This is a genomic window from Streptomyces mobaraensis (assembly GCF_020099395.1).
GTDB lineage: Bacteria > Actinomycetota > Actinomycetes > Streptomycetales > Streptomycetaceae > Streptomyces.
Genome location: NZ_CP083590.1, coordinates 7,078,680 through 7,136,350, shown reverse-complemented (window position 1 = coordinate 7,136,350; position 57,671 = coordinate 7,078,680). Strand labels below are relative to the sequence as shown.

Genomic DNA, 57,671 nt, shown 5'->3' with positions numbered 1-57,671 from the left:
AGGACTTCGACGGCTGCCGGGTGACGTACCGGACGGCGTTCGACGACGGTGCGCGCAACGTGCCGTTCGTGCTGGAGCGGCTGGCCGCCGGGGAGCCGGTGATGGTGCTGCCGGACCGCTACCACCTGCCCGGCGACGTCTACGAGGGCCGCTTCCACTTCCACGACCACGCCGTGCTGGCGGTCGGCTGGTCCCCGGCCGACGGCGTCGTCACCGTGCTGGACACCGACGCCGACCCGGCCGACGGCTTCCGGCGGCGGTGGACGCTGACGCCCGCGCTACGGGCGCTGTTCACCTGGGTGGGCACGGTGACGCCCACCGGCCCGCCGGACGAGCGGGACGCGGCGGAGTACCTGGCCGGGCGGCTGGACCGGGACACCGCGCTGCTGTCCGCCGGGGCACGGGCGCTGCGCGTCCTCTTCGACGAGCTCGACGGGCTCGCCGCGCACGGCCTCGACCCGGTGCCGGCCCGGGCGCTGCACGTGCTCGTCCTGGGCGACCTCCAGCCCCAGTTGTTCCTCTACGCGCAGGCACTGGGCCCGCCGGACGGCCTCTCCCCCGCCGCGGCCGCGGTGCGGACCGCCGCGCTGGACGCCCGGCTGCGGGCCAAGCGGCTCGGCACCGCCCTGATCGCGGCGCACGAGCAGCCGGATCCGCCGGCGGTGTACCCGCGCGTGCTGGCGCTGGGGCGCCCGCTGCTGGCCGCGCTGGACCGGCTGCGGGAGGCGATGGTCGCCGCGGGCGGGCGGGAAGGGACCCCGGACCCCGGGGCGGCGGACCGGCTGCGCGCCCGGTTCGCGCACATCGCGGACACGTGCTTCCCGCTCCCGGAGGCGCGGTGAACGGCCGGGCCGCCCTGGTGACCGGCGGTTCCGGGCCCCTGGGCCGGGCCGTCGCCCGGGCGCTGGCCGCCGCCGGCCACGCGGTCGCGGTGCACGCGCACCGCGACGCGAAGGCCGCGGCGGACACGGCCGACGCGCTGCGGGCGGGGGGCGGGTCCGCCGTGGCGGTGACGGCCGATCTGTCCCTCCCGGACGGCGGGACGCGGGTGGTCGACGCGGCCGTGGCGGAGTTCGGCCGGCTGGATGTGCTCGTCGTCAACTCCGGGATCCACCGGGACCGGCTGCTGCTCGACGTGCCGGACGAGGAGTGGGAGGAGCAGCTGGCGGTCAACCTCGGCGGCGCGTTCCGCTGTCTGCGGGCCGGGGTGCGGGCCATGTTGCGGAGGCCCGGCGGGCGGGTGGTGCTGGTGTCGTCGGTGGCCGGGCTGCGCGGGCGGCCGGGCCAGGCGGCGTACGCGGCGGGCAAGTCGGGGCTGCACGGGCTGGCGTGGACGGTCGCCCGGGAGTACGGGCGGTACGGGCTCACCTGCAACTGCGTGGCCCCCGGGCTGGTCGCCGGGACGCCCGCGTACGACGCCCTGCCGGAGCGGGCGCGTGAGGACGTCGTACGCCGCACCCCGCTCGGCCGGCCGGCCCGGCCCGAGGAGGTCGCCGCGGTCGTGGCCTTCCTCTGCTCCCCGGCCGCGTCGTACGTCACCGGGCAGGTGATCGCGGTGGACGGCGGGATGACGGTCTGACGCCGCATCAAGTGAACGACGGACAGGAGGACATGTGACCGGACGAGTGCTGTTCTTCCCCTGGGGCTGGGGCGGCGGCGCGGCCTACACCGGCCGGTGCCTGGCCCTGGCGGCGGAACTGGCCGCGGCGGGCGCCGAGGTGGCGTTCGCGGACTGCGGCATCACCGCGATGGTGCGGGAGGCCGGGTTCCCCGTGCTGGACTCCGGGCCCGGCGCGCCCCGGCCGCCCGCCCGGCACCCGACGCCGCCGTACCTCCCGTTCGCCGACGTGGAGCGGGTGTTCACCGTCGCGGCGACGTTCCACCGGATCGAGCGCGTCCGGCGGCGGCTGGCCGCGGACGCCCGGCTGATCGGGGAGTTCCGGCCGACGGTGGTCGTCGTCGACATGTACCCCACCGCCGCCCTCGCCGCCCGCGCGGCCGGCGTGCCCGTCGTCTCGCTCGCCGACGCGGACTTCGTCACCCCGCGCGCGAACGGCTGGATGCCGTGGTCGACCGTCGCGCCGCGCGACCTGCTGCCGCATCCGGCCGGTCTGCCCGTCTGGGACGAGGTGTCGCGCGAGCTCGGCCTGGGCCCGGTGGCGCGGGCGGAGCATCTGCTGTGGGGGGACGTCACGTTGGTGTCGAGCGACCCCGGCCTGGAGCCCCTGGACGGGCCGCCGCACCGGGGCGCGCCGCACTACGTCGGCCCGATGTACTGGAACCCGGCCGGCGCCGCCCCGGAGCCGCCGCGCACGGACCGGCCGCGGGTGTACGTCACCATCGGCAGCGGCGGCAACGTGGCCCGGCGGGCGCTCCAGAACGTCCTCGACGCCTGCGCGGACCGGCCCTGGACCGTGTACGTGTCGAGCGGCTTCGCCTTCCAGGGCGGCCTGGTGGTGCCGGACAACGCGGTGGTCGCGGGCTTCACCGGCCTGGACGCGCCGCTGGCCTGGGCGGACGTGGTGGTGAGCCACGGCGGTTCGGCGACGGTGCTGGCCGCGCTGCTGCACGGCAAGCCGTCGGTCGTCATGCCGTTCATGTCCGAACAGGAGCTGAACGGGCGGCAGTTGGCCGAGGCGACCGGCGCGGGGGTACTGCTGCGGACCAGCGCGACGCTGCCCCACGGGCGGCTCGCGTTCACGAACCGTACCTCCGGCCCGGCCGACGGCCCGTACGTGCCGGCCGACGACATCGGACGGGGCATCGAGGACGTCCTCGCCGATCCCGGATACACCGAGCGGGCGGCCGCATGGGGCGCCCGGCTGCGCGCCCGCCGGGAGTCGGCGGACCTCGTCGGCCTGGTCCGGTCCGCCGTCGCGCCGGCCGCGGGGGTACGGCGATGAGCGGGGGCCTGGTGATCGGCCTGCTGGGCTGCGGGCGGATCGGCGCGCTGTACGCCGAGCACCTGGCCGCGCTGGGGCCGCACCGGCTGGTGTGCGTGGACGTCGTCCCGGACCGCGCCGAGGCGCTGGCCCGGAAGGCGGCCCGCGGGTCCGTCGCGGACTCGGCCGAGGTCCTGCTGTCCCGGGGCTGCGACGCGGCATTGGTGACGGCGGCCACCACCAGCCATCCGGAACTGGTCGCGGAGCTGGTCGGCGCGGGGGTGCCGACGCTGTGCGAGAAGCCGCTGGCCGTGGATCCGGCGACGACGGAGGCGCTGGGCCGGGCGGCCGACCGGCGGGGCGTGCCGCTGTGGGTGGGGTTCCAGCGCCGCTTCGACCCCGGCTTCGCGGGCCTGCGGGCCCGCGTGGCCGCCGGCGACCTGGGCCGGCCGCACGTGCTCCGGCTCGTCTCGCACGACATGGCCCCGCCCCCGCTCGCCCGCCTCCGCGAGAGCGGCTCGGTCTTCACCGACCTGATGCTGCACGACTTCGACCTGGTCCGCTGGCTCACCGGCCGGACGGTCGTCCGGGTGACCGCCGACGGCGCGGCGCTGGCCTGCCCCGAACTGGCGGACCTCGGCGACTTCGACACGGTCACGGCCATGCTCCGGCTCGACGACGGCACGCTCGCGGTCCTCACCGCCGGCCGCCGGCAGCCGCTGGGCTACGACGTGCGGGCCGAACTGCTGGGCGAGCGGGGCAACCTGGAGGCGGGTCCCACGGGCGCGTCCGAGCCCGGCGCGGGCGGCGCGCCGGCCCCCCGCCACCAGGGCTACTGGGACCGCTTCGGCACCGCCTACCGCACCCAGCTGCGCGCCTTCCTCACCACCGCGACCGGCGGCCCGCCCGACCCGGCGGCGGGCGGCTGGCGCGACTCCCACGCGGCCCTGCGCTGCGCGCTGGCCGCGGAGCGGTCGGTGGCGGGGGGATCGGTTCCGGTGGCGCCGTGAGGGGACGCGAGGCGGTGAGGGGCCGCGGGGCGGTGAGGGGGATGTGCGGGACGGCCGGGGCCGCCTGGGTGCGCCCAGCGGTCGGGGCTGGCCCCGGGGCCGGGGCCGGCGGGGCCGGGGCCGGCGGGGCCGGGGCCGGCGGGGCCGGGGCCGGCGGGGCCGGGGCCGGCGGGGCCATGAGTACGACCGCATCCGCCACCACGACCGCGACCGTTGGAACCCTCGGGACGGCCGGCATCGCCGGGACCGCCGTCCGGTCGGGCAGGGCCGCCGGGGCCGCCGTCAAGACCACTGTGGCTGACACCGCCGCAGCCCCCGGGGCCGCAGGAGTCACCCGAGCCACCGCGGAAACCCAAGCCGCCGGGCGCGGCACGCCCGCCGCCCGGGACGCGCCGAGGGGGCCGGGGGTCATGGCGGGTGCCGTGCGCGCCGCCAGGATGGGGCCCGGCCGGGGAAGCGACGGCCGGCCGTCGGGCCCACCGCGGGGGCCGTCGTCGTCTCCGCCGTGGAGGTCACCGCCGAACCTGCCGACGGACCCGCCCCCGGACCCGCCGCCGGACCCGCCCCGGCGCGGCCGGTCGCCGCCGCTCGGGCGGTGCCGTGGGCCGGACGCCGTCGGGGCGTCCGCCGCCACGGCGTCCGCGGAAGTTGCACGTCCGCGCGCACCGGGACGAACCCCGCCCCGGGGAACCGCGGCGCACCGACAGAAAGAGAGCGTTTGCCATGTCCGATCTCGCCACGTTGCCCACCGCCCCCGCCCGCGCCCTCGAACGGGACTTCCGCCTGTTGTGGGTCGGCAGCGGTATCAGCCAGCTCTGCGGGATGGCGACGGTGGTCGCCTTCCCGCTGCTCGCCGCCCGGACGCTGGGGGCGACGGTCGGCGAGGTCGGGCTGATCACCGCGGCGGGCTATCTGCCGTGGCTGGTGCTGACGCTGCCCGCCGGCGTGTACGGCGCGCGGCTGCGCCCGCGGACGCTGCTGCTGCTCGCCGACCTCGGCCGCGCGGTGATCGTCACCATGGTGCCGGTCCTCGCGGCGACGGAGCACCTGGCACTGTGGCACCTGTACCTCTCCAATGTGCTGGTCAGTTGCGCGACGGTGTTCTACGAGATCGTGTACCTGTCCATGCCGCCGCGGATGCTGCCCAAGGACCGGCTCGTGCACGGCAACGTCCGGCTGCAGATGGCGCGCGCGGTGTCGCTGGCCTTCGGCCCGGCGGTGGCCGGGTTCACGGTGCAGGTGCTGGGGCCCGAGCGCGCCCCGCTGCTCAACGTGGGCGGTTTCGCGGCCTCGGCGGCGTGCAACCTGCTGATGCGGGCGAACATCGAGGCGCCGGGCGCGGCGTCCCGCGCGTCCGGCCTGGGGGCGGAACTCGCCGAGGCGTTCCGGTTCGTGGCGCGGCGGCCCGTCATCCTCGCGTCGATCGCGGGCTCCGCCCTGGGGAACTGCTGCTTCGCCGCGTACGAGGCGCTGGTCGTCCTCTTCCTGGCCGACGACGTGGGGGTCGCCCCCGGCACCCTGGGCCTGCTGATCGGCTCGGTGGGCATCGGCGGGCTGATCGGGGCGTTCGGCGCGGGCCGGGTGGCGCGACGGCTGGGCACGGCCCGCGCGGTCTGGATCCCCGCGGCGGTGTTCGCCCCGGCGGGGCTGCTGCTGCCACTGACCCGGCCGGGCTCCGGGTTGTTCCTGTTTCTGTGCGGCGCGCTGCTGTTCCACGCCGGGTACGCCGTGTTCACGGTCGGCCAGGCCACCCTCGTCCAACTCCTCACCCCTTCCGCCCTGTTGCAGCGGACGGTGGCCTGCGTCCGGTTCGTCAGCCGCGGCATGCTCTTCGTCGGCGGGCTGGTCGGCGGTGCGCTCGGCAGCCTGTTCGGCCCGCGGCTCGGGCTGGCCGTCGTCATGCTCCTCTGGATCGGCGCCCCTCTCGTCACCGCCTCCTCCCGGCTGCGGTTCTGGCGGGACATTCCCCCTACGGAGTGACCACACTGCGGAGTGACCTCATGTCCGAAACGATCGACATCGTCATCACGACCATCGGCTCCGGGGAGTTCCTGGAGCACTACGCCGACACCCTCGCGGAGGGCGGCGCCCGGCTCGTCGTCATCCCCGACCGCCGGACGCCCGCCGCCTTCCACGCGGCCTGCGACCGGGCCCGCGGTCGCGGCGCCGCGATCGTCAGCCCCGACGTGGCGGAGCAGGACCGGCTGCTGGCGAAGCTCGGGGTGCCGGGGCTCGTGCCGTACGACTCGGACAACCGGCGCAACATCGGCTATCTGCTGTCGTATCTGAACGGCAGTGCGTGCGCCGTGTCCATGGACGACGACAACCTGCCCGCCGTGAGTCCGTTCCTGGACGAGCACCGGGTGGTACTGGAGGGGCCGGCGCGGCACCGTACGGTGTCGTCGCCGTCGGGCTGGTTCAACGCCTGCGACTTGCTGGACGTGACCCCCTGCCGGGTCCACCCCCGGGGCTTCCCCTACGGGCCACGCACGGCCACCGAGGCGCCGGCGTGGACGGAGGAGACGGCCGACGTACGGGTCAACGCCGGTCTGTGGCTCGGCGATCCGGACGTGGACGCGGTGACCCGGCTCGCCGTCCGCCCCACGGTGACCGCCTACCGGGGGCCGGCCGCCGTCCTGGCACCGGATACCTGGTGCCCCGTCAACTCGCAGAACACGGCGGTGCACCGGGACGCGCTGCCCGCCTACTACTTCCTGCGGATGGGGCAGCCGGTCGGCGGTGCGCCCCTGGAGCGCTTCGGGGACATCTTCAGCGGGTACTTCGTCGCGGCGTGCGCCAAACACCTGGGCCACGCCGTCCGCTTCGGCGGCCCGCCGGTCCACCACGAGCGCAACGCGCACGACCTCTTCGCCGACCTGGCGGGCGAACTGCCGGCGATCCGCTTCATGGACGAACTCCTGTACTGGCTACGGGAGTTCCGTCTCGAAGGGAGCTCCTACCGGGAGGCGTACGCCTCGCTCGCGCACGGCCTGCGGGAGTTCGCCGAGCAGGCGCGGGGCCCGGCCTGGACGCAGGACGCGCGGGCGTTCCTGCACCGGAGCGCCCATCTGATGCTCACCTGGCTGACCGCGGTCCGCCGGATCGACGGCGGATGAGGGCGCCGGGCTCCGCGGGGAGCACCGGCGCCGGTCCGTGGGGCGGGGGTTCAGCCCTTGGCGAGGATCGCGTCGACGGTCTCGCCGAGGGTCATCTCGGAGCTGTCGAACCAGGTTCCCTGGCCGTCGAGTTCGGAGCGCATCGCCTCGTCGAGGAACGACCAGTCGTCGGCCAGCACCTTGTCCCGTTCGGCGACCCGCCGGGCGACGACGTCCGGGGTGGGCGCGAGGACGATGAGGTGCAGCGGCAGGCCCTTGAGCTGCTCCAGGTAGTAGTCGAGGTGCGCGCGCCGGACGACCACGTCGTCGATGACGGGGACGACGCCGGCGGCGTGGAAACTGCGGGCGAGCACCGAGGCGTTGCGGGCGCGCAGCAGCAGCTGGCGGTCGGCCTCCAGGTCCTCCTCCGGGGAGGGCAGGTGCCCGCCGGAGACGATGAGTTCCTGGATGTGGTCGCCCTCGATGTGCGCTCCGAGGGGAAAGCGGCGGGCGAGGGCGGCGGACACCGAGCTTTTTCCGGACCCGGGAATGCCGATGACGAGATAGGCGTCGGACGCGGGTTCGGTATCGACGACCAGACCCTGGAAGGAGTTCTCCGGCATTCTTCCTCTACTCCTTTGTCGAAGGTATCGCTTTCCGCATCGAAAGCGTCGAGCAGCGGTGCGCGCGGCGGCGCCGACCGGCCGGTGCGGCGATCGTAGCAAGCACCGGCCGGCCACCCGATCCGATGCGGCGGAACACGAGGGGCTTATGACATTCGACAGTGTGCTGCCGTCCCCGCCACCGTGGCTGCTGGTGTTTTCCGCCGCCACGCGCACGGAGTTGACGGAGGAGGCGAAAAGGGCGGCAGAATTGTTGGCCAATGGTTCTCGGCCCGATGACGTGCCTTTCCCTCCCGCCCGTCCGGGACCCGAACGCCTGGCGGTGACCGCGCCGGACGTTCCGGGGCTCGTCGAAGGGCTGTCGTGCTTCGCCGACGGCCTGCCGAGCCCGCGCTGGACGGCGGGCCGGGCCGACGGCGCGGCCGGCCGGACCGCCTGGTGCTTCGGCGGCCACGGCAGCCAGTGGACGGGCATGGGCCGCGCCCTGCCGGCCTGGTCGCCCGTGGCCGCCGGGGTGTTGGCCGAACTCGACGGGCTGCTGCCCGGCGGCGTCACCGGGCCGCTCGCGCGTCCGCCGGGTGCAGGGGCCGACGGCCCCGGTACGGCACAGCCGCTCATCTTCGCGCTGCAGGTGGCCACCGCCCACTGGCTGCTGTCGCTGGGGCTGCGGCCGGACGCCGTGGTGGGGCACAGCCTCGGCGAGGTCGCCGCCGCGCACATCGCGGGCGTCCTCACGCTCCCCGAGGCGGCCCGGGTCGTCGCCACCCGCTCCCGGCTGCTCGCCCGGGTGGCGGGCGGCGGGGCGATGGCCACGATCGGCCTGGACCGGCACACCGTCGAGCGGCACTGCGCGCGGACGCCGGGGACGGTGGTCGTCGCCGCGCACAGCGCGCCCCGGGAGACGGTGGTCACCGGGGCGGCCGACGCGGTGGGGGCCCTGGTCGGCGCCCTGGAGGCGGCGGGGGTGCGGTGCAGGACGATCCGGATCGACGCGGCGTCGCACAGCCCGTACGTCGACGGTGTCCTGCCCGAACTCCGCGCGGAACTGGCCGGTCTGGCCCCGGCCGCGCCGCGCGTGCCCTGGGTGTCGACCGTCGACGCGGCGCGGGATCCGGCCGCCGGCGCCGGCCCGAGGTCGGCCGCCGGGGCCGGACCGCGGCCGTCCGCCGACACCGCGCCGGACACGACCACCGCCACCGGAGCGGAACGATCCGGTGCCGACCCGGAGCCGTCCGGTTCCGGACCGGCTCCCTCCACCCTCGGCACCCCGGACTACTGGGCGCGCAACCTCCGGCAGCCCGTGCGGTTCACCCAGGCGGTGTCCGCCCTCGCCGGCCGGGGCGTCCGGGCGTTCGTGGAGATCGGCCCGCACCCGGTGCTGGCCCGGCCGATCCGGGACACGCTGCGGGACGAGGGGGTCGCGGCCCCGCTCGTGGCGGCCTCGGGACACCGCGGGACCCCCGAACCGGTCGCCCTGCTGCGCCTGCTGGGCGCCCTGTACTGCCGTGGCCTGGACCTCTCCGGTCTCCCCAACCGGCCCGGCCTGCCCGACCTCCCCAAACTCCCCGGCCGCCCCAGCCGTCCCGCGCCTCACCCGCCCGTCCCCTCGAACGAGAGGCAGCCGTGACCCCGCCCCCTCCCCCGCGCCCCCTCCTTCACCCTTCCTCGACCGTGCTGGTGGCCGGCTCGACGGGACTCGTGGGCTCCGCCCTGCTCCGCCGGCTGGCGGCCGAGGGGTTCGCGTCGGTCGTCGGCGTCGCCTCCGCCGACGTGGACCTGACCGACGCCCGGGCCACGTCCGCCCTCCTCGCCGCGCTCCGCCCGGACGTGGTGATCGACGCCGCCGCCCGGGTCGGCGGCATCGCCGCCAACGACGCCGAACCGGTCGAGTTCCTCACCGACAACCTCAGGATCCAGACCAATCTGTTCACCGCCGCGCACGCCGCCGGCGTCGACCGGCTGCTGTTCCTCGGTTCCTCCTGTATCTACCCCAAGCACAGCCCGCAGCCCATCCCCGAGTCCGCGCTGCTCACCGGGGCGCTGGAGGAGACCAACGACGCGTATGCCATCGCCAAGATCGCGGGGTTGATCGCGGTGCGCTCGTACCGCAGGCAGTACGGCCGGCGCTGGATCTCGGTCATGCCGACGAACCTCTACGGCCCCGGGGACAACTTCCACCCCACCCGCTCCCATGTCCTCCCGGCCCTGATCCGCCGCTTCCACGAGGCGGCGCGGACCGGTGCCGGGGAGGTCACCGTCTGGGGGACGGGCACGCCGCGCCGGGAGTTCCTGCACGTCGACGACCTCGCGACGGCCTGTTTGCACCTGCTGCGGCACTACGACGACCCGTCCCCGGTCAACGTCGGCACCGGCCGGGACGTGTCCGTCGCGGAGCTGGCCCGGATGGTGGCCGAGGCGGTCGGCTACCCCGGACGGATCGTCTGGGACCCGAGCCGTCCGGACGGGACGCCGCGCAAACTCCTCGACGTCTCCCGGCTGTTCGCCACCGGATGGCGGCCGGCGATCGCGCTGCCGGACGGGCTGCGGAGCACGGCCCGCTGGTACGCCGAGCGGTACGCCGCCGATGCGGACGGCGTACGGTGCACGGCCGCCGGCTGACCGTCACACCGGGGCGGACCGTCACACCGGCCGCAGGACGAACCGCCCGCGGCCCAGCACCACCCGCCCGTGCGAGCGAACCTCGAACAGAGTCGCACCGCCCGTCTCCCAGATCCGCACGATGAGGTCCCGGCCCGGCAGCACCGGCGCGGTGAACGCGGCGGACATGGTCCCGAACCGGGCCGGGTCGCCCCCGCACAGCGCGCGCAGCAGCGCCCTCCCGGCGAACCCGAAGGTGCACAGCCCGTGCAGCGGCGGCCTGGGCAGACCCAGCCGCGCGGCGACGGCGGGGTCGGAGTGCAGCGGGTTGCGGTCGCCGCAGAGCCGGTAGAGCAGCGCCTGGTGCGGGGCGGTGCGGTAGCCGGCGGTGTGGTCCGGCTCGCGGGCCGGGCGCTCCCACGGTTCGTCCTCGGCCGTTTCCCCGCCGAAGCCGCCCGCGTGCCGGACGGTCAGCCCGGTGCGCAGGTCGGCGAGGGGCCGGCCGGTGGCCGTGTCCGTACACCGGGAGTCGATCACGGCGAGCGCGGCGCGCCCCCGGTCGTACAGCCCGGTGAGCCGGGACTCCGCGACCGCCGCGCCCTCGACGGGCAGCGGGCCGTGGAGCGTCAGGGACTGGTGGCTGTGCAGGAGCCGCGTCACGTCGAAGTCGCCGAGGGCGGGGTGTTCCCCGGGCGGGACGAGGGTGGTGGCGAAGGTGGGCAGCACCGACGGGGTGACGCCCGTGGAGTTCTCCGTCGTGAACTCCCGTTCCCGCGACGGGTCGCCGGCCCCGGCCCCGACGCCGAGCGCGTACAGGGCCGTGTCGGCGAACGTCCACCGCAGGGGCCCGAGGGCCCAGGTGTGTCCGACGAGGTGACGGTGGAGGGACATGGCGGAACCGGCCCGTCTGTGAGGGATGGCGGCGGGTGGTGCCGGGACAGCCGGGGTTCAGAACTCGCTGACGCCCGCGTCCACGGCCAGGGCGTGCGCGGTCACGTGCCGTGACGCGTCCGACACCAGGAACAGCACGGCCTCGGCCACGTCCTCCGCCGAGATCCCGTCCACCGGCTGCATGTTGACCAGCATCCCGCGCAGCCGCGGGTCGGCCATGCTCGCCTCGGCGACGCGGGTGAGCATCGCCCGGCCGCCCATGACGGTGTCGACGCCCGTCGGGTGGACGCTGTTGACCCGGATGCCGAACCGGGCCAGCTCGGCGGCGAACGCCTTCGCCATCCCGCGCACCGCGAACTTGCTGGTGGTGTAGGGGATCATGAACGGCTGGACCTTGAGCCCCGCCGACGAGCTCATCAGCACGACGGACCCGCCGCCCGCCGCCACCAGGTGCGGCGCGGTCGCCATCACCGTGTTCCAGGTGCCGCGGACGTTGACGTCCATGGTGTCCCGGAAGATCTCCTCGGTGACCCGGTCCCAGGCGCACGGGACGCAGATGCCCGCGTTGGCCACCACGGCGTCCAGCCGGCCCAGGGTCTCCACGGCCCCGTCCACGGCCTTCCGGAGTCCGGGGAGGTCGCGGACGTCGGCCACGAGCGGGACGACCCGCCGGCCGTGCGCCTCTCCCAGGGCGACGGTCTCGTCGAGGTCCTCCGGCACCGGGGAGGCGTAGGCGACGCCGGGCAGCCGGCCGCACAGGTCGACGGCGATCACGTCGGCGCCCTCGCCGGCCAGCCGCACGACGTGCGCGCGGCCCTGGCCGCGGGCCGCGCCGGTCACGAGGACGACCTTGTCCCGCATGGATCCGTTCACCGATTCGTGTCCTCTCCCGGCCTGTCCCGGACCTGTTCCCGGCGCGCCGGACGGGCTCGCGGGCCGCCGATCTGCGGGGCCCGGAGCGAAGGCAAAGGTGTAGAGGTGTCCCGGAAGGGCGAAGTGGCCGTCATGCGGGCCTTGTAGCGGTTCGCCCCCTCCACGGTAGCGAAGCGGCCGGCGGTGTTCACCCGGTTCCGCCGACCTCGGGCGGACTCTCCGCCCGCCCGCCGCCGTCGGCCGCCGGACCGTGAACTCCCTTCCGCGCCACCATGGTTCCTGGGAGCATGAGAGGGGGAAAAGGAGACGGAGCACCACCCGAACGTCCGGCCGAGCGCCCGCCCTGATGTGCGGAAACGGGCCGGGCGGCGGCCGTCTGTGCCATGCTCGGGGCGTGACGAGCGAGTCTGTCCAGGACGAGAAGTCCGGCGTCGAACCCGACGTCGTCGCACTGGCGAAGGTGGTGGCCAAGCTACGGGCGGAGAACGAGCGGCTGGAGCACCTGGCGTCCACCACGGCCGTGCTGGAACGCGCCAAGGGTGTGCTGATGGCGCGCTCCGACTGCTCCGCGACGGCGGCTTACGAGCACCTGACGCGGCGCGCGCGCACCGCCGGCCGGACGTTGATGGAGGAGTGCTGGATCGTCCTGGGCGACCTGCCGCAGGGCGGCGCCGTCCCCGCCGCCCGGAAGCCTCCCGGGCCGGGGGGAGCACACGGGCCCCATGAAGCGGATGGGCCCGGCGGGCCGGAGGGCGGCGGCTCGGTGTTCGACTCCATGCGCTACACCCGCCACGCCCCGCCGGGAACCGCCGGGAACCGGACGCACGCGGAGGTCCTGGGCGCGGTCGGCGAGGCCCTGGCCCGCGTCTCGGGCCCGCAGGAGCTCGCCGGGACGCTGCTGGACCACCTGGCCGGGCCGCCGGTCCGCGCCGATGCCGTCATGATCTTCCTCAGCACCCCGGACGGCGTGCTGGAGCTCGGCGGCCACGCCGGCACCGGGGCCGCCGTCGCCGCCCAGTGGCGGTCCGTACCGCCCGTCAGCGGCATCGCCGCGCAGGACGTCGTGCGCCGGGGCGAGCCCGTCTGGCTGGAGGACCCCGCGCGGGACGCGCTGCGCTACCACCTGATCGACGAGCAGGGCCGCCGGTGGCTGACGCGGGCCTGGCTCCCCGTGGTCACCGGCGGTACGGTCACCGCCGCCCTGGGCGTCCTCCGTACCGTCGACGCCCCCTTCGATCCGGCCGTCCGGGAGCTGCTGCGGGCGGTCGCCCGACTGTGCGCGGGGAGTCTGCGGATGTGCGACACACCGGCCGGCCGGCCCGGCCCGCCCCTCACCGAATCCGTGCAGGCGGTCTTCGACGCGCTGATGGGCCCGGCGGCCCTGCTCACGCCCCTGCGGTCGGCGACGGGCAAGGTCGAGGACTTCCGGATCGACGCCGCCGCGCCGCAGTCCACCGACGTCGCCGGCCGGCGGGGACGCCAGCTCGTCGGCCTGCGCGTCCTGGAGTGCTACCCGACCATGGCCGGATCCTCCGCCTGGCACGGCTACCTCCACACTCTGGAGACCGGGCAGCCGTACCAGAGCGAGCCGTTCGCCTACGAGGAGGTCGTCGCCGGCGTCCGCAGGCAGTCCGTCTACTCGCTGCGGGTGTCGCGCCTGGGCGGCTCCCTCGTCGTGTGCTGGACCGGCCACGACACCGAGACCCGGCAGCGGGAGCTGCTCGCCGACCTCCAGCGGCTGGGCAACCTCGGCTGGACGGACTGGAACCTGGCCACCGATTCCGTCACCTGGTCGCCGCAGGTCTACGAGATCCTCGGCCGCGACCGTTCGCTGGGGCCGATGCGCCTCGACGAACTGCCGCGCCACCTGCTGCCGGAGGACCTGCCGGACTTCGCCCGGGCCGTCCAGGCGCTCCTGGCCGACGGGACGCCCATGGACCACCTGTTCCGGTTCGCGACCGCCTCCGGCGTCAAGCACCTGCGGATCGTCGCCGAGACGCTGCCGGACGCCGACGGCACACCCGTCGAGGTGCACGGCGTCATCATGGACCTCACCGCCCGGCGGCGCGCGGAACTGGCCCTGCTGGAGTCCCAGCAGGCGGTGCTCGCCCAGCGCAACGTGCTCCAGACGGAACGCCTGGTGGCGGCGCGGCTCCAGCACGCGCTGCTGCCGCTGCCCACCCAGTCCCTGAACCTCGCGGACCTCCGCGTCGACGTCGCCTACCTGCCGTCACACGACGACCTCAGCGTGGGCGGTGACTGGTACAGCGCCGTCGAGATGCCCGACGGCTGCGTCCTGTTCGCCGTCGGGGACGTCGCCGGGCACGGCATCGACGCGGTGGCCACCATGGCGCAACTGCGCTTCACCGCCAAGGGCATGGTGTTCACCGGCTCCTCGCTGACCGGCGCCCTGCACCGGCTCAACACCCTGCTGCTGCACACCCCGGACGGGCATGCCACGGCCACCATGGTCCTCGGCCGCTACGACCCCACCGAGCGCTGCCTGACCTGGGCCCAGGCCGGCCACCCACCGCCCCTGCTCGTCCGGCAGGGCAAGGCGGAGTACCTGACCCCGCCCGAGGGCGTCCTGCTCGGCGCGACCCTGCGGCCCTCCTACGGGGAGGCCACCTGCCGGATCGAGCCGGGTGACCATCTGCTGATGTACACCGACGGGCTGATCGAGCGCCCCGGCGAGCACCTCGACGCCGGCCTCGACCGGCTCACCGAGGCCGTACGGAGCGTGCCGCCGCGCGGCGGCAACGGCTCCCTCGACGCGCTCCTCGCCCGGCTGCTCCCCGACGAGCAGCGCGACGACGTGTGCCTGCTGTCCGTCCACCTTCCTCCGGAGCCCGCGCCCCGTACGGAACGGGCGTAATCCGAACAGGCCTTCATCGGCCCTCTCCCTCCCGTCCGGCACCCGTGGCCCTCAAGCGCCCGGCGTGCCCGGACGTTTCACCGTACCCGGGTGTTTGACCGCACCCGGGTGTTCCGGTGTGTTTTCGGACGGACCGGCGGTGTTCCGGCCCAACTGAGTTCATGGACCACTCAGTTCCGGACAACTGGGGCCGACGGGGGTTGCGGGGACACCGGGGACCGTGAAATCCATGGGTCCCGAAGCCGGAGACCGAGTCGACGAGCGCCTTTCCGACTCCGGCTCCTGCTCCTGCTCCTGCTCTACGTGTCGTATTCCCCTGCCTCAGGAGGAGACATCACCATGCGTGAATTCAGGCGAGTGCGCCGAGTTCGTTTCGCCGCCTGCGCTCTGGTCGCCGCCGCCACGGGTATCGCCCTCGGCGCGGGACCGGCGTCGGCCGACATTCCGATCGGCCAGACGATGACCGGCAAGATGACCTACTACAACGACAAGGGTTACGGCGCCTGCGGAACACCGATCGACGCCTCGTCGCAGGACCTGGTCGCGGTACCCGCCGCCTGGTGGACCTCCCCGAACCCCAACAACGACCCGCTGTGCAGAGGCGTCTCGGTGGAGGTCTCCTACAACGGAAAGACCATACGGGTCCCGGTCCGGGACAAGTGTCCGTCCTGCGACCGGACGCACCTGGACCTCAGCCAGACGGCTTTCCGCAAGCTCGCGCCGCTGGACCGGGGTGTGGTCAACGGAATCACCTGGAAGTTCGTCCGCTGACGTCCTCCGGGAGGTGACGGGCCCCCTTTCCCCGCGCGGGAAAGGGGGCCCGAGCGGGAAAGGGGGACTGTCACCGCGGATTTCCGGAAAGGAATTCCCACGGTGCCCAGGGCCGCCGCGCGCGGGATTCACCCGCCGGCGGCCAGGCGCTCCCGCCACCACGCGACCGTGGCCTCGACCTGTTCGTCGACGGGCGTCGAACGGACCGTGAAAGCGGACCGGTAGGCGCCGGAGTCGACGACGAACGGCCGGTCGAACTGGTAGCGGATCTCCTTCAGCTCGCGCAGCAGCGGGGAGAACAGCGACGCCACCCCCAGGACGGCCGCCGGCGTCGGCCGGACGGCGACGGGTGCCGTTCCGGCCGCGGCGGCGAGGCGGTCCGCCATCTCCCGGACGGAGAGCGGCGGTTCCGTGGGAACGTGCCACGCGCGGCCCCAGGCGCGTTCCTCGCCCGCGGCCTCCACCAGGGCCGCGGCCACGTCGGGAAGGTAGCTCCAGCTGTGCGGGGCGTCCGGGTCGCCGAGCGCGGTGACCGCCTTGCCGCGCAGCAGCGGGGGCATGAAGCGACCGGCCAGATGGCCGCCGTCGGTCACGCCGGGCCCGAAGAAGTCGGAGGCCCGTATCTCGACCGCCCTGACGCGCCCCTGCTCGTGCAGGGTCCGCACCCGCTCCCACGCGGCGGCGCGCACCCGCCCCTTGGGGCCGGTCGCCGCGAGTGGCAGGTCCTCGGTCAGGGGCCCGCCCACCGGGCCGTAGCCGTACAGATTGCCCAGCATGACCAGGACGGCGCCGGTCGCCTCCGCCGCCTCGGCGAGCGACGCGGCCAGCGGTGGCCACTCCTTCGTCCAGCGGTGGTAGGGCGGCGCGGCGCAGCCGAGGATCGCGGTGGCGCCCCGCGCGGCCCCGGCCAGCCGCGCCGCGTCCGTCGCGTCCAGGGCGACGTGTTCGATGCCGGGCTCGGGAGCCCGGCCCGACCGGGTGACGACGCGTACCGTATGGCCCTGTCCGGCCAGGAGCCGGGCGGCGGCCGCACCGGCGGGCCCGTATCCGACGACGATGTAAAGACTCACCGGCGCACCCTAGCGCGAGCTGCCGGCGTCGCCGCAGGTGGAGGCGGCTTCCGGGGCCGAGGTGCGATCAACGGCACGGCGTGGTGAGGATGGAACGAGCGGTCTCCGTCGGTCGCCCCACCCCGTGCGGCAAGGGCGCGGGGTGGAGTACGAACCCCCTCCGGGGTGGGCCGCAACCGCCTCCGGGCACGGGCCGAGCCGGCACGCGTTCCCGGGCGGGCCGCGCGCCTCCTCCCCCGGTCCTCGGGACTCGCCGACTTCGGGAGGCCATCCGGACTAGGAGAGAGACCATGTCGCACTCCCCGCAGTCGCACACCACTCATCACTACAGCGACAGGTCGCTGACGGTCGCGACCGGGCTGACGGTCTTCGCTGCCGTGATGCTGTTGATCGACGGCTTCCTGAACGTACTCAGGGGCATATCGGCGATCGTCCACGACACCGTGTTCGTCAACGCGCCGAACTACGTCTACAAGTTCAACGTGGCGGGCTGGGGATGGGTGCACCTCTTCCTCGGCATCGCGGCCATCATGGTGGGCGTCGGCCTGTTCAAGGTCTCCGCCTGGGCGCGGGTGCTGGGCATCGCCCTCGCGGCGCTCATCCTCATCGCCAACTTCCTGTCCCTGCCGTACTTCCCGCTGTGGTCGGTCGTCGTCATGGCGGTGTGCGCGTTCGTCATCTGGGCGCTCTGCGTCGTCCGCCACGACTGACCCCGGGCGACCGGTCACGGAACGGACGGCCACGGAACGGGCGACCGGTCACACCCCGGACGCGGCCAGCTCCGCCAGCACCCGTTCCACGGCTTCCGCGGAGGAGCGCCGCGCGGCGCGGGAGGCGGAGCGCCGCAGGCGGGTGAGGCCGACGGCGGCGCCGGCGTAGCCGGCCGCCAGGGTCCAGGCCGCCCGGGACGGCGGCATGATCCGCTCGGTGGCCCGCAGCAGGGCCTGGTGCGCGGAGACGAGGGAGAGCGCGCCCAGGGCGCCGCTGAGCGCCATCGCGGTCCCGGCGAGGCGCGCCCGGCCGACCGCCGTGGTCAGCGGGCCGGCGGGGCCGCCGGCCTCCTCGCGCACCAGCCCGGACACGTCCCGCCAGAGCCGTCCCGCCGCCTCGGGCCACGGCCCGTCCAGTGGCGATCCGTTCGCCCCCGCCTTCACCGTCATGACGTCCTCCGTTCCTCCCGTCCGCCGCGGCCGCCACTGCCGTACGCCGCGAACCGCCGGCACAACGCGGGTGCCACGGATCCGTCCGGCGAAACCGGGCGGACGGCCGGGCGCCGGGGCGTCATCCTGGCCTGCTGAGCACCAAGAACCCGGCCCACCGGGGCGGTCCGCGCGGCGCGGACGAGGAGACGTGACGAGGAGGCCTGAGGGGAACGGGCCCGGGATCCCGCGCCGCCCCCCTTGCCCGGCGCGGAACCCCGAACCCGTCTCCGATCGGACGCCTCAGCCCTGGCGGAGCGTCAGGGTGTCAGGGCGTCAGCACCCACTTCTGGTTGGCGAGCCCGTCGCAGTCCCAGATCCCCAACTGCCGGGTGTTCGTGGTGTCGAAGCCCAGGAGGTCGAGGCACTTGCCGGTGAGGACGTTCTTCAGCGAGCCGTCCGCCTGCGGGATCCACTGCTCGCCCTGGCTGGCGGGGACGCAGTCGTAGATCTCCACCCCGGTGCCGTTCTCGCCGCGTCCCCAGACCACGTTCAGGCACTTGCCCAGCGCCCGGACCGTGCGGTCGCTGCCCAGCGTCCACCACTGCGCGCCCGTGCCGTTGCAGTCGTAGATCTGCACGGGGGTGGCGATCTTGGTGCTGCCGTGCCGGATGTCCACGCACTTCCCGCCGTACCCGACGAGCCGGCCCTGCTGCCCGGTCACGCCGACCACCACCGGGCGGATCGTCTTGGTGGCGTACGACCGGGGGCGCGAACACATCGCGGTCGACACGCCGTTGCCGGTGATGACGCTGCCGGCCACCCAGGGAGGTGGGGGACGTGTCGGAGACCTCGGAGTGGCCCCCGGAGGGGGTGGGGCCGCCGTCGGGCGGGGGCGGGGCGGGGCGGTCGCTGTCCGAACGGATAGAGCTCCTCTTCACGACCGTCCGGCGCCCGGACCGTACGCCGTACAGCAACGAGGAAGTGGCCAGGGCCTGCCGGGAGTCGACGGGCGAGTCGTTCTCGGCCACGTACCTCTGGCAGCTGCGCACCGGCCGCCGCGACAACCCGGCCAAGCGCCACCTGGAGGCGCTGGCCGCGTTCTTCCGGGTGCCGGTCGCCGAGGAGGTCGCGCTGCTGTCCGCCATGCGGGACGCCGGGGTGCGCGACGTCGCGCTGCGTGCGGTCAACCTGTCCCCGGACGGGCTGGGCACGGTGAAGGACCTGATCGAGGCCATCGCGCGCCGCGAGGCCGAGCGGCGCCGGCCGTCGTCATGACGCCGCTCCCGGGGCGGGCCGCCCTGCGGGCACGGCGGGCGGCCGGGCGGCGGCTGCGCCGGTGCCGGGCGCTGGCCGACGGCCTGGAGCTGCCCGTGCCGTTCGACGCGGCGGAGCTGGCCGAACGGATCGCGCGGAGGCGCGGCAGACCCATCGACCTGATGCCGGCCGACTGGCGGTCGGGGCACCGGCCGTCGGGCTCCCGCTCGGCCGGTTCGCCGAGTCCGCCCGCGCCTCGCGCACCCTCCGGCAGGTGCGCCTTCGTCCACCGCGGCCCTTGCGGCCATCGACCGTCTCCGCCCGTACCATCGGCACCGCCCGTTACTCCGCACCCCATCGCCCGTACCGAAAGGCCCCTCTCCTCATGATCATCGTCGCCGGGGAAGCCCTCATCGACCTCGTCCCCGCGGAGTCCGCTCGCGACGCGTCGACAACCGGCGATCGGCGCTCCGCCCCGGGGACGCGGTCCGGTACACGCCCCAGCGCGGAGCCCGGCGCCCGACCCGGCACCGATGCGGGAAGGTCCGGCCAGCGGCGCCCGGACGACACGACGCACACCGGCACCGGGCCTGCCGCCAGCCCTGACACCGACCCCGACCCCGAAGAGTCCACCACGCGGCATCCCGACACCGTTCCCCACGCCGACGCACCCGCCCCGCCCGCCCCCGAACTGCCCGCCCTGCGGCCCAAGCGCGGCGGCGGCCCGTACAACACCGCCATCGCCCTGGCCCGCCTCGGCTCCCCGGCCGCGTTCTGCTCGCGGCTGTCCACCGACCACTTCGGCGAGGCGCTGCTCGACGGCCTGGCGGCGGACGGGGTGGACACCTCGTTCGTCCAGCGGGGTCCCGAGCCCACCACCCTGGCGGTCGCGCACATCGGCGCCGACGGCTCCGCGGCCTACTCTTTCCACGTCGAGGGCACCGCCGACCGCCTGTTCCGGACCCCGGGAACGCTGCCGGCGGCGGCCCGCGCGGTTTCGTTCGGCACCTGCTCCCTCGTCCTGGAACCGGGGGCCTCGGCATTCGAGGAGTTGCTGCGCCGCGCGTCGGACGGCGGCCTGTTCACCGCCCTCGACCCCAACATCCGGCCGGGCCTGATCCCCGACGCGGACGCCTACCGGGCCCGCTTCCTCTCCTGGCTGCCGTACGTCACCCTGCTCAAGCTCTCGGAGGAGGACGCGGCCTGGCTCGCCGGGCCCGCCGGCCCGGCGACGGCCGTCCGGCGGTGGCTCGCGGCCGGCCCGTACGCCGTCGTGCTCACCCGGGGCGGCGCGGGCCTGACCGTCCTCACCCGGGACGGCCTCGAACTCTCCGTCCCCGCCCAGAAGGTGGCCGTCGTCGACACCATCGGCGCCGGCGACACAGTCAACGCCGCGCTGCTCCACCGCCTCGACGGCCACGCCGCGCTCACCCCGTCCCCGTCGCTCACCGCGGAACAGTGGCAGGACACCCTGACCTTCGCCGCCCGCGCCGCCGCCGCGACGTGCTCCCGCGCCGGGGCCCAGCCCCCGTACGCGACCGAACTCGCGATGCCGGCAGCGCTCTGACCGAGTGTTTGGCCCGCTGATTCGTGTGGGGTTCCGGGTGAGGTTCCGCGCCGGCCGGGGGTGGCATCACCGGTGAGCCTGCGGGCCACGAGGTCGATCACCGCGAGGTGGATCACGGCTTCGGAGCGGTACGGGCGGGTTTCGTAGTCGCGGGCGAGGCGGCGGTGGCGCGTGAGCCACCCGATACCGCGCTCGATGGCCCACCGTCTGGGAATGATCGTCAACCGGCGGACTCCCAAGGGTCGTTGGACGGGCTCGACGTGGATGCGCAGGCGGGCGCCGTGGTCGAGGGCGGTGGTGCGGTAGAGAACGGGGCCTACCCGACGGCCTCCGGATCGCCGGACCGCGTGTCTCCCGTCTCCACGCGGAAGGGGTAGGTCCCGGCCGCGGTGAACGCGTCGTGGATCGGCACGATGAGCGAGGTGAGGCGACGGACGCCGGCGTCACCGATCGGCGTCCACAGCGCGGCGCAGTGCTCGTCGGTCTCGGCCTCGATCCGCTCGCGCGCCGCGATGCCGGCATCGGTCGCGGTGCCGTCGGCGTCGAGCCAGCCGCGTGCGACGAGGCGCGTCGTCGCCGCGGCCACCTCCTCGTCGTCCCACAGCCGGGTGGCACGCGCGATCGCTTCCGGGAAGTGACCCGTCGCGGTTTGCAGAACGTTGCAGTCACACGGCCCGAGGCCGTTGGCGGCGAGCACGGTGACATGCGCGTCACCACGCCACTCGCGCAGCACCGTGATCTGCTGCCACAGCGCGACGAGCGGATCGACGGGGAGGGGGACCGAGGCGTTGGCGGCGGCCATCGTCTTCCCGGCGTAGTCGGCGCTCGCGACGACCGGGTCGATCAGCGATCGTGCCTCGGCGATGCGATCGGCGGTCAGGCTCACGCCGACGCGTCGCACCGCACGACCGACGGCTGCGAAGCGAGCGGCCTGCCACTCCCCCGGCGTCGCTATGTCCCACACGCCTGCCATGGCCCGCACCGACCGCGGGCTGAAGTTGTAGAAGGCCGCGAGCGTGACCTGCCACGGGACCGCACCCATAGGGGCCGCCCGGAACGCGAAGTACGCCGGTCCGGACTCGGTCACGCCCAGCTTGGCGGCCTCTTCCGGTGCCTCGGGGATGAAGTAGACGAACAGGTGGGTGGCGTTGATGGTGAGGCTGGTCTCGCGGACGGCATGCGGATCCATGGCGGCGCGGGCGAAGGTGCCGGCGAGATGCATCGTGGTGGTCTCCTGGCCAGTGGGAAGGATCAAGCTCGTCTTTGGCACATCAGGTGCATCCGGTATATCCGGCGCGTCGGGTGCGTCAAGGCGGCTCTGGCGCGGTGATCCGTGCGGAGATCGCGCCGAGGCCCTGCACTTCGATCCGGACCGTGTCTCCCGGTGACAGGTAGGGGCGGTGGCCGCCCAGTTCCTGGATGCAGCCGGTGCCCACAGGACCGCTGGCGAGGATGTCACCGGCTCGCAGGGTGGTGCCGCGCGACGCGTGCGCCAGCATCTCGCCGAACGACCAGTGGATCTCCTCCCAGCTGCCGCCACCGTAATGCTCGTCGTTGACGTACCCGTCCATCCGCAGCGCATAGCCCTTGCCCGAGCGGTGGGGTTCGAGTTCGTCGGGGGTGACGAGGAACGGGCCGAGGCTGGTCGAGGCGTCCTTGCTCTTGGACGGGCCGTACACGAACCCCATCTCGCTCGCGGAGATGTCGCGTGCGCTCCAGTCGCAGTAGACCAGGTAGCCGGCGATGTGCTGCTCCGCCGTGGCGGCGTCGAGGTGCGCGCAGTCCCCGGCGATCACCGCGGCGACCTCGACCTCGTAGTCCCACCACCGAGCGCCCGGAGCGATGGGGATCTCGTCGTGCGGTCCCTTGATCGCCGCCGGGTTGGAGAAGTGGAAGAGCGGATGGTCGTACCAGACCGGGCTGACCCTGCCGTCGCCGACGGCCGCCTTGCCCGCGTTGCTGACGTGACGTTCGAACGCGGCGAAGTCGCGGACCGCCGGGGGCACCGGTATCGGCGCCAGCAGGTCGGCCGTGGCCAGCCCGACGATCTCGGCCGGTTCCCTGGACGCGGCGGTCTCCAGCCCGCCTTCGGCGCGCAGCAGCTCCAACAGGCCCCTGCCCACGGCGCGGATGGTGGTGTCGTGCACCACGCCGCAGCGCGTGGAGCCGTCGGCGGAGCGGTAGCTGACCCACTTCATCGGGCAGGCACCTCCTGGGTGCGGTCGGGGAACCGTCGTGCGTCGGCGACCGGACCGGCGGCGCGGCCGAGCAGGGCGGTCTCCGTACGCCTGGGCCCGGAGCACTGGAACCCGGCACCCAGAACAAGGCCGTCGATCACGGTGAGCTCGGCGGAGAGCCGGTCGGTCAGCCGCCTGTCCTCGTCGACGAGCTCCACGTCGGCCCGGAACCAATCACGCGGCTCGGCCTTGGCCTCGTCGGCTCCGACGGCCACGCCCCGGCCCCCACGTTGGAGGTGGACACGGGCGAGGCCACGCCCGATGCCGTCCATGCCTCCGGTGATCACGACCGTCTTCACGCGCCCACCGCCCGCGCGAACTTGACGACCTCCCCGGCGAACAGCTCGGGCTGCTCCAGGGCGGCGAAGTGGCCGCCCGCGGGGATGTCGTCGTTGAAGTACCGCAGGTCGTGATAGGCCCGCTCGGCCCAGACACGCGGGGTACGCGTCAGTTCGTCCGGGAAGACACTGACCCCGACCGGAAGGTCCAGCTCGGTCGGAGCCGACGGCTGCCGGGCGTACTCCCAGTACAGGCGGGCGGAGGAAGCAGCGGTGCCGGTGAACCAGTACAGGGAGACGTGGTCGAGGATCTCGTCGGGGGTGAGGGCGCCGGGCCGGGTCCAGTCGAGGAACTTCTCGTAGATCCAGGCGGCCTGCCCGGCCGGGGAGTCGGTCAGGGCGTAGCCGATGGTCTGCGGCCGGGTGCGCTGGACGACGTGGTATCCGGAATGGACGGCGAAGAAGCGGCTGCTCTGTTCGAGCGCGGCCTTCTCCTCAGGGGTCGGGTCGTCGCCGGCCGGCGGAGCGGTGAGGAACTCGGGGAAGTTGACGTGAATCGCCCGCAGGCCCGTCAGGCGCTGCGCCGCCATGCGGGTCGCGACGACACCGCCCCAGTCGCCTCCTTGGGCCAGGTAGGAGTCATAGCCGAGGCGCCGCATGAGCACGCCGTACGCGCGGGCGATCCGGTCCGGGTCCCAGCCGGTCGAGGCGGGCTGGTCGGAGAAGCCATAGCCGGGCATCGAGGGGACGACGAGGTCGAAGCCGTGCTCGGTGAGCGGGCCGACGGTCCGCAGGAACTCCAGGAACGAGCCCGGCCACCCGTGCAGCAGCAACAGGGGGGTGGCGGCGGGGCGGGGCGAGCGTACGTGCATGAAGTGGAGGCCGAGACCGTCGATGGTCGTACGGAACTGGCCCAGCCCGTTGAGCCGCCGCTCCAGACCGCGCCAGTCGTATCCGGTGGCCCAGTACTCCAGCAGCTCCTCAAGGTGCTCCCGCCGCACCCCCTGGCTGCTGTCCGGCGCCGTCTCCCGGCCGGCGAGGCGTACCCGGTGCAGCCGGTCCTTCAGATCCTCGAGGGCACTGTCCGGAATGTCGATACGAAACGGTGTCACGCTGTCCGACGTCATGGTCACCACGGTGCGGCCGCGACGGGCACGCGGTCCAATGACTGTTCCGGAACAGGTAATACGCCCTGCGTATAAGGCCAGTTAGGGTGAGGGAGTGTCCGAACGCTTCCCCGCACCCGTGGACCTCGACCTCCGGCTGGTGCAGTGCTTCGCGGTGGTCGCCGAGTACCGGCACTTCGGCCGTGCCGCCGAGGCCCTGCACACCACCCAGCCGTCGCTGAGCCGGCAGATCCGCCGCCTCGAACAGCAAGTGGGCGTCCGCCTGCTCGACCGCACCACGCGCGGCACCCGGCTCAGCGAGGCCGGCGAGATCTTCCTGCCCCAGGCCAAGGGGCTGCTGCGCGCCGCGGTCGAGGCGATGGCCCAGACCCGGGCCGCGGCCCGGCCCGGGAGTATCACCGTCGGCTACACCAGGGGGCTGGTCGTCACCGCGGCCGTGCGGGCCCTGCGCGACCGCCATCCCGACGCCGAGGTCCACACCCGCCTGCTCGACTGGAACGACTCGCGCGGCGCGTTGGTGGAGCACCGCGTCGACGCGGTGGTGACGCGCCTGCCGTTCCCCACCGACCGGCTGCGTGTCATCGTCCTCTACGACGAACCGCGCGTGCTCGTCGTGCCCCGGGACCACCGTCTGGCCGGCAGGGAGTCCGTCACCCTCGCCGACATCGCCGACGAGCCGATCCCCCACGTACGCCAGTCCGACCCGTTGCTGAACGCCTACTGGCGGCTCGACCCCCGGCCCGACGGACGCCCCGCGCCCGACGGCCCCCTGGTCGAGGCCCTTGAGGACAAACACGAACTCATCGCCGCCGGGCGGGCCGTGGCCATCGGCCCGCCCCTCGACCACGCGACCGGCCTGCATCCCAGCCTCACCACCGTCCCGTTGCACGGGGTCGAACCGAGCCAGGTCGTACTCGCCACCCGCACCGGCGACCACAACCGCCTGGTCACCGCTTTCCGCAAGCACGCCGAAGCTCTGCTGACCGGAACCCACCGCACGGGCCCGATCCGCACGACATGATCAGCGGCGGCTCCCCCCATACAGCCCCCATGCACACGCTGCCCGTCACGCCCCTTGCCCCTCCCTTGCACGACTGGTTGGCCCGTGATCGGGAACACCTCGCGCGGGCGGCGGGAGGGGGATCCGCAGTCCGCCGCCCTCACCGGGCGGGGCGGGTGGTGGAAGGGGAGGAACCCAGCCGCCGAGAGCGCGCGGGAGCGGAACGTCCGCCCGTACTCGCCGCGGCCTTGTTACGCGCGAACGCCGCGACGCGCGGCGCACGACGCACCGCATCCCCACCGACGATGCGCTCCGCCGGCGGTCGGCTCGCCAGTGTTGAGGTACGCCTCGCCATCCCAACCAGGCACATGGAAGCACGCTCAGTCGGCGAGGCAGGCGGCGGCACCATGCCGGCCCTTGCGGGAGGGCGGGTCCGCTCCTGGGATTATGGACGCATGTCCGATAAGTCGAACCTGATGTCAAGCCTGTGGCCGCTCGTGCCGTCCGGGGCCACCGACTGGCTGCTGGAGCTGTGCGGCGACGGCATAACCGGGTTCATGCCTCCCGCGCTGCCTGACGCGGTGTGGGTGCTCAACGCCATGTACGAGCACGAGCAGGGACCGGCCGATGTGTCGTACCACGAGTACCACCAGGCACGTCTGGCAGACGGGAGCATCCCGCGCCACATCTTCGCCGGCATCGACTTCGACGCCGTGGGCGTCGCCACGGGAGGAGGGCTGGGCCGAGCGCGGCACCCGGGCCCCGGCTGGCGACGGCTGCGCTGGGCCGAGCTGGCCCGGCGGACCGGCGACCCGGCCGTGCCCGACGGGCTGATGCCGTCCTACCGCTGCTTTCCCTCGGCGAAGAAGGAGGGCAGCTGGCCGCTCGGCATAATCCCGCCGACCGAGGGGAGCCTGGACCGTGAGACCTGGAACCGGCTGATCGCCGTCCTCGCGCAGTACAGCCCCGCGGGCCCGGACACCCGCTGCCTGGCCTACTACAACCCGCTCCTGCTCGGCGCCGAAGACTTCGACAACCTCCACGTGCGTGCGGGCCGGCTCGGCGACGCCGAGATCCTCTACGACCAGTCGGAGGCCGACTTCAGCCCGTCCAACCTCTGGGCGGAGGACCGCTCATGGGTCCTGTGCACCGACTACGACCTGTGGGCCACCAAGGTGGCCGGGCCCGCAGCCCTCATCAACGCATTGCTGAACGACTTTGAGATCGAGGCGGTGCGGCTTCCCTGGGCGCACTGACGACGAGCTGCCCGGGGCCCCTTCTCCAGCCCTGGAGCGCAAGCGCGTCCATATATACGCCGGTACCGGTTCCTGCTCGCCGGCGCCGCGCGGCCTTCTCCGATCCTGTGCACGCTGGATCCCGAACCGCTGGAACGCCTCACCGCGCGGGGCGCGGCACTGGACAAGCTCGAAGAACAGCCGGCCAAGCACCTGACAGATCACCCGCTCTCCCCCGTGGCCGGAAGAAGAGCTTGCGCCTGTTGGCGAGCATGGCTGAGGGGATCCGCGATGACATGCAGGCCGTGGGCGACGAGTGCTCCTTCGTGAAGCAGCATGAGCGTCCGGCCCAGACAGTCGGCTCTGTCCGGGGCGATGTCCCTGGCAAGGCCGGTGAACAAGGCGAGCATCCACCGCTTCTGCCCAGTGATGACCGGGTAGGCCGGGTGGGACGGATCGCTGATCTCGGCGTGCGCGTTGACCATGCCGCACCCCTTGGGGTTGTGCTTCGCCGACCACGCGCGTGAGGCGTCGAAGACGGCCAGGATGCGTGCCGCCGGCGCCGGTTGCGCGGCGTCGAGGTACTGGGCGAGGAAGGCGCGCCAGCGTTCGTCGCGGTCCGCGAGGTACTCCACGACGATCTGCTCTTTGGAGCCGAACCGGTCGTAGAGGGTCTTCTTCGTCACCCCGGCCTCGGCGGCGATCAGGTCCACTCCGACGGCATGGATGCCGCGCTCGTAGAACAGCCTCGCGGCGGCCTCCAGGACGCGCCGTGCGGCAGGCGTCATCGTGATCCGTCGCGGCGTCTCGGTAGTGCTCACACTCAGGAAGTATACCGATCTGTTTAGCGGGCAGGAGGTATACCGATCTGTATAGCGAAGGGGGAGACATGAACTTCCTGCTTTCCATCGCCTTCGTGCTCTGCTGGAGTTCAGGGTTCATCGGGGCGAAGCTCGGCGCGGGGAGCGCGTCGGCGATCACGATCCTGATGTGGCGGTTCCTGCCGCTGGCCATCGCCCTGCTCGTCGTTGCCGCCGTCTCGGGAACGCCGTGGCGGGGCCTCGCGGTGCGGGACGTCGCCCGGCAGGCCCTGATCGGCGTGCTCTCGCAGAGCGGCTATCTGCTCACCGTCTACTACGCGATCCAACTCGGGGTCTCCAGCGGCACGACGGCTCTGATCGACGGTGTCCAGCCTCTCGTCGCCGGAGCACTTGCCGGACCGTTGCTGCGCCAATACGTCTCGCGCAAGCAGTGGCTCGGCCTGTGCCTGGGGATGGGCGGCGTCACCATCGTCACCATGGCCGATGCCACGGCCGGCTCCGGTGCGGCCCGGTGGGCCTATCTCATCCCCTTCCTCGGCATGTTCTCGCTGGTGGCGGCCACGTTCCTCGAAGGCCGTTCCCGTGCGCAGGCCGCTCCCACGGTGTCGATGACCGTCCACTGCGCCACCAGTGCCGTCATCTTCACCGCCCTCGCCCTGAGTGCCGGATCCGCGAAACCGCCCGCTGAACTCTCCTTCTGGGCCGCGATCACCTGGCTCGTCGCCTTGTCGACCTTCGGCGGATACGGGCTGTACTGGCTCATCTTGAGGCGCTCCGGAGTCACCAAGGTCAACACGCTCATGTTCCTCATGGCTCCGGTCACGGCGGTCTGGGGAGCTCTCATGTTCGGTGAACCGTTCGGCCCGCAGACCGCAGCCGGTCTCGCCGTCGGCCTCGCAGCGGTCTTCATCGTCCATCGCGGTGACACCCAGCCCACTAGGGCGTGCGCGCGGGACACGAACTCGGACACGGCCGATGCCGTGCAGCCGGCCAAGCACGGCGCCTGATCCCGCTGCCGCGTCAGAGAGGAGGAACCTCCTCGCCGACCGCGGCACGGGCCGGCCGGATATTCGTCCCACGCCAGATATTCGGCCCCGTCGATCCTGGCGTAGGCGACCCAGCGGAGCACAGCGTGGCGGTGCACCCCGGTCACACCGGCGAGGATCGGGCCAGGCGCACCCTCATTCCCTCGTCCTCATCCACATCGGGCGGCAGCAGCCGGAACCAGTCGGTGTACCGGCGTGGCACGGTGGAGTTCGGCGACCGTCGGGATGGCCGTCGCGGCGCGGTCGACGTAGCCGGCCCCAGCAGCTCCCTCGCGACCGGGTCGCACTTCTCCTCGCGCGGCGCGGAGATGCGTATGCCCTCCGACTCCGGCGACTTCGTCACCTCGCGGTGTCCCCGGGCGGCGAGTACCAACGGCCGGTTCGGGCGGATGGACCGGCCCGAACGTCGTGGTGCACCGGCCGACGGCCACCATGAGGAGGCGCCCCTTGGGGGCGAAGCCGGGTTCGGCGGATGCGCGGCCGATGGCGCAGATGCTAGCGAGGTGCCGCGAGAACGTCCCGGAGTACGTTCGCGAGCGTGACGCGGGCCAGCTCGCGTCTCAGCGTCTCCTCGATGCCCTCGTAGACGCCCCGCATCGCCGGCTGAATGCCGTAACCGACCACGCACCCCTGGTCCGGGGTGGCCCGGTGCATCGCGAACAGCGGGCCGGGCTCTACTGCCTCGTACACGTCGAGCAGAGTCATCGACTCCAGCTCGCGCGCCAGCGACCAGCCCGCGCCCACACCCCGTCGGGACTCCACGAGCCCGGCCCTGCGCAGCTCGCCGAGCAGCCGCCTGATCACCACGGGGTTCGTGTTCGCGCTGGTCGCGATCTGCTCGGAGGTGGCGACCTCATGGCCCTGGCGCTGGTAGAGACCGATCCAGGCCAGGGCGTGGGCGGCAAGGGTCAGCCTGCTGTTGGCACTCATGCACCCCTCCTCGCGGCCGCAACGCTTGATGTTACGACAGCCCTGTCGTAACAATTAGCGTTACAACTGTCAGGAAGGGTACGTCAACGAGGGGAGAGGAATGAGCAAGCCGCTCATGGGCAAGGTCGCCCTGGTCACCGGGGGTTCGCGTGGGCTGGGAGCCGCGACCGTACGGCTGCTGGCCGAGCAGGGCGCCGACGTCGCCTTCACCTACGTCAGTTCCGAGAAGCAGGCGCAGGCTGTCGTCGACGAGGTGCGCGGCAAGGGAGCCAAGGCCGTCGCCTTCCGGTCCGACCAGGCGGACACGAGCCGGGCGCCGGCGCTGATCGACGACGTGGTCGCGCACTTCGGCGGCCTGGACATCCTCGTCAACAACGCGGCGATCTCGGTGGAGCAGGGCCGCAGGGTGGACGACCCGGACGCCGACACCGCCGCACTGGACCGCATGCACGCCACCAACTACCTCGGCGTCATCGCCGTCATCCGGGCCGCCTCCCGAGTGCTGCGCGCGGGCGGCCGCGTCATCACGGTGAGTTCCGGACTGGGCTCCCGGGTCGGCGCCCCGGGCCTTGCCGACTACGCGGCGACCAAGTCGGGGATCGAGAGGTACACCATGGGGGTCGCCCGGGACCTCGGGCCCCGGAACATCACGGCCAACGTCGTGGAGGCCGGACTGATGGAGGGCGGCATGGAAGGGCCGGACCCCGAGACCCTCAAGGCCCTGGTCGGCTCGCTGTCCCTGCAACGCATGGGGCGCCCCGACGAAATCGCCGCGGCGATCGCCTTTCTCGCGAGCCCCGCCGCGTCATACGTCACGGGTGCGGTACTGGACGCCCACGGCGGCTACAACGCCTGAACCGGAATCCCTGCCGCGCGCCCCGAAGAACATCGCCCCCTCGGGGCGCGCACCGCCTCCTGCCTTCCGGCGGCGTCAGGATCGTGGCGAACCGCTCGGCCTCGTCCTCGACGGCGGCCAGGATGCGGTGGACGGTCCAGGGCTCGCCTGCCCGACGGCGTTCCTCCGGCCGACGCGAGGCCGCCCGGCGTGCCGTCTCGACGTTGCCGGCCAGCAGGCCGATGCCGTCGGCCGATCACCTCGTCTACTGCTCGACCGTCCGGGCCGGCCCCGCGTCGACGAACCCGCCGCGCGGGACCGTTCACGACGTCGCGCACCGTCCGTCCCACCGTGAACGGCCGCGGGCCGACGGGTCGTTCGCGCCTCCGCGGCCGAGGCGGGCGGCATCTTCCGACGAGGACTCCCCCGGGCCGGGCCCAGGCGTCACGTCCGCGTGTCCGACGCGGCGCCCTGGTTCCTGACCGGCCGGGACGGCCCGGCCCCCACCCCCCCAGCCCCCACGCACCGGCCACGCCGGAAGGCGGCGTCAGCCCGACCGGACCCCCTGCCCGTCCGCCGCGGCCACGCCCGCCGCCACGGGCGTCGTCGTCCTGACGAACAGCGTGGCCGCGAGCGGACGCCGCTGTCCCCCGCACGTCTGAGCGAGCGGATCTCCCTCTCCTCAGGAGCCACCACGGCCCTGCTGAACCGGCTGGAGAAGGCGGGCTGCGTGGAGCGCAGGCGGGAGACCTCCGACCGCAGGGTCGTCACCTTGCGCAGCAGCCCCGACGTCCGGCCGCGCGCCATGCGGTTCTTCGGCCCGTACACCGCCGGCATGGAGCAGGTCACGTCCCGGTACTCCGAAGCTCAGTTGGCGGAGTTCCGGGAGTTCGTGACGCGTCTCGGCGACGCGATGGACTCCTTGCTGACGCACGAGTACCACGATGTGGAGCCCGGAACCACTCCCGGGACCCGCCCGGGGCCCGACGCGGCGCCTTAGGACGAAGGGTCTCCGCCGGCAGGTGGTGATCGGCCGATCGGCGCCGACCGGTGTCCAACCGCCTTTACCGCACATCAACTGGTGTGGTTGATGGGACCGTTTGTCATTCCTGTGTCCTTGTCAGTGATCCGCTTACAAGGGATAGTGGAGTGGTTGCCGGGTTCCGAGCGGGGGGATGGCATGGAGCGTCGTCTGGGTGCGCATGAGATGGCGATCTACCGCAGCGGCGGACGTGTGCTCGTGCCCTGTGAGATCGAAGGGGTCGTCGACCGGGCACTGCTCGCCGAAGCGGTCCGGATCCTGACGGAGTTCCATCCCGTGCTGCTCGGCAGATTCGTCCCCGACGGGGACTCCTGCGTCGTCCGGGACGGCGATCCAGGCACGCGGCGAGTGAGCGTGGAGACGTTCACCGGTCTCCGGGACGAGCTGCAGGTGGTCCAGGACTGGTCGGCCGGGCCGCTGCTGCGGGTGGCGGTGTCCGAGGGCGGTCCGCGCACCACGGTGGCGCTGAGCCTGCCGCGGGCCCTGGTGGACGGGTCGGCCTACATCGCCCTGTACAAGAGGCTGTGGTCCGTCTACACCGACCTGTCGCTCGGCAGAAGCGTCCCGACGCACGTCATCGCGGGCGGGCTAGCCTCGCCCTCGCTCGACACCCGGGTCCAGGAGGCGTTCACCGAGGAGGAGTTGGCGGGCTTCCTGGACTCGCGGGCCGCCGAGCGCGCGACCGTCCCCTCCGTGCTGCCGGTCCGCGGCCGGGAGCCCGGATCCTTCGGCCTGGTGCGCCTCGAACTCGACGAGGAGCACACGCGGCGGTTCGCCGACCGCGCCCACGGCGCCGGACTCAGTGTGCACAGCCTCGTCTGCGGGGTCCTGCTGACGGCGGCACGGGCCTTCCTCGCACCGTCGTCGCCCCGGCCGGTCACCCTGGCCTGCGTCTCGGCGGTCGACCTGCGTTCGCGCATCTCCCCGCCCATCGACCCGGAGAGCATCCAGTCCTCCGCGTCGTCCAGCACGGCCACGCTGGAGGTCCCCGAATCGCCCGACCCGGTGGAACTGGGGCGGCTGGTGGCGGAGAAACTGCGGGCCGACCTCGACGCGCGCGTACCCGACCTCGACGTCGCCACGATCCCGCGGCTCACCGAGAAAACGGTCCCGCGCCTGCCCACACTGGTCGTCACCAACCTCCACAAGATCCCGCGGCCGAGACTCCCGGAGGGTCTGGCGGTGTCGGGGTGGCGAATCCTGCCATTGGTGGACACACCGGTCCCGCTGGCGACCGTCACCCGCTTCGACGACCGCCTCGCCGTCGATCTTCCGTACCCCCGCCGCTGGTACGACGACGAAACGATGCGCGGGTTCATGGCGGCCGCTTCCCGGGCCTTCGATGAAACCCTGGACCGCGAGGGCGTCAGGGATTAGTTAAATCTCGGAGCCAGCACCTTTCCAAGGCTTCCCTAAGCACACACGGCGAATTGGCATTCACGCCCGCCCCCGTTCAGGTGCATCGCGCATCTATCTTAGGGCGACCGTTCACGCCGCCGCCGGCCGTGCCCCCGTCCCACGCCCCACGTGACAGAGCGCCCTTCACCGAGGAACGCCGCCGACCGATGTCCGCGTGCGCTTCCCTCCGCCGGGGCGGGGTTTGGCGCGATCTCAGTCACAGCGGCACTTCGGCATGCCCTGCCGAGCCCGTGCGCCCCGGGTGACGAGCCGCCGCGCGGCCCGGCGGCATGACGCGGATCCACCGCCGTGGCCTGCGGCGCCGCCGTACTCACCGGCCGAGCGCCAGCCCCGGCGGGCCCCGGGAAGCCTCCGCTTGACCACGGGAGGCCGACGCGCCCCCACGACCGGGCAGCACCACGACGGCGCGCCCGCCTCCCCCTCCCGCCCCGCCCTTACCACCCCTGACGTGCCCTGATGGCACACCTTCGGCGCCGGTCCGCCACCACATCCGAGCCGCGATCGACCCACTGTTTCCAGCCATCATCGCCGACATCTTTCGTTCCGCTCCGGCTCCCGGCGGACGGACGGCGATCCCCGGCCAACGACTCTCATCTTGGCTCGAAATACACAGGTCACCACCGCCACAAACGGGCGCGTCGGTCTGATTCCGCACGTCCGGCCGGACACTGCCGGCGCCAGGGCCGCACCCGGCCCGACACAAGGGGCCCACGGCGTCCCCGACCCCGCTGAAAGACCCCACGGTTCCGGGTAAACAGCAGGTCAAGCGGCATCTGGCACGACCTCGCGGACCCGGTGGCGCGGCCGCGCGACACCATTCCGAACCGGATCTTCTGCACTTTCCCGGCCCTTGCGCCACCAAGTCGCCGACACGATCGACATTCGAACAATCGGAATGTCTTATTCCGTCCGGGCGTCACCCTTGCCTCGTTGCCCTGGGAAGTCCGGCCTTGCATCATCGGTGCGTACACCAATGATCGACAGGAACCTCTTCCGGTTCGACACTTCCGCCCAGCGGAGAAGCGGCCCGAAAGGGGATTTTCGACTCGTCCGGTAATGTCATGAACATTCGCCGTATCCAGTCTGCGCGCGCCTCGGCGCGAAACGCACCGAACGGACAGGACGGGTCGATTCCGTCGCCGGAGCGCTGACGAAGCGCGAAGGGCAAGCCTTTTGTCCGCCTCTGCCTTTCCGATACTCAGACGCGTGGTTCGTGAACGTCGTCCCGGTCGTCCGCAGGGCTCCCGCGGACGTCGCACGGGCAAGGGCAATACTTAGGGGGAACGCTCAGTGAGGTACGAGATGCTGGGGCCGCTCCGGGTCACGGACGGCAGCAAGAGCATGACCATCAACGCGCACAAGGTGGAGGTCGTCCTCTCCGTCCTCCTCGTCCGCGCCGACCAAGTGGTGTCTCCGGAACAGCTGATGGCGGAGATCTGGGGTGAGGACCTGCCCCGGCGCGCGACGGCGGGGCTCCATGTGTACATCTCCCAACTCCGCAAGTTCCTCAAGAGGCCGGGAGTGCCCGGCAATCCCGTCGAGACCCGCGCGCCCGGGTACGTGCTGCACAAGGGCGACGACGAGATCGACGCCCAGATCTTCCCGCAACTCGTGGACGAGGGACGGGCGTTCCTTAGGGACGGGCGGCACGACGAAGCCGCCTGCCGCTTCGAGGAGGCCCTCGCCCTGTGGCGCGGACCGGCCCTCGGCCACGGCGGCAAGGGGCCTGCCGTGGGCGGCCCGATCATCGACGGTTTCGCGACCTGGCTGACGGAGACCCGGCTGGAGTGCCAGGAGATGCTGGCCGAATGCCGGCTCCAGCTCGGCCGCCACCGGGAGGCCGTCGGCATGCTCTACGCGCTCACCGCCGAGAACCCGATGCGCGAGGTCTTCTACCGCCAGCTCATGCTGGCGCTCTACCGCTCGGAGCGGCAGGCGGACGCGCTGAAGGTGTACCAGTCGGTCCGCAGGACCCTGAAGGACGAACTGGGCCTGGAGCCCGGTCGCCCGCTGCAGAACCTGCAGCGGGCGATACTCGCCGGGGACGCGGCTCTGCTGGCACCGCCGCCCCTGGCCCTGTCGGGCCGCTAGACCCCGGAGCCCGTACACCGCACCGGGCGCCGCGCCCCCCCCCGGCGTGCGGACGACGGGCCGGGCCCGACGCGTCATCCGACGGACCCGGCCCGTCGTCCTACGAGCTCCGGCGGACCCGGCGCCTTGACGGCCCCGCACGGCCCCGCGCGGCCGTCGTGTCCGGCGCGTCCGACGGGACCCGCGCGCCCGTCCACTCCGCAGGCCCCGCGCGGGGAGGGAGCGGGAGGGACGTTCAGAAGGCGCAGTCCAGCCGCTTGATCCCCTCCACGAAGCTGGACTTCAGCCGCCGGGGCCGGCCCACGGCGTGGATCCCGGGCAGCGCCGCGAGCAGTTCCCGGTACAGGACGGTGATCTCCAGCCGGGCGAGGTGCGCGCCCAGGCAGACGTGCGGACCCACCGCGCCGAACGTGACGTGGGGGTTCGCCCCGCGGGTGATGTCGAAGCGGTACGGGTCGGGGAAGACGCTCTCGTCCCGGTTCCCCGACCAGTAGAACAGGAAGAGCCGGTCGCCCCTGCGGAACCGGTGGCCGTTCAGTTCGCAGTCGCGGGCGGCGATCCGGCGCATCCAGTTGATGGGCGTGGAGACGCGGAGGATCTCCTCCACGGCACTCTTCGCGTGCGCCTCGAAGTCCGACAGCAGCAGCCGCTTCTGCTCGGGGTGCTCGGTCAGCAGGACCAGCGCGTGGGAGATCGCGTTGCGGGTGGTCTCCATGCCGGCGATGACAAGCAGGATGAAGAAGGACACGAGTTCCTGGCGGGTCAGCTGCTCGCCGTCCGACTGCACCTGCACCAGCTTGGTGATCAGGTCGTTGCGGGGGTGGGCGAGGCGTTCGTCGCGCAGCCGCGCGATGTAGTCCCCGAGTTCGCGCGACGCCTCGACCACCACGCGCTCGGCGTCCGCCGGGTTGGGGACGTAGTCGGGGTCCAGCGGTCCGACGATCGTGTTGGACCGCTCGAAGAGGAACTCGTGGTCCTCCTCGGGGATCCCCATCATGTCGGCGAGCACGGCGATCGGCATCTCCGCGGCGACGGGCCGGATGAAGTCGCCCGGGCCGCGGGCGACGAGCTCGCGGATGATGCGCCGGGCGGTACGGGTCGCCACCGCCTCGAACTCCGGGACGGTGTTGCGGCCGAAGGAGCGCGAGACGATGCGCCGGAGGCGGGAGTGCTCCGGGTTGTCCATATTGATCATCGAGCCGTAGTGCTCGTCCAGTTCGGGTGGCAGACCGACGATGGTGGTCGCGCCCTTGGAGGAGAAGTCCTGCGGGCGGCGGCTCGCCTCGGCGATGTCGGCGTACTTCACCAGCGCGTGGTAGCCGGACACCCACGGCACGCCCGGCATGCTCTGCCGGATGAACGCGGGGTGCGGCAGCCGGCGCAGTTCCTCGAAGAGGGCCACACGCTCCTCGCGCGGCCGCGCCCAGAAGGCCGGATCCACGAGGTCGGGCAGGGTGGCTGCGGCGGGCTGGCTTTCCGTGAGGGACACGATGCCTCGATTCGCGTTGTCCGACCAACGATCAGGCCGTCCGGCTCCACCGAGCGTCGCGACGACACCGCTGATCGGATCGTGACAATGGGTGGGCGCACCCTGACAGCCGCCTCTTAAGTGCGGCTAAGACCCCTCGGCATGCGGCGAAGCACGCGGTGAAGCACGCGGCAGGGTTAGGCGGCGGAGCATGCGGCGGGAGTACGCGGACCGCGCAGCGGAGTATTAGGAGGGCTTTAGCGCCGTCGACGATTCTGCAACCCGGTGGTGCCCCGCCTGCCCGATGCGCGCGCCGTACGGCTGTCCGGCCATGCGGGACAAGGGGTCCGCCTGTTCTCGCCGAGAGGAGCGGTTGTCACCGGCATGGCGCACAACGAAGAGAAGCTTCTTGAATACCTCAAGCGTGTCACTGCGGACCTGCGCCAGACCGAACGGCGGCTGCGGGAGGCCGAGTCGGCGGGCCACGAGCCCATCGCGGTCATCGGCATGGCGTGCCGGCTGCCGGGCGGGGTGCGGTCCCCGGAGGAGTTCTGGGACCTGATCGCGGCGGGCGGTGACGCCGTCGCGCCGCTTCCCACCGACCGGGGCTGGGACCTCGACGCCCTCTACGACCCGGATCCCGAGTCCACCGGCACCAGTTACGTCCGCGAGGGCGGCTTCGTCCACGGCGCCGGTGACTTCGACTCCACCTTCTTCGGCATCGGCCCCAGCGAGGCCCTGGCCATGGCGCCGCAGCAGCGGCTCGCCCTGGAGACCGCCTGGGAGGCCATCGAGCGGGCGGGCATCGACCCGCTCTCCCTGCGCGGCAGCGCCACGGGCACCTTCATCGGCTGCGACGGCCTCGACTACGCGCTGGGCGCCTCCGAGGTGCCGGAGGGCACCGCCGGGTACTTCACCATCGGCAACTCCGCCAGCGTCACCTCCGGCCGGGTGGCCTACGCCCTGGGCCTCGAAGGCGCGGCGGTGACGATGGACACCGCGTGCTCCTCCTCCCTGGTCTCCCTTCATCTGGCGGCCCAGGCACTGCGTGCCGGGGAGTGCTCACTGGCCCTGGCCGGCGGCACCTACGTGATGTCGTCGCCCGCGCCGCTCATCGGCTTCAGCGAGCTGCGCGGCCTCGCCCCCGACGGGCGGTGCAAGCCCTTCGCGGCGGGCGCCGACGGCATGGGCATGGCCGAGGGCACCGGCGTGCTGCTGCTGGAACGCCTTTCCGACGCGCGGCGCAACGGCCACGAGGTCCTGGCGGTGATCCGGGGTTCGGCCGTCAACCAGGACGGCGCGAGCAACGGCCTCACGGCGCCCAACGGCCCCGCGCAGGAGCGGGTCATCCGTGCCGCCCTCGCCAACGCGCGCCTGTCGGCCGACGACGTGGACGTGGTGGAGGCGCACGGCACCGGCACCACGCTCGGCGACCCCATCGAGGCCGGCGCACTCGCCTCCGCCTACGGGCAGGGGCGGCCCGAGGGCCGGCCGCTGTGGCTGGGCTCGGTGAAGTCCAACATCGGCCACACCCAGATCGCCGCCGGCGTCGCCGGTGTGATCAAGATGGTCATGGCCCTGCGCAACGAACTGCTGCCCGCCACCCTGCACATCGACGCGCCCTCCCCCCACGTGGAGTGGGACGCCAGCGGACTGCGCCTGCTCACCGAGCCGGTGAAGTGGTCACGCGGTGAACGGGCGCGCCGGGCCGGGGTGTCCTCCTTCGGATTCTCGGGCACGAACGCGCATCTGATCCTGGAGGAGGCACCGGAGGAGGAGCGGGCTCCGGCGGCCGAGACCGAGGCGGGTCCGGTGGTGCCGTGGGTCCTGTCCGGCCGCACCGGTGAAGCCCTGCGCCAACAGGCCCGCCGACTCGACGCGTTCACCGACGCCGACACCCTGGAGGTCGGCTGGTCGCTGGCCACCACCCGGTCGGTCTTCGAACACCGCGCCGTCGTCATCGGCCAGGACCACGACCACGCCGTCACCACCCTACGAGCCCTGGCCTCCGGCGACCCCTCACCCGACGTCGTATCCGGAACCGCCGCGGACATCGGACCCGGACCGGTCCTGGTCTTCCCCGGCCAGGGATCCCAATGGATCGGCATGGGCGCCCAACTCCTCGACGAATCACCGATATTCGCCGCCCGCATCGCCGAGTGCGAACAAGCCCTCGCCCCCCACGTCGACTGGTCCCTCACCGACGTCCTGCGCGGCGACGGCAGCGAACTCTCCCGCGTGGAAGTCGTCCAGCCCGTCCTGTGGGCCATGATGGTCTCCCTCGCCGCCGTATGGGCCCACCACGGCATCACCCCCGCCGCCGTCGTCGGACACTCCCAAGGCGAAATGGCCGCCGCCTGCGTCGCCGGCGCCCTCACCCTCCACGACGCCGCCCGCATCGTCGCCATCCGCAGCCACGCCCTCCGACAACTCGCCGGACACGGTGCGATGGCCTCCCTCGGAGTGGGCCGGGAGCTCGCCGCCGAACTCGTCGACGGGCGTCCGGGCGTGGGCATCGCGGGCGTCAACAGCCCGCACTCCACGGTGATATCAGGCCCGCCCGCGGAGGTCGCCGCCGTGGTCGCGGACGCGGAGGCGCGCGGCCTCCGGGCGCGCACGATCGATGTGGACTACGCCTCTCACGGCCCTCAGGTCGACGAGATCGCCGGACTGCTCACGGAGCGTCTCGGCGGTGTCCGGCCGGTGGAGACCGACGTGGCGTTCTACTCCACCGTCACCGCCGGACGCCTGGAGACCACCGGCCTGGACACCGCGTACTGGATCGCCAACCTGCGCCGGCCCATCCGCTTCGCCGACACCGTCGAGGCCCTGCTCGCCGACGGCTACCGCCTGTTCATCGAGGCCAGCCCCCACCCCGTACTCAACCTGGGCATCCAGGAAACCGTCGACCACTTCGGCCTCACAGCCGCCGTCGTTCCCACGCTGCGCCGGGACCACGGCGGGCTCGCCCAGTTCACGCACTCCGCCGCCCTGGCCTTCACCTCGGGCGCGGACGTCGACTGGCGACGCTGGTTCCCCACCGACCCCGCCCCCCGGACCGTCGGCCTGCCGACCTACCCCTTCCAGCACCGCCATTACTGGCTGCGGCGCTCCACCGCGGCCTCCGCTGCCGGTGGGGGCCACGACGCGGCCGAGGCACGGCTGTGGCAGGCGATCGAGGACCTGGACGCCGAGGCGCTCGCGGAGAGTCTGGAGCTCGACGGAGGGTCGCAGGCGGTCGAGACGCTGGAGCCCGCACTGCCGGTCCTCTCGGCCTGGCGACGCCGGCACCGGGAGCAGTCGGCGATCGACTCCTGGCGCTACCGCGTCACGTGGGAGTACCGCGCCGACGCCGCCGGGACACCGGAGTTGAGCGGGGACTGGCTGCTGTTCGTCCCGGCCGGCCATGACGACCATTCCGCCGTGGGCGCCACGGTGGACGCGCTGCGGGAGCACGGCGCGACCGTCCGCACGCACACCGTGGAGACGGGGCGTGTGCGACGGGAGTCCTTGGCCTCGGTGGACACGTCCGGACTCGCGGGGATCGTCAATCTGCTGGCGCTGGACGAGACACCCCACCCCGACCACCCCGCCGTCCCCACCGGCCTCGCCGCCACCACCACCCTCATCCAAGCCCTCAAGGACAACGGCACCACCACACCCGTCCACACCCTCACCCAAGGCGCCGTCTCCACGGGATCGACCGACCCCCTCACCCACCCCCACCAGGCCCAAACTTGGGGACTCGGACGCGTCGCCGCCCTCGAACACCCCCACCTCTGGGCCTCACTCATCGACCTCCCCCCACACATCGACCACCACACCCTCACCCGCCTCGCCACCGCCCTGAACCAACAGGACGACGAAGACCAAATCGCCATCCGCACCACCGGCACCCACACCCGACGCCTCACCCACGCCCCCACCACCCACACCACCCCCACCTGGCAACCCCAAGGCACCACCCTCATCACCGGCGGAACCGGCGGCATCGGCGCCGTCCTCGCCCGCTGGCTCGCCCACCACGGCGCACCCCACCTCCACCTCACCAGCCGACGCGGACCCCACGCCCCCGGCGCCCGACAACTCACCCAAGAACTCACCCAACTCGGCACCACCGTCACCATCACCGCCTGCGACGTCAGCGACCCCCACCAACTCCGCGACCTCCTCGACACCATCCCCGACCACCACCCCCTCACCGCCGTCATCCACGCCGCAGGCATGACGGACCTGACGCCGATCGGGGACCTGACGGCCGCGCGCCTGGACGAGGTGCTCGGCTCCAAGGCGTACGCGGCCTGGAACCTGCACGAGATGACGCGGGATGCGGACCTGTCGGCCTTCGTGATGTTCTCCTCCGGCGCCGGCGTGTGGGGCAGCGGACGGCAGGGCGCCTACGGCGCCGCCAACCACTTCCTCGACGCCCTCGCCGAACACCGCCGGTCACAAGGACTCCCCGCCACCTCCATCGCCTGGGGCCCCTGGGCCGAGGCCGGGATGTCGGCGGACGCGGAGTCGCTGGCCTACTTCAAGCGCTTCGGCCTGCACCCGATCGGTCCCGAGCTGAGCGTCAAGGCGCTGCACCAGGCGGTGAGCGCGGGCGAGACGACGCTGACCGTCGCGAACTTCGACTGGGCGCGGTTCACCCCGACGTTCACCGCGCAGCGGCCCAGCCCGTTCCTCGACGGCATCCCCGAGAACCGGCGGGAGCCCGAACAGCCGGGCTCGGGTGTGGAGACCAGCGCGTTCCGCGCGGAGCTGGCGAAGACGCCCGCGTCGCAGCGGCACGGGTTCCTGGTCCAGCGCGTCCGGACGTACGCGGCCGCGACGCTCGGCCGGACGGTGGAGGAGATCCCGGCGGCGAAGCCGTTCCAGGAGCTCGGCTTCGACTCGCTGACCGCCGTCCAGTTGCGCAACCAGCTCAACACCGCGACCGGGCTCGCGCTGCCCGCCACTGTGATCTTCGACCATCCCACCCCCGAGGCGCTCGCCGGGCACCTGCGCGGGCAGCTCGGCCTCGCGGGCGAGGAGGCCGGCGAGGGCAGCGTCCTCGCGGCCCTCGACAAGTGGGACGCGGCGTACGGCACGGGCGGGCTGGACGAGGCGGCCCGGCGGCGGATCGCGGGCCGACTCCGGGTGCTGCTGTCGAAGTGGGACCCGGCCGAGGGCGAGGCGGACCGTTCCGCCACCGCCCACGACGCGCTGGAATCCGCGTCCGCGGAGGACATCTTCGACCTCATCTCCAGCGAGTTCGGTAAGTCCTGACGCCCGTTCCCGCCCCCCTTCCCCCCATGACCTCGATCATCCACGTAGTGCCAAGGAGCCTGGGTTAGATGTCGAACGAGGAGAAACTTCTCGATCACCTCAAGTGGGTCACCGCGGAGCTGCGCGAGGCCCGCCAACGGCTCCGCGACAAGGAAGCGGCGGAACCCGTCGCGATCGTGGGGATGGCCTGCCGCTTCCCCGGCGGCACCCGGTCCGCCGAGGACCTGTGGCGGCTCGTGCGCGAGGGGGGCGACGCCGTCTCGGCGTTCCCCGACGACCGGGGCTGGGACCTGGAGGCGCTCTACCACCCGGACCCCGAGCACCCGGGCACCAGCTATGTGCGGGACGGCGCCTTCCTCTACGACGCGGGCGACTTCGACGCCGAGTTCTTCGGCATCAGCCCGCGCGAGGCCGTGGCGATGGACCCGCAGCAGCGGCTGCTCCTGGAGACCGCGTGGGAGGCCGTCGAGCACGCGGGCCTGGACCCCCGAAAGCTCCAGGGCACCGACACGGGCGTCTTCACCGGGGTGAGCGCCCACGACTACCTGACGCTGATCAGCCAGACGGCGAGCGAGGTCGAGGGGTACATCGGCACCGGCAACCTCGGCAGCGTGGTCTCGGGCCGGATCTCCTACACCCTGGGCCTCGAAGGCCCGGCCGTGACGGTCGACACCGCGTGCTCGTCGTCGCTGGTCGCCATCCACCTGGCGGCCCAGGCGCTGCGGCAGGGCGAGTGCTCGCTGGCCCTCGCGGGCGGTTCCACCGTGATGGCGACGCCCGGCTCGTTCACGGAGTTCTCCCGGCAGCGGGGACTGGCGCCCGACGGCCGGTGCAAGCCGTTCGCGGCCGCCGCCGACGGTACGGGCTGGGGCGAGGGCGCCGGCGTCGTGGCACTGGAACTGCTCTCCGAGGCGCGGCGGCGCGGGCACAAGGTCCTGGCGGTGATCCGGGGTTCGGCCGTCAACCAGGACGGCACCAGCAACGGTCTGGCCGCCCCCAACGGACCCTCGCAGGAGCGGGTCATCCGTGCCGCCCTCGCCAACGCGCGCCTGTCGGCCGACGACGTGGACGTGGTGGAGGCGCATGGCACCGGCACCACGCTCGGCGACCCCATCGAGGCCGGCGCGCTCCTCGCCACCTACGGCAAGGACCGGCCCGCGGACCGGCCGCTGTGGCTGGGCTCGGTGAAGTCCAACATCGGCCACACCCAGGCGGCCGCCGGCGTCGCCGGGGTGATCAAAATGGTCATGGCCCTGCGCAACGGCCTCCTGCCCGCCTCGCTGCACATCGACGCGCCGTCGCCACACGTCCCGTGGGAGCAGGGCGGCGTACGGCTGCTCACCGGGCCGGTCGCGTGGCGGTCGGAGCGTACGCGCCGGGCGGGCGTCTCGGCGTTCGGGATCTCGGGCACGAACGCGCATCTGATCCTGGAGGAGGCACCGGAGGAGGAGCGGGCCCCGGCGGCCGAGACCGAGGCGGGTCCGGTGGTGCCGTGGGTCCTGTCCGGCCGCACCGGTGAAGCCCTGCGCCAACAGGCCCGCCGACTCGACGCGTTCACCGACGCCGACACCCTGGAGGTCGGCTGGTCGCTGGCCACCACCCGGTCGGTCTTCGAACACCGCGCCGTCGTCATCGGCCAGGACCACGACCACGCCGTCACCACCCTACGAGCCCTGGCCTCCGGCGACCCCTCACCCGACGTCGTATCCGGAACCGCCGGCGACATCGGACCCGGACCGGTCCTGGTCTTCCCCGGCCAGGGATCCCAATGGATCGGCATGGGCGCCCAACTCCTCGACGAATCACCGATATTCGCCGCCCGCATCGCCGAGTGCGAACAAGCCCTCGCCCCCCACGTCGACTGGTCCCTCACCGACGTCCTGCGCGGCGACGGCAGCGAACTCTCCCGCGTGGAAGTCGTCCAGCCCGTCCTGTGGGCCATGATGGTCTCCCTCGCCGCCGTATGGGCCCACCACGGCATCACCCCCGCCGCCGTCGTCGGACACTCCCAAGGCGAAATGGCCGCCGCCTGCGTCGCCGGCGCCCTCACCCTCCACGACGCCGCCCGCATCGTCGCCATCCGCAGCCACGCCCTCCGACAACTCGCCGGACACGGCGACATGGCCTCCCTCGGGACCGGCGCCGAAGAGGCCGCCGAACTGATCGGCGACCGGCCGGGGACGTGCGTCGCGGCGGTCAACGGTCCGTCCTCGACCGTGATCTCCGGTCCGCCCGAGCACGTCGCCGCCGTGGTCGCCGAGGCCGAGGCCCGGGGGCTCAGGGCCCGCGTGATCGACGTCGGGTACGCCTCGCACGGCCCGCAGATCGACCGGCTGACCGATCAGCTGACGGACCGCCTGAGCGGTATCCGCCCGGTGGACACCGACGTGGCGTTCTACTCCACCGTCACCGCCGAGCACATCGACACCACCGGTCTGGACACGGACTACTGGGTGACAAACCTGCGGCAGCCGGTGCGCTTCGCCGACACCGTCGAGGCCCTGCTCGCCGACGGCTACCGCCTGTTCATCGAGGCCAGCCCCCACCCCGTACTCAACCTGGGCATCCAGGAGACCATCGACCGGTCCGGCGTCACGGCCACGACCGTTCCCACGCTGCGGCGGGACCACGGCGGGCTCGCCCAGTTCACGCACTCCGCCGCCCTGGCCTTCACCTCGGGCGCGGACGTCGACTGGCGACGCTGGTTCCCCACCGACCCCGCCCCCCGGACCGTCGACCTGCCGACCTACCCCTTCCAGCACCGCCACTACTGGGTCGAGCCGCCCGCGGCGGCCCCGGTGGCGGGCGGCGGCCACGATCCCGTCGAGGCGCAGGTGTGGCAGGCGATCGAGGACCTGGACGTCGAGGCGCTCGCGGAGAGTCTGGAGCTCGACGGAGGGTCCCAGGCGGTCGAGACGCTGGAGCCCGCACTGCCGGTCCTCTCGGCCTGGCGACGCCGGCACCGGGAGCAGACCACGGTCGATTCCTGGCGCTACCGCGTCACCTGGAAGCACCTGGCCGATCCGTCGGCCGCGCCGGAGTTGAGCGGGGACTGGCTGCTGCTCGTGCCCGCCGCGCACATCGATCACCCTGCCGTTCTGGCGGCCGCGCAGACCCTGGCCGCCCACGGCGCCGAGGTGCGACGGCACGTGGTGGACGCGCGGGACGTGGAACGCGCGGAATTCGCCAGGGAGTTGCGGTCGCTGCTGGAGGGAGGTCCGTGCGCCGGGATCGTCAATCTGCTGGCGCTGGACGAGACACCCCACCCCGACCACCCCGCCGTCCCCACCGGCCTCGCCGCCACCACCACCCTCATCCAAGCCCTCAACGACAACGGCACCACCACACCCGTCCACACCCTCACCCAAGGCGCCGTCTCCACGGGATCGACCGACCCCCTCACCCACCCCCACCAAGCCCAAACCTGGGGACTCGGACGCGTCGCCGCCCTCGAACACCCCCACCTCTGGGCCACACTCATCGACCTCCCCCCACACATCGACCACCACACCCTCACCCGCCTCGCCACCGCCCTGAACCAACAGGACGACGAAGACCAAATCGCCATCCGCACCACCGGCACCCACACCCGACGCCTCACCCACGCCCCCACCACCCACACCACCCCCACCTGGCAACCCCAAGGCACCACCCTCATCACCGGCGGAACCGGCGGCATCGGCGCCGTCCTCGCCCGCTGGCTCGCCCACCACGGCGCACCCCACCTCCACCTCACCAGCCGACGCGGACCCCACGCCCCCGGCGCCCGACAACTCACCCAAGAACTCACCCAACTCGGCACCACCGTCACCATCACCGCCTGCGACGTCAGCGACCCCCACCAACTCCGCGACCTCCTCGACACCATCCCCGACCACCACCCCCTCACCGCCGTCATCCACGCCGCGGGCGTGCCCAACTACATCGCGCTCGACGAGCTCTCCCTCTCCGAGCTGGACGAGGTGCTCGCGCCGAAGGCGCGGGCCGCGCTCAACCTGCATGAGATGACGCGGGACGCGGACCTGTCGGCCTTCGTGATGTTCTCCTCCGGCGCCGGCGTGTGGGGCAGCGGACGGCAGGGCGCCTACGGCGCCGCCAACCACTTCCTCGACGCCCTCGCCGAACACCGCCGCTCGCAAGGACTCCCCGCCACCTCCATCGCCTGGGGCCCCTGGGCCGAGGCCGGGATGGCCGCCGATCAGGCCGCGCTGGCCTTCTTCAGCCGGTTCGGTCTGCATCCGCTCGACCCCGACCTGTGCGTCAAGGTGCTTCACCAGGCGATGAGTTCGGGCGAGACGACGCTGACCGTCGCGAACTTCGACTGGGCGCAGTTCACGTCGACGTTCACCGCGCAGCGGCCCAGCCCCCTGCTCGGGGACCTGCCGGAGAACCGGCGGGCGGTCGCACCGGTGGTGCGCGAGAGCGCCGAGGAGTCGTCGCTGCGGCAGGAGATGGCCGGGGTGAAGCCGGCCCAGCAGCGACAGTTGCTGTTGCAGCACGTGCGTGCGCAGGCGGCGGCGACCCTGGGGCACTCGGACGTGGACGCGGTGCCGGCGGCGAAGCCGTTCCAGGAGCTCGGCTTCGACTCGCTGACCGCGGTGGAGCTGCGCAACCGGCTCAACAAGAGCACCGGCCTCACCCTGCCGACCACGGTGGTCTTCGACCACCCCACGCCCGAGGCGCTCGCCGACGTCCTCCGCGCCGAGCTGTCGGGCGGGACGGCGGACGACGCGGCGGGGGCGGCCGGGGTCGTCGCGGACGACGAACCGATCGCGATCGTCGGCATGGCCTGCCGGTACCCGGGCGACGTGCGTTCCGCCGAGGAGCTGTGGGACCTGGTCATGGCCCGCAGGGACGCCATGGGCGACTTCCCCGACGACCGCGGCTGGGACCTGGAGGCGCTGTACGACCCGGATCCGGAGAGCCGCGGTACGAGCTATGTGCGCGAGGGCGGATTCCTTTACGACGCGGGGGACTTCGACGCCGCGTTCTTCGGCATCAGCCCGCGCGAGGCCGTGGCGATGGACCCGCAGCAGCGGCTGCTCCTGGAGACCGCGTGGGAGGCGTTCGAGCACGCGGGCATCACCCGCGAGGCACTCAAGGGCAGCAACGCCGGGGTGTACACCGGCCTGACGATCTTCGACTACCTCGCGCTGGTCGGTGAGCGGCCCACGGAGGTGGAGGGGTACATCGGCACCGGCAACCTCGGCTGCGTCGCCTCGGGCCGGGTGTCGTACGTGCTGGGCCTCGAAGGGCCGGCGATGACGCTCGACACCGGCTGCTCGTCCTCCCTGGTGGCGATCCACCAGGCGGCGAACGCGCTGCGCCGGGGCGAGTGCTCGCTGGCGCTGGCCGGGGGCGCGACGGTGATGGCGACTCCGGGCTCGTTCGTGGAGTTCTCGCTCCAGCGGGGTCTCGCGGCGGACGGGCGGTGCAAGCCGTTCGCCGCGGCGGCCGACGGCACGGGCTGGGCCGAGGGCGTCGGCCTGGTGGTCCTGGAGCGGCTGTCGGAGGCGCGGCGGAACGGGCACAAGGTCCTCGCCGTCGTCCGCGGTTCGGCCGTCAACCAGGACGGTACGAGCAACGGTCTGACGGCGCCCAACGGGCAGGCGCAGCAGCGGGTGATCCGGCAGGCGCTGGCCAACGCGCGGCTGTCCGCCGAGGACGTGGACGTGGTGGAGGCGCACGGCACGGGTACCACACTGGGCGACCCCATCGAAGCCGGCGCACTCCTCGCCACCTACGGCAAGGACCGGCCCGCGGACCGGCCGCTGTGGCTCGGTTCGATCAAGTCGAACATCGGGCACGCGCAGGCGTCGGCCGGTGTGGCCGGGGTGATCAAGATGGTGAAGGCCCTGGAGCACGAGCGGCTGCCCGCCTCGATCCACCTCGACGCGCCGACGCCGCACGTGGACTGGGAGAGCGGCGGGGTGCGGCTCCTCGCCGAGCCGGTCGACTGGCCGCGCGGCGAACGCCCGCGCCGGGCCGGGGTGTCCGCCTTCGGCATCTCGGGCACGAACGCGCACGTGATCCTGGAGCAGGCGCCGGAAGCGCCGGAGCCGGCGGGCTCGGGCGACGCCGAGGCGCCGGCCGGGGTGGTGCCGTGGGTGATCTCCGGCCGTGACGAGACGGCGCTGCGGGCCCAGGCCCGGGCGCTGGCCGCGCGGGTGGCCGACGATCCCCGGCTCGCGTCGCCCGTCGACGTGGGGTGGTCGCTCGTCAGGACCCGGTCGCTGTTCGAGCGGCGGGCGGTCGTTCTGGGGCGTGACCGGGACGCGCTGACGGCCGGGTTGCGGGCGCTGGCGGCGGGCGAGCCCTCGTCCGACGTGGTGACCGGGGTCGCGGGCTCCTCCGGTGCCGGTCCGGTGCTGGTGTTCCCGGGGCAGGGTTCGCAGTGGGCGGGCATGGGCGCCCGGCTCCTCGACGAGTCGCCGGTGTTCGCCGCCCGCATCGCCGAGTGCGAACAAGCCCTCGCCCCCTACGTCGACTGGTCGCTGACCGAGGTGATGCGCGGTGACGGCGGGGAGCTGACGCGGGTGGAGGTCGTCCAGCCCGTCCTGTGGGCCGTGATGGTGTCGCTGGCGGCGGTGTGGGCGGCGTACGGGGTCGTGCCGGCCGCCGTGGTGGGGCATTCGCAGGGCGAGATCGCCGCGGCGTGCGTGGCGGGGGCGCTGACGCTGGAGGACGGCGCGAAGGTCGTGGCGCTGCGCAGCCTGGCGCTGCGGGAGCTGTCCGGGGGCGGTGCGATGGCTTCCCTCGGGGTGGGCCGGGAGCAGGCCGCGGAGCTGGTCGAGGGGCATCCCGGGGTGGGTGTCGCGGCGGTCAACGGGCCGTCGTCCACGGTGGTCTCGGGCCCGCCCGAGGCGGTCGCCGCGGTCGTGGCCGAGGCCGAGGCGCGCGGGCTGCGGGCCCGCGTCATCGACGTGGACTACGCCTCCCACGGCCCCCAGGTCGATCTGATCACCGATCTGCTCACCGAGCGGCTCTCCGGCATCCGTCCGTCGGACACCGGTATCGCGTTCTACTCGACGGTCACCGCCGAGAACCTGGACGATACCGGCGTCCTCGGCACCGACTACTGGATCACGAACCTGCGGCAGCCGGTGCGCTTCGCCGACACCGTCGAGGCCCTCCTCGCCGACGGCTACCGCCTGTTCATCGAGGCGAGCCCGCACCCCGTACTGACCCTCGGCGTGGAGGAGACCATCGAGCGGGCGGACGTCTCCGCCACCGTGGTGCCCACGCTGCGCCGCGATCACGGGGACACGGCGCAGCTCGCGCGCGCCGTCGCCCAGGCGTTCGCCGCCGGGGCCGAGGTGGACTGGAGGGGCTGGTTCCCCGCCGTTCCGCCTCCCCGGATCGTGGACCTGCCGACGTACGCCTTCCAGCGGGAGCGGTACTGGCTGGAGGGGCGCCGGGCCGTCGCCGGGGATCCGTCGGGGCTCGGGCTCGCCTCGGCCGGGCACCCGCTGCTGGGGGCCGCCGTGGAACTCGCGGACGGCGGCAGCCATGTGCTGACCGGCCGGATCTCGCCGCGGGACCAGGGCTGGCTCGCCGAGCACCGGGTCGCGGACACCGTGCTGCTGCCCGGGTCGGCGTTCGTGGAACTGGCCCTCCAGGCCGCCGTGCGCACCGGCTGCGAGCAGCTCGCGGACCTCACCCTGCACACGCCGCTCGCCTTCGGGGACGCGGGCGCGGTCGACCTCCAGGTGGTGGTCGGCCCGGTGGACGAGGACGGGCGGCGCCCGGTGTCCGTCCACTCCCGGCCCGCCGGCGGCGGCGAGGAGGACGGGTGGACCAGGCACGCCGCGGGTGTGCTCGCGCCCGCCGGTCCGGAGGCTCCGGACGCCGGGTCCCCCGGCGCCTGGCCGCCGCCGGGGTCCACGCCCGTCTCCGGGGCCGATGGAACCGACGGCGCCGACCCCTATGACGAACTCGCGTCGTACGGCTACGACTTCGGCCCGGCGACCCGGGGTCTGGTGGCCGCGTGGCGGCACGGCGAGGACGTGTACGCCGAGGTGGCCCTGCCGGAGCCGGAGAGCGGCGCGGCCGGCCGGTACCGGGTGCATCCCGTGCTGCTCGACGCCGCGCTGCACGCGCTGATCCTGGACACGGCCGCGTCGTCCGCCGACACGGACCAGGTGCTGCTGCCGTTCTCCTGGAGCGGCCTCCGGGTGCACGCGGCGGGCGCGGACCGGCTGCGGATCCGGATCACCCGTACCGCAGCGGACCGGCTGTCCCTGACGGCCGTGGACACCGCCGGCGCGCCGGTGCTGACGCTGGAGGCGCTCACGGTGCGGCCGGTGGCGGCCCGTCAGGTCGCGGGGGCGCGGGGTGTGGACCGCGACGCGCTCTTCCGGCTCGACTGGACGCGGGTGGAGGCCCGGGGCGACGGCGGTCGCCCGCGGGCGGCCCTCGTCGCGCTGCCCGGAGAGCCGCTGGCGGCGGAGCTGTCCGGGGTGCTGGACGGGGCGCCCGTGCGGGAGACGTTCGGGGCGCTGCGGGCGGAGGCCGCCGCGGGGGGTGACGTGCCCGACGTCGTCCTCGCGGTGTGCGTCACACCGATGGAAGAGGCGTACGACGCGGCCGAGTTCGCACGGCACTCCTCCGTCGCGCTGCTGGGCCTGCTGAAGGACTGGCTCGCCGACGCCGCGTTCGGGACGAGCCGTCTGGTCGTCGTCACCCAGGGCGCCGTCGCCGCACGGCCGGGCGAGGAGGCCGGCGATCTGCCCGGCGCGGCGCTGTGGGGCTTGGTGCGCAGCGCGCAGACCGAGAACCCGGGCCGGCTGACGCTGCTCGACGTCGACGAACTGCCCGCTTCCCTCGCGGCGGTTCCGGCGGCGCTGGCCTCGGACGAGCCCGAACTGGCGCTGCGCGAGGGCCTGATGTACGTGCCGCGGCTGGTGCGCGACGACGCGTCCGGGCGGCTCGCCCCGCCGGTCGGATCCGCCACCTGGCGCCTGGCGCGGGGGGACGGGGAGCGGCTCGCCCTCGTCGACGCCCCCGAGGCCGGCCGGGAGCTCGCGGCGGACGAGGTACGGGTGGCGCTGCGGGCGGCCGCCCCGGACCCGGCCGCGCCGGGCGCTCCCGCGCCCGTGGTCGCCGGTGCGGGCGTGGTGACGGAGGTGGGTGCCGGGGTCGGTGCCGTGTCGGTGGGAGACCGGGTCCTCGGGCTGTTCGACGCCGTGGGGCCGGTGGCCGTCACCGGGGCCGGGCTCGTCGCGCCGGTGCCGTCCGGCTGGAGCTGGACGCGGGCGGCCGGGTCCCTCGGGGTCCATGGGTCCGCGTACCACGCGCTCACGGACGTGGCGGAGCTGCGCGAGGGCGATGCGCTGCTCGTCGAGGAGGGCACGGGAGCCGTCGGCTCGGCCGCCATGCGCCTGGCCCGGCATCTCGGCGCCCGGCTTCGGACCGTGGACGCGGCGGGCGGTACCGCTCCGGCGGGCTCTCCCGACGCGGTCCTGGCGGTGCGGGACGGCGCACTGGTGGTCCGGCGGGGAGCCGGCCCGGACCAGGCGGTCGGGCCGGTCGCGGCCGAGCGAGCCCGCGACGTGGTCGCGGCATTCACTGAGTTCGCGGCGCGCGGCGCCCTGACGCCGGTGGAAGGGTCCGTGTGGGACGTCCGCCGGGCGCCCGAGGCGCTGGGTTCCGGGTACGCCGCCTCGCGTCCGCCGGTGTTCACCCTGCCGGTCGCGTTCGACCCGGACGGCACTGTGCTGATCACCGGCGGCACCGGCGCCCTGGGCTCCCTCACCGCCCGGCACCTGGTCACCCGGCACGGCGCACGGAACCTGCTGCTGTCGAGCCGGCGCGGGGCCGAGGCCCCCGGCGCGCTGGAACTCGCCGCGGAACTGGCCGCGCTGGGCGCCCACATCTCCTTCGCCGCCTGCGACCCGGGCGACCGGGAGGCCGCCGCGGCCCTGCTGGCGTCGGTGCCCCCCGAGCATCCGCTGACCGCGGTGTTCCACTGCGCGGGCACCGTGAGCGACGCGGTCGTCCAGAACCTCTCGGCCGAGCAGGTCGAGGAGGTGATGCGGGTGAAGGCGGACGCCGCCTGGAACCTGCACGAGCTGACGGCGGACGCGGACCTGTCGGCGTTCGTCCTGTACTCCTCGGTGGCCGGCCTGCTCGGCGGGGCGGGGCAGGCCGGTTACACGGCCGCCAACGCCTTCCTCGACGCGCTCGCCGCGCACCGGCGGGCCGGCGGCGCCACCGCCACCTCCCTGGCGTGGGGCTACTGGCGGCTGACGGAGGGCATGTCCGGGCGGCTGAGCGACGCCGACCGGGCGCGGCACGCCGCCGCCGGTGTGGTCGGGCTCGGCGCCGACGAGGGCCTCGCCCTCCTCGACGCCGCGTGGGACAGCGGTCTGCCGCTGCTCGCGCCGGTCCGGCTGGATTTGGCCCGGATGCGCCGGCAGGCGCGGAGCCACTCCGCCGCGCCGACGCTGCTGCGGAACCTGGTGCGCGGCGGCGCGGACCGGGCCGCCGGCGGCCCGTCGGGGCCGTCCGCGCTCCGGAGGACGCTGAGCGGGCTGCCCGCGGCGGAGCGGGAGCAGGCGCTGCTCGACCTGGTGTGCTCGCACGTCGCGGCGGTTCTCGGCTACGACGCGGCCACGCCCGTCAACGCCACGCAGGGCCTGCGCGAACTCGGCTTCGACTCCCTGACCGCGGTGGAGCTGCGCAACCGGCTCTCGGCGGCGACCGGTCTGAAGCTGCCGGCCACCTTCGTCTTCGACCACCCGGACCCGGCGGCGCTCGCCCGCCGGCTGGAAGAGGAACTGGCGCCGCCGGAGGCGGACCCGCTCGCCGGCGTCCTGGAGGAGTTCGAGCGCCTGGAGTCCGCCCTGCTCGCCGTCTCCTCGCGGGACGGCACGGCACGGACCGCGCTGGCCGGGCGGCTGCGCGCCGCACTGGCCCGCCTCGACGTACCGGACGGCACGGCCGGGGACGCAGCCGGGGAGCCGGCCGGGGACACCGCGCTGGCCACCCGCATCCAGGACGCGTCGGCCGACGAGATCTTCGCGTTCATCGACCGGGACCTCGGCCGGGACACCGGCGACGGACACGACGGCCAGGCAGTGGAGGAGCAGCGATGAACGAGTTCACCCGCAAGCAGCGGGCCCTGGAGCACAGCCGTCGGATCAACGCCGGGGACGTCGACGCGGTCCTGGAGCTGTACGCCCCCGACGCCGTCCTGGAGGACCCGGTCGGCCTGCCGCCGCTCACCGGCCACGGGGAACTGCGCGCCCACTACGCGCGTCTGCTCGGCGCCCACGTCCACGAGGAGGCGGCCGAGCCGGTCGCCGGGCAGGACGGCACCCACGTCCTGCTGCAGGTCACCTCCGTCATGGACTACCTGCCCGACGGCCCGCTGTACGCCGGACGCGGCTGGCTCAAGGCCCCCGACGACCCCCGGACGGCCCGCATCCGGCGCGCCGCCATGCTCGTGATGCGCCTGGACAGGTCCGGGCTCGTCGAGCACGTGAAGGCGTACTGGGGCACATCCGATCTCACGGTCCTCGGCTGACCGGCCACCCTTCCTGGAGGAGCAATGCCCGACGAGGCCGCGCGAAAGAAGATGGCACTCGACTACGCCCAACGCATCAACGCCGGCGACATCGAGGGCGTCCTCGACCTGTTCGCGGACGACATCGTCTTCGAGGACCCGGTGGGACGGCCGCCGATGGTCGGCAAGGAGGATCTGCGCCGCCATCTCGAACTGGCCGTCTCCTGCGGGACGCACGAGGTGCCGGGCCCGCCGATGACCTCGATGGACGACCGTTTCGTCGTGACGCCGACCGTCGTCACCGTGCGGAAGCCCCGGCCGATGACCTTCCGCATCGTCGGCATCGTCGAACTCGACGAGAACGGGCTGGGCCGCCGGGTCCAGGCGTTCTGGGGAGTGACGGACGTGACCATGGACACGGTCGCCGACACGGCCGGGGACACGGCCGTGGACGAACCCGACGCGGTCGGCACGGCATCCGGCACCGACCCCGCCCACCCCGAAGGGAACCGCGCGTGACCACCACCCGACTCGCCCACGCCGTCGTCCTGGGCGCCAGCATGGCAGGGACCCTCGCGGCCCATGTGCTGGCCCGCCACGCCGAGACCGTCACCGTCGTGGAGCGCGACGAACTGCCCGAGGAGGCCCGGCACCGCAAGGGCGTGCCGCAGGGCCGCCACGCCCATCTGCTGTGGTCCAACGGGGCACACCTCATAGAGGACCTGCTGCCCGGCACCACCGACCGCCTCCTCGCGGCGGGGGCCCGCCGGCTCGGCTTCCCCGCGGATCTGGTCACCCTCACCGGGCAGGGCTGGCAACACCGCTTCCCCGCCACGCAGTTCGCCCTGCTCGCCAGCCGTCCTCTGCTCGACCTGACGGTACGTCAGGGGGCGCTGACGCGGCGCAACATCACCGTTCTGCAGCGCACCGAGGCCGTCGACCTCACCGGCGACGCGGGACGGGTCACCGGCGTGGTCGTCCGCGACATCGACAGCGGGCGGCGGACCGCGCTGGAAGCCGACCTGGTGATCGACGCCACCGGGCGCGGCTCCCGGCTCAAGCAGTGGCTCGCGGCGCTCGGCGCGCCCGCGCCGGAAGAGGACGTCGTGGACGCCGGCGTCGCCTACGCGACCCGCTTCTTCCAGGCCCCGCCCGGGGCGACGACGGGCTTCCCCGCCGTGAACATCGCCGCCGACGACAACGTCCGCGAGCCCGGCCGCTTCGGCGTCGTCTACCCCATCGAGGGCGGCCGCTGGATCGTGACGCTCTCCTGCACCCGCGGCGCCCGGCTCCCCTCCACCGAGGAGGAGTTCCTGCCGTTCGCGAGGGACCTCCGGCACCCGGTCATCGCCGACCTGCTGCGCGACGCCGAACCGCTCACCCCCCTCTACGGCTCCCGCTCCGCCGCCAACCGGCGCCTGTACCCGGAACGGCTCGACCGGTGGCCCGACGGACTGCTGGTCCTCGGCGACTCCCTGACGGCCTTCAATCCGATCTACGGGCACGGCATGAGCTCGGCCGCGCGCTGCGCCGTCACCCTGGACCGGGAGCTCGGGCAGGGCGCCCCCTCCGGGACGGGAGACGGGCACCGGATACAGAAGGCGATCGGCGCGGCCGTCGACGACCCCTGGATCCTGGCGGCGTCCAAGGACATCGACTACGTCAACTGCCGCGTGGACGCGACGGACCCGCGGCTCGTCGGCGTCGACACCGAGCAGCGCCTCCGGTTCGCCGACGCCATCACGGCGGCGTCGATCCGCGTCCCGGAGGCGTCGGAGATCGTCACGGACGTGATGAGCCTGAACGCGCCCCAGTCGGAGCTGGGTTCCAACCGCTTCCTGCTGGCCATGCGCACCGGCGAACGCCGCCCGGAGCTGACCGCGCCGCCGTTCACCGCGGAGGAGCTGGCGGTGGTGGGCCTCGACGCGTCGGTCCTCACGCCGGCGGCGGCGGGGTCGGCGCCTGTGGGGTAGGCGGTTACGGTTCTCCGAGACGCACCCGGGTGACGCCGGGGTGACGCTCGGGTGACGCCGGGAAGCGGAAGAAGGAGACCGAGGACGGGCCGGGGGCGGCCGAGCGATCGAGCCGCCCCCGGCCCGTCCGGCGTTCGGGGGGGAGGGGCTTGAGAGCACGCGCCGCGCGAAGGGCCGATCCGCCGCCGGGGTCACCGGTCGCATGAAGCCGGGGCACGAAGCCGGGGCACGAAACCGGGGCACGAAGCGGGGGCATGAAGCCGGGGCATGAAGCCGGGGCACGAAGCCGGGGTGGCTGCCACACGGCAGCCACCCCGCCTCGGATCAGTGACCGGTGTGGGTCAGCGCCCGCCCCACTCGCGGTCGATCAGCGCGAACATGTCGTCGGCGCTCGCCGCGGACAGGTCCTCCTCGCCGCCCGCCCCGGCCCCGCCGTCCGACGCGGCCGGGGCGGCGGCGTCGGGGTGCTTCCACAGCAGCGCCTGGAGGCGGCGGATCAGGCCCCGGCGGCGGGGGTCGTCCGCGGCGAGGTCCGCCAACGCGGCGTCCAGCTCGTCGAGATGGGCGGCCACCGGCAGCTCCGCCGCACCGCCGTCGGGCAGGATCCGCTCCAGCAGGTGCTCGGCGAGGGCGCGGGGCGTCGGGTAGTCGTAGACGAGCGTGGCGGGCAGCCGCAGCCCGGTGGCCGCGCGCAGCCGGTTGCGCAGCTCGACGACCACGAGGGAGTCGAAGCCCAGGTCCTTGAAGGCCCGTTCGGGATCGACGTCCTGCCCCGGCTCGTACCGCAGCACGGCCGCCACCTGCGTACGGACCGTCTTCAGCAGCGCGCCGGCCCGCTCCCGCGCCGGCAGGGCGGCCAGCTCGCGCCGCAGCTCGGCGACGTCCGCCCCGTCACCGGCCTCCGGCCCGGCGTCGAGCACCCGCCGGGCGGCCGGCACCCCGTCGAGGAGCCGGGTGGGCCGGGAGAGGGTGAACAGCGGGGCGAAGCGTTCCCACTCGATGTCCGCGACCACCGCGTGCCCGCCACCGCCACCACCGTCGCCGCCACCGTCGAGCAGGGTGTGCAGCGCGCCGAGCGCCAGCCGGGGTTCCAGCGGGGGCAGCCCCTGCCGCCGCGACAGACCGGTCTGCCGGAGGGCGAGATCCCCGTCGTCCGGCAGGTCCCAGATGCCCCAGCCTACGGAGACGATCCGCGGGCCCTCGGGCCGGTGCTGCCGGGCCAGGGCATCGAGGCAGGCGTTGGCGGCGGCGTGGGCACCGTGCTCCCTGCTGCCGAGAGTGGCCGCCAGGGACGAGAAGAACAACACGGTCTCCACCGGTCCGGCACCGACCGGTTCACCAAGTGCCGTGGCGGCGGACACGGCCGAGGTCAGGTCGTCGGGCGTGATCTCCGCCAAGGGGGCGGGCCAGCCCGGCAGCGAGGTGTGGATGACCGTCCGCACCCGTACGCCCGCCGCCTCTTCCGGCGTCCGTACCACGGTCACCAGGGTTCCGTGTTCGGCTACTTCGGCGTTCAGCTCGGCTTCCCGCCGGGGACCCCCGGCGCCGTCCGGGTCCACGAGGACGACGTGTTCGGCGCCGCGGCCGGCCAGCCAGCGCACCACGTGGTCCGCCAGCCGCCCGACACCGCCCGTCACGAGCACGGCACCGTGCGGCCGCCAGCCCTCCCCGGCACCGCCGGCGGACGCCGCGTCGGGCACCAGGCGGCGGCCGAGAACCCCGGCCGGGCGCAGCGCGACCTGGTCCTCGCCGGCGTCCCCGCACAGGACCGCGGGGAGCGGTCCCACCGCCCGCCGCTCCGGGGCGGCGGGCAGGTCCACCAGGCCGCCCCACGCCTCGGGATGCTCCAGGGCGGCCACCCGCCCGAGGCCCCACACCGCCGCCTGCTCCGGGGAGACGACGGGATCGGTCTCCCCGCAGGAGACGGCACCGCGGGTGGCGCACCACAGGGGTGCGTCGAACCCGGCGTCCAGCAGGGCCTGGAAGAGCGCCAACGACGCCTCGGCGGGCCGTTCGGCGAGCGCGAGCAGGGACAGCACGCCCGCAGGGGCGGTACCGTCCGGGAGTCCGGCCCGGCCGGAGCGGAGCAGCTCCGCGAGGTCCGGCCGCCCCGGGCACGGGCCCGCCTCGACGAGCACCGCCGAAACCCCGGCCCCCTCCAGCGCGTCCAGGCAGGCGCGGACCCAGGCGTCGGCGCCCTGGGAGGGGGCGACGATCAGCCAGGGGCCGGATCCGGAAGCGGTGGAGTCGGAGAGGGGGACAGGCTGCCAGTCGACGCGGTAGCGCCAGGAGTCGACGACGGACTGCTCACGCCGCTCGCGCCGCCACGCGGAGAGGGCGGGGAAGACGGACTCCAACGCCGACCTGCGCTCGTCGTCCTTGAGGTGCAGGGTGTCGCAGAGCGCCTGGACGTCCTCGCCTTCCACGGCCGCCCAGAAACCGGCCTCGTCACCGTCCGCCTGGGACGCCGCCTCGGGGGCCAGGATGTCCGCCAGCCAGAAACGCCGGCCCTGGAAGGCGTACGTGGGCAGGTCGACGGTACGGGGGGCGGGGTCGGCCGGGAACCAGCCCGACCAGTCCACGGCGGCCCCGGCCGTGTGCAGCCGGGCCACCGCCTGCGTGAACGCCACGTCGTCCGGCTGCGCGGAGTGCAGCGAGGCGGTCACGACCGGCTCCGGCGCCTCGGCTTCGACGACGCCGTCGAGGGTGTGCTGGGCGGCGGTGGTCAACACCGGAGCCGGACC

Annotated in this window: 40 protein-coding genes and 1 pseudogene (2 of these 41 cut by a window edge); 25 read left to right on the top strand and 16 right to left on the bottom strand. The window is 73.6% G+C overall.

The features are described from left to right. The 6 genes from K7I03_RS31355 to K7I03_RS31330 form a co-directional block, all read left to right on the top strand. A protein-coding gene (locus tag K7I03_RS31355) for a BtrH N-terminal domain-containing protein (RefSeq protein WP_224347310.1) crosses the window boundary here: on the top strand, positions 1–842 show its 3' portion. The gene continues 106 nt to the left of window position 1, outside the view; only the last 842 of its 948 coding nucleotides appear in the window; its start codon lies beyond the left edge, outside the window; it ends in the stop codon at positions 840–842. Continuing rightward, on the top strand, positions 839–1,579 hold the full coding sequence (fabG, locus tag K7I03_RS31350; RefSeq protein WP_185944828.1) for a 3-oxoacyl-ACP reductase FabG: 741 nt from the start codon (positions 839–841) through the stop codon (positions 1,577–1,579). Before K7I03_RS31355 ends, fabG begins: the two co-directional genes overlap by 4 nt. Before the next feature lie 34 nt (positions 1,580–1,613). After that, positions 1,614–2,903, top strand: a complete 1,290-nt coding sequence (locus K7I03_RS31345; RefSeq protein WP_185944829.1) for a glycosyltransferase — start codon at positions 1,614–1,616, stop codon at positions 2,901–2,903. After that, the gene (locus K7I03_RS31340) at positions 2,900–3,892 is read left to right on the top strand and encodes a Gfo/Idh/MocA family protein (RefSeq protein WP_185944830.1); all 993 of its coding nucleotides are present in this window, start codon (positions 2,900–2,902) and stop codon (positions 3,890–3,892) included. The genes K7I03_RS31345 and K7I03_RS31340 overlap by 4 nt, the downstream gene beginning before the upstream one ends. Before the next feature lie 723 nt (positions 3,893–4,615). After that, positions 4,616–5,872, top strand: a complete 1,257-nt coding sequence (locus tag K7I03_RS31335; RefSeq protein WP_185944831.1) for an MFS transporter — start codon at positions 4,616–4,618, stop codon at positions 5,870–5,872. Positions 5,873–5,892: 20 nt separating this feature from the next. After that, on the top strand, positions 5,893–7,008 hold the full coding sequence (locus K7I03_RS31330; protein ID WP_185944832.1) for a hypothetical protein: 1,116 nt from the start codon (positions 5,893–5,895) through the stop codon (positions 7,006–7,008). Between the two features lie 50 nt (positions 7,009–7,058). Here the strand turns inward: K7I03_RS31330 and K7I03_RS31325 are convergent, their stop codons facing one another. Next, the gene (locus K7I03_RS31325; protein WP_185944833.1) at positions 7,059–7,610 is read right to left on the bottom strand and encodes an AAA family ATPase; all 552 of its coding nucleotides are present in this window, start codon (positions 7,608–7,610) and stop codon (positions 7,059–7,061) included. Positions 7,611–7,932: 322 nt separating this feature from the next. Between K7I03_RS31325 and K7I03_RS31320 the strand changes: the two genes are divergently transcribed. Both K7I03_RS31320 and K7I03_RS31315 read left to right on the top strand, forming a co-directional pair. Next, on the top strand, positions 7,933–9,237 hold the full coding sequence (locus K7I03_RS31320; RefSeq protein ID WP_185944834.1) for an acyltransferase domain-containing protein: 1,305 nt from the start codon (positions 7,933–7,935) through the stop codon (positions 9,235–9,237). Then, positions 9,234–10,229: a GDP-L-fucose synthase family protein gene (locus K7I03_RS31315; protein WP_185944835.1), complete on the top strand. Its 996-nt coding sequence runs from the start codon at positions 9,234–9,236 to the stop codon at positions 10,227–10,229. The genes K7I03_RS31320 and K7I03_RS31315 overlap by 4 nt, the downstream gene beginning before the upstream one ends. Positions 10,230–10,250: 21 nt before the next feature. On the opposite strand, the gene K7I03_RS31310 is transcribed toward K7I03_RS31315, so the two are convergent. Together K7I03_RS31310 and K7I03_RS31305 are read right to left on the bottom strand one after the other, a co-directional pair. Continuing rightward, on the bottom strand, positions 10,251–11,099 hold the full coding sequence (locus K7I03_RS31310) for a MaoC/PaaZ C-terminal domain-containing protein (RefSeq protein WP_185944836.1): 849 nt from the start codon (positions 11,097–11,099) through the stop codon (positions 10,251–10,253). Between the two features lie 57 nt (positions 11,100–11,156). Continuing rightward, on the bottom strand, positions 11,157–11,972 hold the full coding sequence (locus K7I03_RS31305) for a mycofactocin-coupled SDR family oxidoreductase (RefSeq protein WP_224347309.1): 816 nt from the start codon (positions 11,970–11,972) through the stop codon (positions 11,157–11,159). 394 nt (positions 11,973–12,366) lie between these two features. Between K7I03_RS31305 and K7I03_RS31300 the strand changes: the two genes are divergently transcribed. After that, positions 12,367–14,847, top strand: coding sequence for a SpoIIE family protein phosphatase (locus K7I03_RS31300; protein ID WP_185944837.1), 2,481 nt, complete (start codon positions 12,367–12,369; stop codon positions 14,845–14,847). Between the two features lie 339 nt (positions 14,848–15,186). Next, positions 15,187–15,618: a cysteine/serine endopeptidase inhibitor gene (locus K7I03_RS31295; RefSeq protein WP_185944838.1), complete on the top strand. Its 432-nt coding sequence runs from the start codon at positions 15,187–15,189 to the stop codon at positions 15,616–15,618. Positions 15,619–15,746: 128 nt separating this feature from the next. Here K7I03_RS31295 and K7I03_RS31290 read toward each other — a convergent pair whose 3' ends face one another. Then, the gene (locus K7I03_RS31290; protein ID WP_185944839.1) at positions 15,747–16,688 is read right to left on the bottom strand and encodes an NAD-dependent epimerase/dehydratase family protein; all 942 of its coding nucleotides are present in this window, start codon (positions 16,686–16,688) and stop codon (positions 15,747–15,749) included. 290 nt (positions 16,689–16,978) lie between these two features. Between K7I03_RS31290 and K7I03_RS31285 the strand changes: the two genes are divergently transcribed. Then, on the top strand, positions 16,979–17,398 hold the full coding sequence (locus tag K7I03_RS31285; protein WP_185944840.1) for a DUF7144 family membrane protein: 420 nt from the start codon (positions 16,979–16,981) through the stop codon (positions 17,396–17,398). A gap of 48 nt (positions 17,399–17,446) precedes the next feature. Here the strand turns inward: K7I03_RS31285 and K7I03_RS31280 are convergent, their stop codons facing one another. Beyond that, positions 17,447–17,848 carry a hypothetical protein gene (locus K7I03_RS31280; RefSeq protein WP_185944841.1) on the bottom strand — a complete coding sequence of 134 codons (402 nt, stop codon included), beginning with the start codon at positions 17,846–17,848 and terminating at the stop codon, positions 17,447–17,449. 307 nt (positions 17,849–18,155) lie between these two features. Continuing rightward, complete coding sequence (locus K7I03_RS31275) at positions 18,156–18,650, bottom strand: RICIN domain-containing protein (RefSeq protein WP_224347308.1); 495 nt, start codon at positions 18,648–18,650, stop codon at positions 18,156–18,158. A gap of 50 nt (positions 18,651–18,700) precedes the next feature. Between K7I03_RS31275 and K7I03_RS31270 the strand changes: the two genes are divergently transcribed. Together K7I03_RS31270 and K7I03_RS31265 are read left to right on the top strand one after the other, a co-directional pair. Beyond that, entirely contained in the window at positions 18,701–19,105 is a 405-nt protein-coding gene (locus tag K7I03_RS31270) for a helix-turn-helix domain-containing protein (protein ID WP_185944865.1), read from the top strand. 364 nt (positions 19,106–19,469) lie between these two features. Next, the gene (locus K7I03_RS31265) at positions 19,470–20,651 is read left to right on the top strand and encodes a carbohydrate kinase family protein (RefSeq protein ID WP_313772171.1); all 1,182 of its coding nucleotides are present in this window, start codon (positions 19,470–19,472) and stop codon (positions 20,649–20,651) included. A 110-nt stretch (positions 20,652–20,761) separates the two neighbouring features. Here the strand turns inward: K7I03_RS31265 and K7I03_RS31260 are convergent. The 5 genes and pseudogenes from K7I03_RS31260 to K7I03_RS31240 form a co-directional block, all read right to left on the bottom strand. Next, a pseudogene (locus tag K7I03_RS31260) lies at positions 20,762–20,917 on the bottom strand (IS5 family transposase); the annotation flags it as partial. Positions 20,918–20,967: 50 nt separating this feature from the next. Then, complete coding sequence (locus tag K7I03_RS31255) at positions 20,968–21,840, bottom strand: SCO6745 family protein (RefSeq protein ID WP_445195094.1); 873 nt, start codon at positions 21,838–21,840, stop codon at positions 20,968–20,970. 118 nt (positions 21,841–21,958) lie between these two features. Further along, positions 21,959–22,849: a fumarylacetoacetate hydrolase family protein gene (locus K7I03_RS31250; protein ID WP_185944842.1), complete on the bottom strand. Its 891-nt coding sequence runs from the start codon at positions 22,847–22,849 to the stop codon at positions 21,959–21,961. Further along, positions 22,846–23,187: an SDR family NAD(P)-dependent oxidoreductase gene (locus K7I03_RS31245; RefSeq protein WP_185944843.1), complete on the bottom strand. Its 342-nt coding sequence runs from the start codon at positions 23,185–23,187 to the stop codon at positions 22,846–22,848. The genes K7I03_RS31250 and K7I03_RS31245 overlap by 4 nt, the downstream gene beginning before the upstream one ends. After that, positions 23,184–24,302, bottom strand: coding sequence for an epoxide hydrolase family protein (locus tag K7I03_RS31240; protein WP_185944844.1), 1,119 nt, complete (start codon positions 24,300–24,302; stop codon positions 23,184–23,186). Before K7I03_RS31240 ends, K7I03_RS31245 begins: the two co-directional genes overlap by 4 nt. A gap of 85 nt (positions 24,303–24,387) precedes the next feature. Between K7I03_RS31240 and K7I03_RS31235 the strand changes: the two genes are divergently transcribed. Then, the gene (locus tag K7I03_RS31235) at positions 24,388–25,314 is read left to right on the top strand and encodes a LysR family transcriptional regulator (RefSeq protein ID WP_185944845.1); all 927 of its coding nucleotides are present in this window, start codon (positions 24,388–24,390) and stop codon (positions 25,312–25,314) included. 434 nt (positions 25,315–25,748) lie between these two features. After that, positions 25,749–26,549 (top strand): hypothetical protein, encoded by an 801-nt coding sequence (locus K7I03_RS31230; protein ID WP_185944846.1) that lies wholly within the window; start codon positions 25,749–25,751, stop codon positions 26,547–26,549. A gap of 200 nt (positions 26,550–26,749) precedes the next feature. On the opposite strand, the gene K7I03_RS31225 is transcribed toward K7I03_RS31230, so the two are convergent. Further along, on the bottom strand, positions 26,750–27,316 hold the full coding sequence (locus K7I03_RS31225; RefSeq protein WP_185944868.1) for a TetR/AcrR family transcriptional regulator: 567 nt from the start codon (positions 27,314–27,316) through the stop codon (positions 26,750–26,752). Positions 27,317–27,417: 101 nt separating this feature from the next. Between K7I03_RS31225 and K7I03_RS31220 the strand changes: the two genes are divergently transcribed. Then, the gene (locus K7I03_RS31220; protein ID WP_185944847.1) at positions 27,418–28,356 is read left to right on the top strand and encodes a DMT family transporter; all 939 of its coding nucleotides are present in this window, start codon (positions 27,418–27,420) and stop codon (positions 28,354–28,356) included. Positions 28,357–28,890: 534 nt separating this feature from the next. Here the strand turns inward: K7I03_RS31220 and K7I03_RS31215 are convergent. Continuing rightward, on the bottom strand, positions 28,891–29,325 hold the full coding sequence (locus K7I03_RS31215; protein ID WP_185944848.1) for an Rrf2 family transcriptional regulator: 435 nt from the start codon (positions 29,323–29,325) through the stop codon (positions 28,891–28,893). A gap of 100 nt (positions 29,326–29,425) precedes the next feature. Here K7I03_RS31215 and K7I03_RS31210 point away from each other — a divergent pair, with 100 nt between their 5' ends. Next, positions 29,426–30,181, top strand: a complete 756-nt coding sequence (locus K7I03_RS31210; RefSeq protein ID WP_185944849.1) for an SDR family NAD(P)-dependent oxidoreductase — start codon at positions 29,426–29,428, stop codon at positions 30,179–30,181. Here K7I03_RS31210 and K7I03_RS31205 read toward each other — a convergent pair. Beyond that, entirely contained in the window at positions 30,138–30,395 is a 258-nt protein-coding gene (locus K7I03_RS31205; RefSeq protein WP_224347748.1) for a DUF6192 family protein, read from the bottom strand. The genes K7I03_RS31210 and K7I03_RS31205 overlap by 44 nt on opposite strands. 219 nt (positions 30,396–30,614) lie before the next feature. Here K7I03_RS31205 and K7I03_RS31200 point away from each other — a divergent pair, with 219 nt between their 5' ends. From K7I03_RS31200 to K7I03_RS31190, 3 genes are all read left to right on the top strand, one after another. Beyond that, complete coding sequence (locus K7I03_RS31200) at positions 30,615–31,160, top strand: MarR family winged helix-turn-helix transcriptional regulator (RefSeq protein ID WP_224347307.1); 546 nt, start codon at positions 30,615–30,617, stop codon at positions 31,158–31,160. 180 nt (positions 31,161–31,340) lie between these two features. Then, positions 31,341–32,579: a phthiocerol/phthiodiolone dimycocerosyl transferase family protein gene (locus K7I03_RS31195; protein ID WP_185944850.1), complete on the top strand. Its 1,239-nt coding sequence runs from the start codon at positions 31,341–31,343 to the stop codon at positions 32,577–32,579. 1,332 nt (positions 32,580–33,911) lie between these two features. After that, a complete protein-coding gene (locus tag K7I03_RS31190) occupies positions 33,912–34,712 on the top strand; it encodes an AfsR/SARP family transcriptional regulator (protein WP_185944851.1) in 801 nt (266 codons plus the stop codon). Positions 34,713–34,947: 235 nt separating this feature from the next. Here K7I03_RS31190 and K7I03_RS31185 read toward each other — a convergent pair whose 3' ends face one another. After that, positions 34,948–36,201, bottom strand: coding sequence for a cytochrome P450 (locus K7I03_RS31185; protein WP_185944852.1), 1,254 nt, complete (start codon positions 36,199–36,201; stop codon positions 34,948–34,950). Positions 36,202–36,564: 363 nt separating this feature from the next. Here K7I03_RS31185 and K7I03_RS31180 point away from each other — a divergent pair, with 363 nt between their 5' ends. From K7I03_RS31180 to K7I03_RS31160, 5 genes are all read left to right on the top strand, one after another. Beyond that, positions 36,565–41,448 (top strand): type I polyketide synthase, encoded by a 4,884-nt coding sequence (locus K7I03_RS31180; protein WP_224347306.1) that lies wholly within the window; start codon positions 36,565–36,567, stop codon positions 41,446–41,448. Positions 41,449–41,516: 68 nt separating this feature from the next. Continuing rightward, the gene (locus K7I03_RS31175) at positions 41,517–52,544 is read left to right on the top strand and encodes a type I polyketide synthase (RefSeq protein ID WP_224347305.1); all 11,028 of its coding nucleotides are present in this window, start codon (positions 41,517–41,519) and stop codon (positions 52,542–52,544) included. Continuing rightward, the gene (locus K7I03_RS31170) at positions 52,541–52,975 is read left to right on the top strand and encodes a nuclear transport factor 2 family protein (protein WP_185946261.1); all 435 of its coding nucleotides are present in this window, start codon (positions 52,541–52,543) and stop codon (positions 52,973–52,975) included. Before K7I03_RS31175 ends, K7I03_RS31170 begins: the two co-directional genes overlap by 4 nt. Before the next feature lie 24 nt (positions 52,976–52,999). Continuing rightward, the gene (locus tag K7I03_RS31165; RefSeq protein ID WP_185946262.1) at positions 53,000–53,473 is read left to right on the top strand and encodes a nuclear transport factor 2 family protein; all 474 of its coding nucleotides are present in this window, start codon (positions 53,000–53,002) and stop codon (positions 53,471–53,473) included. Further along, positions 53,470–54,927: an NAD(P)/FAD-dependent oxidoreductase gene (locus K7I03_RS31160; RefSeq protein WP_185946263.1), complete on the top strand. Its 1,458-nt coding sequence runs from the start codon at positions 53,470–53,472 to the stop codon at positions 54,925–54,927. Before K7I03_RS31165 ends, K7I03_RS31160 begins: the two co-directional genes overlap by 4 nt. Positions 54,928–55,268: 341 nt before the next feature. Here K7I03_RS31160 and K7I03_RS31155 read toward each other — a convergent pair whose 3' ends face one another. Next, on the bottom strand, positions 55,269–57,671 hold the 3' portion of the coding sequence (locus K7I03_RS31155) for a type I polyketide synthase (RefSeq protein WP_449657238.1). It continues 2,445 nt past the right edge of the window; 2,403 of the gene's 4,848 nt are visible here — the last part of the coding sequence; its start codon lies off the right edge, out of view; it ends in the stop codon at positions 55,269–55,271.

Bases quoted from the DNA above. Each gene is read 5' to 3' on its own strand.
- K7I03_RS31340 (WP_185944830.1), top strand. From the start codon at position 2,900: ATGAGCGGGGGCCTGGTGATCGGCCTGCTGGGCTGCGGGCGGATCGGC.
- K7I03_RS31335 (WP_185944831.1), top strand. From the start codon at position 4,616: ATGTCCGATCTCGCCACGTTGCCCACCGCCCCCGCCCGCGCCCTCGAA.
- K7I03_RS31330 (WP_185944832.1), top strand. From the start codon at position 5,893: ATGTCCGAAACGATCGACATCGTCATCACGACCATCGGCTCCGGGGAG.
- K7I03_RS31325 (WP_185944833.1), bottom strand. From the start codon at position 7,610: ATGCCGGAGAACTCCTTCCAGGGTCTGGTCGTCGATACCGAACCCGCG.
- K7I03_RS31310 (WP_185944836.1), bottom strand. From the start codon at position 11,099: ATGTCCCTCCACCGTCACCTCGTCGGACACACCTGGGCCCTCGGGCCC.
- K7I03_RS31295 (WP_185944838.1), top strand. From the start codon at position 15,187: ATGCGTGAATTCAGGCGAGTGCGCCGAGTTCGTTTCGCCGCCTGCGCT.
- K7I03_RS31285 (WP_185944840.1), top strand. From the start codon at position 16,979: ATGTCGCACTCCCCGCAGTCGCACACCACTCATCACTACAGCGACAGG.
- K7I03_RS31280 (WP_185944841.1), bottom strand. From the start codon at position 17,848: ATGACGGTGAAGGCGGGGGCGAACGGATCGCCACTGGACGGGCCGTGG.
- K7I03_RS31265 (WP_313772171.1), top strand. From the start codon at position 19,470: ATGATCATCGTCGCCGGGGAAGCCCTCATCGACCTCGTCCCCGCGGAG.
- K7I03_RS31255 (WP_445195094.1), bottom strand. From the start codon at position 21,840: ATGGATCCGCATGCCGTCCGCGAGACCAGCCTCACCATCAACGCCACC.
- K7I03_RS31250 (WP_185944842.1), bottom strand. From the start codon at position 22,849: ATGAAGTGGGTCAGCTACCGCTCCGCCGACGGCTCCACGCGCTGCGGC.
- K7I03_RS31230 (WP_185944846.1), top strand. From the start codon at position 25,749: ATGTCCGATAAGTCGAACCTGATGTCAAGCCTGTGGCCGCTCGTGCCG.
- K7I03_RS31225 (WP_185944868.1), bottom strand. From the start codon at position 27,316: ATGACGCCTGCCGCACGGCGCGTCCTGGAGGCCGCCGCGAGGCTGTTC.
- K7I03_RS31220 (WP_185944847.1), top strand. From the start codon at position 27,418: ATGAACTTCCTGCTTTCCATCGCCTTCGTGCTCTGCTGGAGTTCAGGG.
- K7I03_RS31215 (WP_185944848.1), bottom strand. From the start codon at position 29,325: ATGAGTGCCAACAGCAGGCTGACCCTTGCCGCCCACGCCCTGGCCTGG.
- K7I03_RS31210 (WP_185944849.1), top strand. From the start codon at position 29,426: ATGAGCAAGCCGCTCATGGGCAAGGTCGCCCTGGTCACCGGGGGTTCG.
- K7I03_RS31195 (WP_185944850.1), top strand. From the start codon at position 31,341: ATGGAGCGTCGTCTGGGTGCGCATGAGATGGCGATCTACCGCAGCGGC.
- K7I03_RS31180 (WP_224347306.1), top strand. From the start codon at position 36,565: ATGGCGCACAACGAAGAGAAGCTTCTTGAATACCTCAAGCGTGTCACT.
- K7I03_RS31175 (WP_224347305.1), top strand. From the start codon at position 41,517: ATGTCGAACGAGGAGAAACTTCTCGATCACCTCAAGTGGGTCACCGCG.
- K7I03_RS31170 (WP_185946261.1), top strand. From the start codon at position 52,541: ATGAACGAGTTCACCCGCAAGCAGCGGGCCCTGGAGCACAGCCGTCGG.
- K7I03_RS31165 (WP_185946262.1), top strand. From the start codon at position 53,000: ATGCCCGACGAGGCCGCGCGAAAGAAGATGGCACTCGACTACGCCCAA.